At 70.0% G+C, this 57,671-nt stretch carries 46 protein-coding genes and 2 pseudogenes (2 of these 48 running past the window's edge); 23 read left to right on the top strand and 25 right to left on the bottom strand.

The genetic code is table 11. The features are described from left to right. A protein-coding gene (locus tag AB0K60_RS27705; protein ID WP_364061178.1) for a bifunctional diguanylate cyclase/phosphodiesterase crosses the window boundary here: on the bottom strand, positions 1-1,804 show its 5' portion. Its footprint begins 278 nt before the window's first position; the window shows 1,804 of its 2,082 coding nt (coding positions 1-1,804); its start codon is at positions 1,802-1,804; its stop codon lies off the left edge, out of view. 89 nt (positions 1,805-1,893) lie between these two features. After that, positions 1,894-4,050, bottom strand: a complete 2,157-nt coding sequence (gene ligA, locus AB0K60_RS27700; RefSeq protein WP_364061175.1) for an NAD-dependent DNA ligase LigA — start codon at positions 4,048-4,050, stop codon at positions 1,894-1,896. A gap of 132 nt (positions 4,051-4,182) precedes the next feature. Between ligA and AB0K60_RS27695 the strand changes: the two genes are divergently transcribed. The 5 genes and pseudogenes from AB0K60_RS27695 to AB0K60_RS27675 all read left to right on the top strand — a co-directional run. Continuing rightward, positions 4,183-6,195 carry a serine/threonine-protein kinase gene (locus AB0K60_RS27695; protein WP_364061172.1) on the top strand — a complete coding sequence of 671 codons (2,013 nt, stop codon included), beginning with the start codon at positions 4,183-4,185 and terminating at the stop codon, positions 6,193-6,195. Continuing rightward, positions 6,192-8,126, top strand: coding sequence for a serine/threonine-protein kinase (locus tag AB0K60_RS27690; protein WP_364061169.1), 1,935 nt, complete (start codon positions 6,192-6,194; stop codon positions 8,124-8,126). Before AB0K60_RS27695 ends, AB0K60_RS27690 begins: the two co-directional genes overlap by 4 nt. 241 nt (positions 8,127-8,367) lie before the next feature. Next, positions 8,368-8,895, top strand: a pseudogene (locus AB0K60_RS27685) (transposase); the annotation flags it as partial. A 587-nt stretch (positions 8,896-9,482) separates the two neighbouring features. Further along, positions 9,483-10,955, top strand: a complete 1,473-nt coding sequence (gene ltrA / locus AB0K60_RS27680; RefSeq protein ID WP_364061166.1) for a group II intron reverse transcriptase/maturase — start codon at positions 9,483-9,485, stop codon at positions 10,953-10,955. Between the two features lie 107 nt (positions 10,956-11,062). Next, positions 11,063-11,797, top strand: a pseudogene (locus AB0K60_RS27675) (IS256 family transposase); the annotation flags it as partial. 4 nt (positions 11,798-11,801) lie between these two features. Here AB0K60_RS27675 and AB0K60_RS27670 read toward each other — a convergent pair. The 6 genes from AB0K60_RS27670 to AB0K60_RS27645 all read right to left on the bottom strand — a co-directional run bounded on the left by AB0K60_RS27670 (position 11,802) and on the right by AB0K60_RS27645 (position 17,423). Beyond that, on the bottom strand, positions 11,802-12,470 hold the full coding sequence (locus tag AB0K60_RS27670; protein ID WP_364061163.1) for a hypothetical protein: 669 nt from the start codon (positions 12,468-12,470) through the stop codon (positions 11,802-11,804). Positions 12,471-12,851: 381 nt separating this feature from the next. Then, a complete protein-coding gene (locus AB0K60_RS27665) occupies positions 12,852-14,381 on the bottom strand; it encodes an ATP-binding protein (RefSeq protein WP_364061160.1) in 1,530 nt (509 codons plus the stop codon). A 21-nt stretch (positions 14,382-14,402) separates the two neighbouring features. Continuing rightward, positions 14,403-15,617 carry an ATP-grasp peptide maturase system methyltransferase gene (tgmC, locus tag AB0K60_RS27660; protein ID WP_364061157.1) on the bottom strand — a complete coding sequence of 405 codons (1,215 nt, stop codon included), beginning with the start codon at positions 15,615-15,617 and terminating at the stop codon, positions 14,403-14,405. After that, positions 15,614-16,549 (bottom strand): ATP-grasp ribosomal peptide maturase, encoded by a 936-nt coding sequence (gene tgmB / locus AB0K60_RS27655; protein WP_364061154.1) that lies wholly within the window; start codon positions 16,547-16,549, stop codon positions 15,614-15,616. Before tgmB ends, tgmC begins: the two co-directional genes overlap by 4 nt. Positions 16,550-16,563: 14 nt before the next feature. After that, on the bottom strand, positions 16,564-16,836 hold the full coding sequence (gene tgmA / locus AB0K60_RS27650) for a putative ATP-grasp-modified RiPP (protein WP_364061151.1): 273 nt from the start codon (positions 16,834-16,836) through the stop codon (positions 16,564-16,566). Between the two features lie 116 nt (positions 16,837-16,952). Beyond that, positions 16,953-17,423: an ATP-binding protein gene (locus tag AB0K60_RS27645; RefSeq protein ID WP_364061148.1), complete on the bottom strand. Its 471-nt coding sequence runs from the start codon at positions 17,421-17,423 to the stop codon at positions 16,953-16,955. Positions 17,424-17,660: 237 nt separating this feature from the next. On the opposite strand from AB0K60_RS27645, the gene AB0K60_RS27640 reads away from it, so the two are divergent. Both AB0K60_RS27640 and AB0K60_RS27635 read left to right on the top strand, forming a co-directional pair. After that, entirely contained in the window at positions 17,661-18,524 is an 864-nt protein-coding gene (locus AB0K60_RS27640) for a helix-turn-helix transcriptional regulator (RefSeq protein ID WP_364061145.1), read from the top strand. A 3-nt stretch (positions 18,525-18,527) separates the two neighbouring features. Further along, positions 18,528-18,731, top strand: a complete 204-nt coding sequence (locus AB0K60_RS27635; protein WP_364061403.1) for a DUF397 domain-containing protein — start codon at positions 18,528-18,530, stop codon at positions 18,729-18,731. Between the two features lie 23 nt (positions 18,732-18,754). Here AB0K60_RS27635 and AB0K60_RS27630 read toward each other — a convergent pair whose 3' ends face one another. Continuing rightward, a complete protein-coding gene (locus tag AB0K60_RS27630; RefSeq protein WP_364061142.1) occupies positions 18,755-19,780 on the bottom strand; it encodes a methionine synthase in 1,026 nt (341 codons plus the stop codon). A 62-nt stretch (positions 19,781-19,842) separates the two neighbouring features. Here AB0K60_RS27630 and AB0K60_RS27625 point away from each other — a divergent pair, with 62 nt between their 5' ends. Next, positions 19,843-20,481, top strand: coding sequence for an MBL fold metallo-hydrolase (locus tag AB0K60_RS27625; protein ID WP_364061139.1), 639 nt, complete (start codon positions 19,843-19,845; stop codon positions 20,479-20,481). Positions 20,482-20,498: 17 nt separating this feature from the next. Here the strand turns inward: AB0K60_RS27625 and mnmA are convergent, their stop codons facing one another. Beyond that, positions 20,499-21,572, bottom strand: coding sequence for a tRNA 2-thiouridine(34) synthase MnmA (gene mnmA / locus AB0K60_RS27620; protein ID WP_364061136.1), 1,074 nt, complete (start codon positions 21,570-21,572; stop codon positions 20,499-20,501). Positions 21,573-21,659: 87 nt separating this feature from the next. On the opposite strand from mnmA, the gene AB0K60_RS27615 reads away from it, so the two are divergent. Continuing rightward, a complete protein-coding gene (locus AB0K60_RS27615) occupies positions 21,660-22,691 on the top strand; it encodes a DUF695 domain-containing protein (protein WP_364061133.1) in 1,032 nt (343 codons plus the stop codon). Here AB0K60_RS27615 and AB0K60_RS27610 read toward each other — a convergent pair. The 12 genes from AB0K60_RS27610 to glgP form a co-directional block, all read right to left on the bottom strand. Next, positions 22,684-23,841 carry a cysteine desulfurase family protein gene (locus tag AB0K60_RS27610; RefSeq protein ID WP_364061130.1) on the bottom strand — a complete coding sequence of 386 codons (1,158 nt, stop codon included), beginning with the start codon at positions 23,839-23,841 and terminating at the stop codon, positions 22,684-22,686. The genes AB0K60_RS27615 and AB0K60_RS27610 overlap by 8 nt on opposite strands. A 103-nt stretch (positions 23,842-23,944) precedes the next feature. Continuing rightward, a complete protein-coding gene (locus AB0K60_RS27605) occupies positions 23,945-24,898 on the bottom strand; it encodes an electron transfer flavoprotein subunit alpha/FixB family protein (protein WP_364061127.1) in 954 nt (317 codons plus the stop codon). A gap of 11 nt (positions 24,899-24,909) precedes the next feature. Continuing rightward, positions 24,910-25,689 carry an electron transfer flavoprotein subunit beta/FixA family protein gene (locus AB0K60_RS27600; protein WP_364061124.1) on the bottom strand — a complete coding sequence of 260 codons (780 nt, stop codon included), beginning with the start codon at positions 25,687-25,689 and terminating at the stop codon, positions 24,910-24,912. Positions 25,690-25,907: 218 nt separating this feature from the next. Then, positions 25,908-27,110: a serine/threonine-protein kinase gene (locus tag AB0K60_RS27595; RefSeq protein WP_364061121.1), complete on the bottom strand. Its 1,203-nt coding sequence runs from the start codon at positions 27,108-27,110 to the stop codon at positions 25,908-25,910. 16 nt (positions 27,111-27,126) lie between these two features. Further along, positions 27,127-28,923, bottom strand: coding sequence for a serine/threonine-protein kinase (locus tag AB0K60_RS27590; protein WP_364061118.1), 1,797 nt, complete (start codon positions 28,921-28,923; stop codon positions 27,127-27,129). A gap of 23 nt (positions 28,924-28,946) precedes the next feature. Next, on the bottom strand, positions 28,947-31,292 hold the full coding sequence (locus AB0K60_RS27585; protein ID WP_364061115.1) for a serine/threonine-protein kinase: 2,346 nt from the start codon (positions 31,290-31,292) through the stop codon (positions 28,947-28,949). Between the two features lie 189 nt (positions 31,293-31,481). After that, complete coding sequence (locus AB0K60_RS27580; RefSeq protein WP_364061112.1) at positions 31,482-32,009, bottom strand: YbaK/EbsC family protein; 528 nt, start codon at positions 32,007-32,009, stop codon at positions 31,482-31,484. Between the two features lie 22 nt (positions 32,010-32,031). Next, complete coding sequence (locus AB0K60_RS27575; protein WP_364061109.1) at positions 32,032-33,690, bottom strand: flavin monoamine oxidase family protein; 1,659 nt, start codon at positions 33,688-33,690, stop codon at positions 32,032-32,034. Between the two features lie 84 nt (positions 33,691-33,774). Continuing rightward, positions 33,775-34,620, bottom strand: a complete 846-nt coding sequence (locus AB0K60_RS27570; RefSeq protein WP_364061106.1) for a M55 family metallopeptidase — start codon at positions 34,618-34,620, stop codon at positions 33,775-33,777. Next, entirely contained in the window at positions 34,617-35,846 is a 1,230-nt protein-coding gene (locus AB0K60_RS27565) for a DUF6395 domain-containing protein (protein WP_364061103.1), read from the bottom strand. Before AB0K60_RS27565 ends, AB0K60_RS27570 begins: the two co-directional genes overlap by 4 nt. Further along, on the bottom strand, positions 35,827-36,213 hold the full coding sequence (locus AB0K60_RS27560) for a hypothetical protein (RefSeq protein ID WP_364061100.1): 387 nt from the start codon (positions 36,211-36,213) through the stop codon (positions 35,827-35,829). The genes AB0K60_RS27565 and AB0K60_RS27560 overlap by 20 nt, the downstream gene beginning before the upstream one ends. Positions 36,214-36,255: 42 nt before the next feature. Then, complete coding sequence (gene glgP, locus AB0K60_RS27555; RefSeq protein WP_364061097.1) at positions 36,256-38,853, bottom strand: alpha-glucan family phosphorylase; 2,598 nt, start codon at positions 38,851-38,853, stop codon at positions 36,256-36,258. A 446-nt stretch (positions 38,854-39,299) separates the two neighbouring features. Here glgP and AB0K60_RS27550 point away from each other — a divergent pair, with 446 nt between their 5' ends. The 3 genes from AB0K60_RS27550 (at position 39,300) to AB0K60_RS27540 (ending at position 44,581) form a co-directional block, all read left to right on the top strand. Next, the gene (locus AB0K60_RS27550; protein ID WP_364061094.1) at positions 39,300-41,321 is read left to right on the top strand and encodes an alpha-1,4-glucan--maltose-1-phosphate maltosyltransferase; all 2,022 of its coding nucleotides are present in this window, start codon (positions 39,300-39,302) and stop codon (positions 41,319-41,321) included. Positions 41,322-41,528: 207 nt separating this feature from the next. Continuing rightward, positions 41,529-43,238, top strand: a complete 1,710-nt coding sequence (gene treS, locus AB0K60_RS27545; protein WP_364061091.1) for a maltose alpha-D-glucosyltransferase — start codon at positions 41,529-41,531, stop codon at positions 43,236-43,238. Next, positions 43,235-44,581: an aminoglycoside phosphotransferase gene (locus AB0K60_RS27540; RefSeq protein ID WP_364061088.1), complete on the top strand. Its 1,347-nt coding sequence runs from the start codon at positions 43,235-43,237 to the stop codon at positions 44,579-44,581. The genes treS and AB0K60_RS27540 overlap by 4 nt, the downstream gene beginning before the upstream one ends. A 51-nt stretch (positions 44,582-44,632) precedes the next feature. On the opposite strand, the gene AB0K60_RS27535 is transcribed toward AB0K60_RS27540, so the two are convergent. After that, positions 44,633-44,899: a type II toxin-antitoxin system Phd/YefM family antitoxin gene (locus AB0K60_RS27535; RefSeq protein WP_364061085.1), complete on the bottom strand. Its 267-nt coding sequence runs from the start codon at positions 44,897-44,899 to the stop codon at positions 44,633-44,635. A gap of 71 nt (positions 44,900-44,970) precedes the next feature. On the opposite strand from AB0K60_RS27535, the gene AB0K60_RS27530 reads away from it, so the two are divergent. Next, positions 44,971-45,573, top strand: a complete 603-nt coding sequence (locus tag AB0K60_RS27530; RefSeq protein WP_364061082.1) for a hypothetical protein — start codon at positions 44,971-44,973, stop codon at positions 45,571-45,573. Between the two features lie 64 nt (positions 45,574-45,637). On the opposite strand, the gene AB0K60_RS27525 is transcribed toward AB0K60_RS27530, so the two are convergent. Then, a complete protein-coding gene (locus AB0K60_RS27525; RefSeq protein WP_364061079.1) occupies positions 45,638-46,894 on the bottom strand; it encodes an XRE family transcriptional regulator in 1,257 nt (418 codons plus the stop codon). Between the two features lie 133 nt (positions 46,895-47,027). On the opposite strand from AB0K60_RS27525, the gene AB0K60_RS27520 reads away from it, so the two are divergent. From AB0K60_RS27520 to sppA, 7 genes are all read left to right on the top strand, one after another. Further along, positions 47,028-47,447 (top strand): ATP-binding protein, encoded by a 420-nt coding sequence (locus AB0K60_RS27520; protein WP_364061076.1) that lies wholly within the window; start codon positions 47,028-47,030, stop codon positions 47,445-47,447. A 119-nt stretch (positions 47,448-47,566) separates the two neighbouring features. Beyond that, the gene (locus AB0K60_RS27515; protein ID WP_364061073.1) at positions 47,567-48,616 is read left to right on the top strand and encodes a methyltransferase domain-containing protein; all 1,050 of its coding nucleotides are present in this window, start codon (positions 47,567-47,569) and stop codon (positions 48,614-48,616) included. Between the two features lie 87 nt (positions 48,617-48,703). After that, complete coding sequence (locus AB0K60_RS27510) at positions 48,704-49,033, top strand: hypothetical protein (protein WP_364061070.1); 330 nt, start codon at positions 48,704-48,706, stop codon at positions 49,031-49,033. Continuing rightward, positions 49,033-49,461, top strand: coding sequence for a nucleotidyl transferase AbiEii/AbiGii toxin family protein (locus AB0K60_RS27505; protein ID WP_364061067.1), 429 nt, complete (start codon positions 49,033-49,035; stop codon positions 49,459-49,461). Before AB0K60_RS27510 ends, AB0K60_RS27505 begins: the two co-directional genes overlap by 1 nt. Next, on the top strand, positions 49,350-49,664 hold the full coding sequence (locus AB0K60_RS27500; protein WP_364061415.1) for a hypothetical protein: 315 nt from the start codon (positions 49,350-49,352) through the stop codon (positions 49,662-49,664). The genes AB0K60_RS27505 and AB0K60_RS27500 overlap by 112 nt, the downstream gene beginning before the upstream one ends. Positions 49,665-49,934: 270 nt before the next feature. Then, complete coding sequence (gene glgB / locus AB0K60_RS27495; protein WP_364061401.1) at positions 49,935-52,121, top strand: 1,4-alpha-glucan branching protein GlgB; 2,187 nt, start codon at positions 49,935-49,937, stop codon at positions 52,119-52,121. 22 nt (positions 52,122-52,143) lie between these two features. Next, the gene (gene sppA / locus AB0K60_RS27490) at positions 52,144-53,859 is read left to right on the top strand and encodes a signal peptide peptidase SppA (RefSeq protein WP_364061064.1); all 1,716 of its coding nucleotides are present in this window, start codon (positions 52,144-52,146) and stop codon (positions 53,857-53,859) included. Positions 53,860-53,862: 3 nt separating this feature from the next. On the opposite strand, the gene AB0K60_RS27485 is transcribed toward sppA, so the two are convergent. Then, positions 53,863-54,525: a TetR family transcriptional regulator gene (locus AB0K60_RS27485; RefSeq protein WP_364061061.1), complete on the bottom strand. Its 663-nt coding sequence runs from the start codon at positions 54,523-54,525 to the stop codon at positions 53,863-53,865. Between the two features lie 121 nt (positions 54,526-54,646). Here AB0K60_RS27485 and AB0K60_RS27480 point away from each other — a divergent pair, with 121 nt between their 5' ends. The 3 genes in view from AB0K60_RS27480 to AB0K60_RS27470 are tightly spaced (each overlapping or abutting the next) and all read left to right on the top strand, a layout consistent with a single transcriptional unit that may run on beyond the window. Next, complete coding sequence (locus AB0K60_RS27480; RefSeq protein ID WP_364061058.1) at positions 54,647-55,162, top strand: 2Fe-2S iron-sulfur cluster-binding protein; 516 nt, start codon at positions 54,647-54,649, stop codon at positions 55,160-55,162. Then, on the top strand, positions 55,159-56,145 hold the full coding sequence (locus tag AB0K60_RS27475) for a xanthine dehydrogenase family protein subunit M (protein ID WP_364061055.1): 987 nt from the start codon (positions 55,159-55,161) through the stop codon (positions 56,143-56,145). Before AB0K60_RS27480 ends, AB0K60_RS27475 begins: the two co-directional genes overlap by 4 nt. Continuing rightward, positions 56,142-57,671, top strand: the 5' portion of a protein-coding gene (locus tag AB0K60_RS27470; RefSeq protein WP_364061052.1) for a xanthine dehydrogenase family protein molybdopterin-binding subunit. The gene runs 738 nt beyond the window's last position; the window shows 1,530 of its 2,268 coding nt (coding positions 1-1,530); its start codon is at positions 56,142-56,144; the stop codon falls past the right edge of the window. The genes AB0K60_RS27475 and AB0K60_RS27470 overlap by 4 nt, the downstream gene beginning before the upstream one ends.

Genomic DNA, 57,671 nt, shown 5'->3' with positions numbered 1-57,671 from the left:
CGAACGAGGCGTCGATCTTCACCTCGGAGACGGGCAGCCGCTGCAGGCGCACCAGCGACGAGTAGCCGGTGCCGAAGTCGTCGAGCGCCAGCGGCACGCCGAGCCCGGCCAGCGCCCGGATCGTGTCGGCCGCGTACGCCTGGTCGGTCATGAGCACCCGCTCGGTCACCTCAAGCTGGAGGGTCCCGGCGGGCAGACGCAGCCGGGCGAGCCCGGCCTCGATCTGCTCGGCGAGCCCGTTGTCGAGCAGGTCCCGGGCCGAGACGTTGACCGAGATCGGCACCTTCATGCCCTCGTGCCACCACTTCGCGGCCTGCTCCATCGCGGCGCCGATGACGTACTGGGTCAGCTCCCGCATCAGGTACGACTGCTCGGCCAGCGGGATGAACTCGGCCGGCGACACCGGTCCGCGCACCGGGTGCCACCAGCGCAGCAGCGCCTCGACGCCGTCCACGGCGCCGTCCGCGAGCACCACCTTGGGCTGATAGTGCAGCTCCAGCTCGCCCCGATCGACGGCGCGGCGCAGGTCGCCCTGGAGGCTGAGCCGTTCGGGCGAGTTGCGATCCTTGTCGGAGACGTAGAACTCGACGCCGGTACGGGCCTCCTTGGCCAGGTACATCGCCACGTCGGCCCGCTGCAGCAGGAGCTGGAAGTCGGGGGCGTGGTCGGGGTGGAGCGCGATGCCGACCGAGGCGTCCAAATCGAACGTCATGCCCTCCAGCCGCACCGGCTCGGTGAGCGCGGCCCGCAGCCGGGCGGCCACCTCCTTGGCCGCCTGGGCGTCCCTGATCGACGGCAGCAGCACGGCGAACTCGTCGCCGCCGAGCCGGGCCACCACGTCGCCGGGCCGTACGCTGTGGGTGAGGCGGTGCCCGATGATCTGCAGCAGGCGGTCGCCCACCGGATGGCCGAGGGTGTCGTTGACCTCCTTGAACCCGTCCAAATCAAGCAGAAGCAGCCCGAGGCGCTGGTCGGGGCGCAGCTCGGCAAGCGCTTCCTCGATGGCGACGATGAGATGCTTGCGGTTGGGCAGGCCGGTCAGCTCGTCGTGCATCGCCTGGTGGTCGCGGCGGGCCGACACGTTCGCGGTGAGGTACATGGCGGCGAGCGGGGCCACGAACAGCGGCACCAGCACCGGCGTGTAGGTCATCACCACCACCACGACCGGGGCGAGGCCCAGCATCGCGGCGTACGCGAGGCTCTGCGGGCCGACCGTCACCTTGATCACCCGGGGCAGCGTGCGGCGCTCGTGCAGCGCCACCGCGCCGCAGACCAGCAGGCCGCGCACGACGAAGTAGGCGAGCGCGGCGAGCGCGATCGCGACCACGTCGTCGCCGTTGTCGGGCACCCACGGACCGGACGGGTGCGGCAGCACCCCGAAGGCGCCGAGCACCACCGCCCCGGCCGTGCAGGCGAGCGTGACGTGGGCGACGTTGAACGTCACCCGGTGCCAGGCGCGGCGGTGCACCAGGCCGCTGACCACGACGGCCACCGCCTGGGCGAGCACGGCGACCGACAGGCCGTAGTGCAGCAGCACGGCGAAGCTGAACATCACCGAGGCGGGCGTGCCGCCCACCAGGGTGGATGCGGACATGACGACGGGACGCAGCTCCCCGAGCACCACGAGGGCGCCCAGCATCCACAGCAGCGGCAGGCGTGCCACGTGCGCGAGCTGATCGGGCCCGAGCCGCACCTGGGCGACGACCAGTGCGGTGAGCCCCACGATGATGACGCCCGCGAGGTAGGTCCACAGCGGCGAGCCCGGCCGTGGACCGATGTCCCGGGTGTCCGGTGGGTCGGTCATTCTCTGGCAAACCCCCAAGAGGTCACTATGGGAGGGTACGACCTCAGGGCCACTTCGCGAAACCGATTGGGCACGTTGCGTCACGGGATTTACGTACCCGCTACTCCTTCCGGTCCTCGCTCAAGCAGCGTCCGGAATCGCGCTTCGTCAAGGATCGGCACGCCCAGCTTCTCGGCCTTCTCATACTTCGATCCGGCGTTCTCGCCCGCGATCAGGTACGAGGTCTTCTTCGACACCGAGTTCGTGACCTTGCCGCCGCGGGCCTGGATCGCGGCGCTCGCGGTGTCGCGGCTGAACTGCTCCAGGGTGCCGGTGACCACGAGGGTGAGGCCCTCCAGGGTGCGCGGCAGCGTCTCCTCCTCGGCCGCGGGCTCCTGCGCCATGCGTACGCCCGCCGCGCGCCAGCGCTCGACGATCTCGCGGTGCCAGTCCTCGGCGTACCATTCGCGGATCGAGGCGGCGATCGTCGGGCCGACGCCCTCGACGGCGGCGAGCTCCTCCTCCTCGGCGGAGAAGATCCGTTCCAGGGAGCGGAACTCGGCGGCGAGCGCCTGCGCGGCGACCGGGCCGACGTGCCGGATGGACAGGGCGACGAGCACCCGCCACAGCGGCGCGTTCTTGGCCTCCTCCAGCTTGGCGAGCAGCGTCTCGGTGGTCTTCTTCGGCTCGCCCTTCTTGTTGGCGAAGAACGTGACGACCTTCGGCTCGCCGGTCTCCGGATCGGTCTTCGGCAGGCCGGTGTCCGGGTCGCGGACCACCGTCCGGATCGGCAGCAGTTGCTCGATGGTGAGGTCGAACAGGTCCGCCTCGGTGCGCACCGGCGGTTCCTGCGGCGGCAGCGGCTGGGTCAGCGCGGTCGCGGCGACGTACCCGAGGGCGTCGATGTCGAACGCGCCCCGCCCGGCGGCGAAGTAGATGCGCTCACGCAGTTGCGCCGGGCAGGACTTGGCGTTGGGGCAGCGGATGTCCACGTCCGCCTCGCGCATGCGGCGCAGCTCGGTGCCGCACTCCGGGCAGTGCGTCGGCATGACGAACCCGCGCTCGGAGCCGTCGCGCAGCTCCTCCACCGGCTTGACGATCTCGGGGATCACGTCGCCGGCCTTGCGCAGCACGACCGTGTCGCCGATGAGCACGCCCTTGCGCGCGACCTCGTCGGCGTTGTGCAGCGTGGCCCGCTCCACCGTGGACCCGGACACCTTCACCGGCTTCATCACGCCGAACGGGGTCACCCTGCCGGTGCGTCCCACGCCCACCTGGATGTCGAGCAGCTTGGTGGTGACCTCGACCGGCGGATACTTGAACGCGATCGCCCAGCGGGGCGCGCGGGCCGTGGAGCCGAGCTGACGCTGCTTGGCGAAGTCATCGACCTTCACCACGACGCCGTCGATCTCGTACTCGGTGTCGTGCCGGTGCTCGCCGTAATGGTCGATGTAGGCGCAGATCTCCTCGATCGTGCCGACCACCCGGTACAGGTCGCTGACCGGCAGGCCCATCTCCTTGAACCGCTCGTACGTCTCCGACTGCGCCCTGGGCATCACGCCGCCGTCCCACCGGCCGATGCCGTGGCAGATCACCCGCAGCGCCCGCTGCGCGGTCACCCGCGGATCCTTCTGCCGCACCGAGCCCGCGGCCGAGTTGCGCGGGTTGGCGAACGGCGACTCCCCCGCGTCGAGCAGCCTGCGGTTGAGCTCCTCGAACGCCGCCACCGGCAGGAACACCTCGCCGCGCACCTCCAGCAGGTCCGGCGGATCGTCCCCGGCCAGCCGATGCGGCACGTCCGCGATCGTGCGCACGTTGTTGGTGACGTCCTCGCCGGTGACGCCGTCGCCCCGGGTCGCGGCCCGGACCAGCCGCCCCTTCTCGTACACCAGGGCGATCGCCAGTCCGTCGATCTTCAGCTCGCACAGGTAGGGGCCGGGGTCGCGCTCGATCGCCCGTTCGGTGCGGGCCTGCCAGGCGGCGAGCTCCTCCTGGTTGAAGACGTTGTCGAGGCTCTCCATGCGCTCGATGTGGGTCACCTTGGCGAAGTCGGTGCGCATCGGCGCGCCCACCCGCTGGGTCGGCGAGTCGGGGGTGCGCAGCCCCGGATACGCCTCCTCCAGCTCCTTCAGCTCGCGCATCCACCCGTCGTACTCGGCGTCGCTCACCGTCGGCGAGTCGAGCACGTAGTACCGCCAGTTCGCGTCGTCGACCAGCTCCGACAGCTCCGCGTGCCGCCTGGCGGCGCCCTCGAAATCGACGCTCATGCCCCGAACTCCCCTCGTCGAACGGTCCGCCCTGACCGCATGGACAACGTTATCGCCGTGGAACCCGATGGAACGGAATGTCACGCCTTGACCATGGGGGTCGTACCGCGCCGCTCGGGGAGGGGGAACGCCATGCGCCAGGTCACCGCGCCGGAACGCCGCCCGGACGATCCGGAGTCGGTGGACGGCAACCACGTCGTGGGCAGGCTCGGCGCGGGCGCGAACGCCGTGGTCCTCCTGGTGCGCCGCCCCTCGGGCGAGCAGGCGGTGCTCAAGCTCTTCCACGCCGCCCCCGCCGACGCCGGCGTGCTCGCCGAGGTCGAGGCGCTGCGGCGCCTGCCCGTCACCGGCGTGGCGCAGATCCTCGGCATCGGCGTGTACGGCGAGCGCCCCTACATCCTCGCCGAGCACGTCCCCGGCCCGTCGCTGCGGCGCTCGATCGAGCGGGACGGCCCGCTGGACGGCCCCGCGCCGCACCGCCTCGCGGTCGCCACGATGACCGCGCTGGTCTCGCTGCACCAAGGCGGCGTCGCGCACCGGGAGCTCACCCCGGACAACATCATCTGGGGTCCGGACGGGCCGCGGCTGATCAACCTCGGGGCCGCGCACGTGCTCGGGGCCGGGGGCATGGCGACGAGGTCGTTCCGGGGCGGCGGCTACTTCGCGCCCGAGGAGCTGACCGGCACGGTGCCGGGGACGGCCGCCGACGTCTTCGCCTGGGGGGCGATCATGGTCTACGCCGCCTCGGGTCGCGCGCCCTTCGCCGGGGCCTCGATGACCGAGACCATGAGCCGGGTCCTGCACGACGAGCCCGACCTCGGCGTCCTCCCGGAGGAGCTGCGCGGGCCGGTCGCCGCGTGCCTGGCCAAGGATCCGGCGGCGCGGCCGACGGCCGAGGAGGTCCTGTTCCGGCTGGCGGGAGACTCGCGGGTGCTCGGCACGCACGACTTTCCCGCCGGGCCGTACACCACCGCCGCCCTGCCGTACGGAACCGGGGAGACGACCCCGCCCGCCGACCGGACGCGTCGTCCCGGGCGCGTCCTCGCCCTCGTGGCGGCGGGCGCCGTCCTGGCCGGGGTGTCAGGAGCGGTCGGCTACTGGCTGGCCCCCCGAGGGACCGCGACGGTGGACCCGGTCGCGGCGAGCCCGCGGCCTGAGACGGCCACACCGACGGCGACGCCGGTCCCGGTGGCGAGCCCGGACGTCATCGACGCCGCGTCCACCCCGCCGGCGAAGGCGACCAAACGGATCCGGCTCTCCGAGGGCAGGCTCACCCTGCGCGAAAACCCGTCGGATCCGCTGATCGTGACCTCCTACACCGTGGCCGACGGGCGGGTGCGCGAGGCCCACGTGCGGGAGCCCGGCGGCGACGGCTTCCGCCTGATCGCCAAGGACGGCGACAACGGCGAGGCGGTCGTCTCCCCCGACGGCGCGTGGATCGCGGTGAACCCGTGGAACAAGTTCGCCACGTCGTCCACCGACTTCCTCGTGATCATCAACCGGCGTACGGGCGAGCGGTTCACCGTGAACACCGCCGAGAAGCCGCTGCAGGGCCTGTACGCGATCTGGAGCCGGGACAGCCGCCGCGTGCTCGTCTCCCTCTACCGCCCCGACGGCAAGACCCTGCCCAACCCCCGCGGCTTCGTGATCGTCGATGTGGCCACCCGGCGGGCGACGGTCGTCACCACCGGCGGCGAACGCGACGACCGCGCCTTCTTCGGCTGGACGCCCGACGGCACCGGCGTCGTCTCGGCGTACGCAGGCAAGGGCGAGCTGTGGGGGCTGCGCTTCCGCGACCTGCGCGGACGCGTGGGCCGAATCGCCGGCTGGGTCGGCGAGTCGCCGCTGCCCGACCGGTTCTCGCCCTCGGGCCGGTCGTTCCTCAGCTACTGCCCGAAGTCGCACACCACACTGTGCGTGTGGAACACCGCGACCGGCGCCCGGACCGCCACCGTGCCGGTGTGGGACACCCGCGAGGCCGTGATGCAGGGCTGGTGGGACGAGAACCACGTGATCGTCGCGGACTACCGCAAGGATCCGGTCAAGTACGTCGTGGTGAACCTTGACGGCACGCCGGTGCGGACGCTCGCCGAGCTCCCGGCGAAGGACGGCAGGTTCATCCAGCTCAGATTCTCGCGCCGATGACCGGCATCGCCCCGCTGCGCACCGGCGATCCCCCGCGGATCGGCCCCTACCGCCTGCTCGGCCGCCTCGGCCAGGGCGGGCAGGGGGCGGTGTTCCTCGGCACCGCCGACGACCGCCGCCGGGTCGCGGTCAAGCTGCTGCACGCGAACCGGGACGACGCGGCGACCGCCCGCTTCCTGCGGGAAATCGAGATCCTGCGCCAGGTGTCCGCGTTCTGCACCGCCCAGGTCCTCGACACCGGCCTCGTGGACGGCAGGCCGTACATCGTCAGCGAGTACGTCTCCGGCCCGACCCTGCACGACGCCGTCGCCGCCGAGGGAGTCCTGCGCGGCGGCAGGCTGCGACGCCTCGCCGCCGGCACCCTGACCGCACTCGTCGCCATCCACCGCGCCGGCGTGGTCCACCGCGACTTCAAGCCGAGCAACGTCCTGCTCGCCGGCGACGGCCCCCGCGTGATCGACTTCGGCATCGCGAGGGACATGGACGCCGCGGCCACCAGCTCCCGCGCGATCGGCACCCCGCCGTACATGGCACCCGAGCAGTTCGCCTCCGGCAACGTCGGCCCGGAGGCCGACCTGTTCGCCTGGGCCGCGACCATGGTCTTCGCCGCCTCCGGCCGCCCGCCCTTCGGCCAGGACACCATCCCCTCGATCATCTACCGCGTACTGAACGAGCCGCCGCACCTCGGCGACCTCCACCACGAGCTCGACGCCGACCTGCACGACCTCATCACCGCCTGCCTGGACAAGGATCCACGCCGCCGCCCCACCGCCAGGCAGGCCCTGCTACGCCTGCTCGGCGCCCGCCGCCTGCGCCCCCTCCTCAAAGCAGGCACGGCGGCAGCCACCGACCAACCAGTACAAACCCCCGCCACCCGGCCAAAAAAGGCGGCCATCCGCATCGCGGCATCCGCGACCGCGGCCCTCACCCTCGCCGGCGCCCTCTACCTCCTCAATCCCCTGCGCACCGACACCCCGCCCCAATCCACAACCACCGTCTCCTCCCGCCCGGACACCTCCCCTCCCCTCCCAGCGACCCGACGACTGCGCCTCCCCGGCCTGCGCGCGACCCTCCACGAGAACCCCGCCGACCCGATCCGGGTGACCTCCCTGCTCCACGTCGACCGCGCCGCCGGAACCACCCACACCTACGCCCGCACCGACGACACCTTCCGCCAGGTCGCCGAAGCACACGAGGCCCTACCCTCCCCCGGCGGCGAATGGCTCGCCCTGGTCCCCTGGCTCAAGCCGGAAACCCCCGGCGCCAACGACACCCTCAGACTGATCAAAATAGCCACCGGCGAGGAATTCCAAATACCCGTCGCCCGCACCCCCCTGCGCACCTTCGCCCCCTACTGGTCCGCCGACGGCCGCCGCCTCCTCCTGACCCTCTACGAGCCGACCCCCCGAGGCCTCCTCGCCATCGGCTTCGTCATCGTGGACGCCCCCACCGCCAAGGCGACGACCATCATGGCCGACACCGCCGACCGCAGCGACACCTCATTCATGTGGGCCCCAGGCGACACCGGCGTAACCCACCGCTTCACCCACAACTCAGCCGTAGGCCTACGCGTCTTCGACCTCCACGGCAACCCCGTACGCGACTACCCCAACGTAGGCGAGCCCAGCCACCGCGAAAGCACCTACACCCCCACCGCCACCCACTTCGCCACAACCTGCCCCAAACCCCCCACCTCCATCTGCATCTGGAACACCCACACCGGCCACCACGAAACAACCGTCCCAGTCCCCACCGGCACAACCCTCATCGGCTGGTACAACGACGCCAACCTCCTCATAGCCGACGAAACCCACACCCCCCGCCGCATCGTCGCGCTAGACCTCACCGGCCGAATCACCCGCGTACTCGCCGAAATCCCCACCGCCGAGTACGGCCCCTCCAAACTGCTACTCCGCCTCACCCGCCGATAAAGCTCCCGCCACGACTCGACGGACTCGCCAGGTCGTCCGCCGGTCCAGATCCCGGGCGGTCCACGGAAGACGCACGACCTTGCCCTTGGCAACCACCAAGTTCCTCCCCGCGTGGTCACGGCTGGCTCAGGCGAGGGCGGCGGGGACTGTACGGTCTTCGGTGTAACTCCTGATCAAGGAGAACACCCCTGTGAGTACTGTGATCCAGGCATCGACGGAGATCGACCTGGAGGACGCCGAGGTGGCGCGTAAGAAGCCGGAGGGCACTACGGATCGTGAGCTGGTGGCCAGGCTGGTCGACCAGGCCCGGGCCGAGGGCGTGGAACTGGTCGGGGAGAACGGGCTGCTGGGCCGGCTGACCAAGCTGGTGCTGGAGTCGGCGCTGGAAGGCGAGCTGACCGACCATCTCGGCTACGGCAAGCACGATCCGGCCGGACGCAACAGCGGCAACAGCCGCAACGGCGCCCGCGTCAAGACCGTCATCACCGACATCGGGCCGGTGGAGATCAGCGTGCCACGCGACCGGGACGGCAGCTTCGAGCCGAAGATCGTGCGCAAGCGGCAGCGGCGCCTGTCGGGCGTGGACGAGATGGTCATCTCACTGGCGGCCAAGGGCCTGACCACCGGCGAGATCTCCGCGCACCTGGCCGAGGTCTACGGCGCGCAGGTGTCCAAGCAGACCATCTCCACCATCACCGACAAGGTCATCGACGGCATGGCCGAGTGGCAGAACCGGCCGCTGGATGCGATCTATCCGGTGATGTTCGTGCGCCGTGAGGCTCTTGCCGGTCGAGCGGGGGTGAAAGACCCCCGCCGCCGGTCTGTCGCAGCAGGCCGGTCGAAGCTGAGGGCAGCCTGATCTTGGGGGATGCCAGGATGGGTGGGAGCAGCCCTGACAAAGCCGGGACGCGCCAGTACTGCCAGATGGTGCGGGTCCGGCGAGCGTGGCGGAAAGGCATACGAGAGGAACCGGTGTCTAAAGCCCTTCATACCGGGGTGCCGGCTCAAATCTGGCGGATATGGGCCGGTCGCGGCGCGTCTTCGCGAGGAATACGCGCGAGGAACTCTCAGGGCGTTGAAGATGCGCACCGGGAGGCCATGGCGAAGTGCTGCGGGGTAGTCATGGCGAGGCCGCTGGGGCAAAGTCGGGTGCCTCCTTCGCTAAGCGATCAGCGAGAGAACACGGGAACCGTCCGGGTTCTGCCCGTTCCTTCGGCTGCCTGCCGAGGGAACGGGCTGGGCTCATCGTCGGCCGATCGAGCCGGGGCGGGGCGGAGCCGCCGTAGTAGTCCGAGACCGGGAGAGCCGGTCGCATGGCGAAGGGCGGCAGCGGATTCGGGCAGTGAGGAGGCTGCAATGCCGAAAGACGCGTCGTCGAACGACGACGCCTGGCCGGAACAGGTCCCGATGGGGGCCTATCGGCGGGTATCGGGGATGCAGGCCAAGTTGCACCGTTGGGCGGCGGCCGATCCCGGCCGCCGGTTCGGCGATCTGTTCAATCTCGTCAGTGACCCGGCCACCTTGCAGATGGCCTTTGAGCGGGTCGCAGCCAACGAGGGCGCAAGGACCGCGGGTTCGGACGGGATGACCGTTGCCCGGATCGAACGTGAGGTCGGCGTGCCCTATTTCCTGGACGACTTGCGGAACAGCCTGAAGTCCGGCCGGTTCCGCCCGCAACCGGTGAGGGAACGACGAATCCCCAAGCCCGGCGGTGCGGGGAAGGTCCGCCGGTTGGGAATCCCGACCATGGCCGACCGGGTCGTGCAGGCGGCGCTGAAGCTGGTCCTGGAACCGATCTTCGAGGCCGGCTTCGAGCCGGTCTCTTACGGGTTCCGGCCGAACCGGCGGGCCCATGACGCGATCGCCGAGATCCACTACTTCGGCACCAAAGGTTATCGATGGGTGCTGGATGCGGATATCGAGGCGTGCTTCGACCGGATCGACCATGTGGCCCTGATGGGCCGCGTGCGCGCCCGGGTGAAGGACAAACGTGTCCTGGCGCTGGTCAAGGCGTTCCTGAAAGCCGGGATCCTCACCGAGCTCGGCGAAACCGTGGACTCCCCAACCGGCACCCCGCAGGGCGGGATCTTGTCTCCGCTGCTGGCCAACATCGCGCTGTCGGTGCTCGATGAGCATCTGCACGCGCCGTGGAAGCCGGGCGGAGCGATGGCCACGCAGATGCGCAGGCGGTATCGCGTGAACAACCGGGACCTTCCGGTCTGGCGTCTTGTCCGCTACGCGGATGATTTCGTCGTGCTGGTCCGGGGCCGGCGCGAACACCTCCAGGCGCTGCACGAGGAGATCTCCCATGTGCTCGCTCCGCTGGGGTTGAGGCTGTCACCAGCCAAGACTCAGATGGTCCACATGGAAGAGGGGTTCGACTTCCTAGGCTTCCACATCCAATGGAGGCGCAAGAAAGGCACCGATAAGTGGTACGTCTACACCTTCATCGCCAAGCGGCCCATCCAGGCGGTGAAGGCCAAAATCCGTGCCCTGACCCCCAGTTCGTCACAACAGGAGCTCAAGACCACGCTGATCAGGATCAACCAGATTCTGCGTGGGTGGTCCAACTATTTCAAGCACGCCATCGCCTACAGCACTTTCGATCGTCTCCATCAGCTCGCCTGGTGGAGGATCGTCCGCTGGCAGCAACGGCAGCACCGCTGGAGATGGAAGGACGTCCGCCGGTGGCTCACCGATCCGACCGGACGGTGGAGACCCATCAGCGCCGATGGGATCACCCTGTTCAACCCCGCGATGATCGGTATCACCCGATACCGATATCGCGGCGCCACGATCCCCACACCCTGGCCCCTGTCACCGGCCTGACGGCAGAACCCGTGGAGAGCCCGGTGCGGTGAAAGCCGCACGCCGGGTTCGGTGAGCGGCACGGAGAAACGGACCAAGGGCAACCTTGACACCGCGCTGCGTGCCGACTCTCCATCGACGCCGTCCACGTCAAGCTCCGCGACGGCCAGGTCGCCAACCGGCCCATCTACCTGGCGATGGCGGTCACCGCCGACGGCGAGCGCGACATCCTCGGCCTGTGGGCCGGCGACGGCGGCGAGGGCGCCAAGTTCTGGCTGCACGTGCTGACCGAGATCAAGAACCGCGGGGCGGGTGACATGCTGATGGTGGTCTGCGACGGGCTCAAGGGCCTGCCGCAGGCCATCGAGCAGGTCTGGCCGCAGGCCGTGGTGCAAACATGTGTGGTGCACCTTTTGCGGGCCTCGTTCCGGTACGCCGCCCGCCAGCACTGGGACGCCATCGCCAAGGCCCTCAAGCCGGTCTACACCGCGCCGACCGAGGCCGCCGCGCTGGAGCGGTTCACCGAGTTCGCCGAGGCCTGGGGCGGAAGGTATCCGGCCATCGTGAAGCTGTGGCAGGACGCCTGGGCCGAGTTCGTGCCCTTCCTCGGCTTCGACACCGAGATCCGCCGGGTGATCTGCTCGACCAACGCCATCGAGTCGGCGGGCGCCCGCATCCGCCGGGCGGTCAAGGCCCGCGGCCACTTCCCCAACGAGCAGGCCGCGCTCAAGTGCGTCTACATGGCGATCATGAGCCTGGACCCGACCGGCAAGGCCCGCAAACGCTGGGTCACCCGCTGGAAGGCCGCCCTGAACGCCTTCGCCATCACCTTCGAAGGCCGCCTGACCCCGACCACCCGATAGTTAATCAACCCGAGTTACACCGTTGGCTGGACAGGCCCGGGCGGCGGGCCAGCACCGTCGGGAGAGGACTGTGACGGTTCACCAGATCGGCGAGGCCGGAGTCGATGTAACCGAGCATCCTCACAATGGCATCATGATCGGCTTGCAGGTGCCGGTGATGGATCGGGCAGTGGTGCGCGATCTTGTTGCGAAGGACCCGCAGGTAGTCCAGGTCCCGATGCAGAATGTTTCGCCTGCCCCGATAGCCAGGAAACGCGAGATGGAGGCTGGTACGCCACAGTCGTTGATCATAGGAGTTGCCGGCACCAAGCAGACCGACCCAGAAACCGAAGGGGAGTTCGGCAACGATCTCCCCGGGGGTCTGCGGGATGCCGCTACGGCTGAGTCTGGAGTATGCCTCGGTGATTCTCGCCTGAGCGGCGTGATGCAGATTGGCCTGCGGTGCCTGCCACCAGTCTGCGCGCCCAAACAGCACGGACATCCGATGGTCGAGCACACTTCGCAGGGCGAGTTCCAGATACTGCAACGGCCCGTAGAAGGCTGCCGAGACCTCAGCGTTCCAGCAGGACAGCCGAAGGGCCGCGACCGGGTCGCCGTTGCAGTAGGCCAGGTACTCGGCGATGTGAGCCCGTGACAGCAGCCCGCCCAGGCGCCGGGCCTCGGAGTGATCCACCGGTTGTCGCCTTTCTGATCGGCGGCGGGCGTGTTATTCTCGATGACATAAGCCCCGGACCTGCCTCTGCACGCAAGCAGCCCGGGGCACAGCCATTCTTGGATACTGGTATTCGGGCGAAGCGTTGTCGCAAGCTGGGTGCGCATGGCCGCTGGCCTGATCGCTCGAACTTTATCATTCGATGGCGTCACTCTTGCCATACTACGCACGTCAGACCGTCTGCTATTCCCCGTCCGTTGCGCTATGTTCGGGAGACCCCATTTTTACCCAATTACTTATATTGGGGAATTATGGGAGCTTGTCCGCTATCCGACGTCGCTCAGCAATTCGGCGGGTCCTTCCCCCGATGAGGTCGCACTGGACCTCACCGGCCCCCCGTGATCAGCGCCACGATTCGAGGATCTCGTCAGGTCCGTACGCCGCATCGATATCACGAGACGTGACACCGCTGCGGGAAACCGCGAGCAGGGGTACCGGCGCGTCGGTGAGGCGGCTGCGATGGTAGGCGAGGGTGGCCAGATCATGACTGTCGAAGGGCGAGTTCTCCAGCCACTTCACCGAGCCCAGGAAAAGGATCTCGCGGGCGACCGGAGCGCGGTCGGCACCGACGATGTCGATCTCCACATCGTTGCTTCGGGTCCAGTAGCCGCCGATGGCGGGAGCGGCGGGCAGGTTCTGGTCCGGAAGGCGCCTGGCCAACGCGTCGCGAATCAAGGGCTCGATGGCTCGGCCACGCCAGGCCGCCCATGAGGTCCGGATGCGTTTCAGGGTGAGATCGCCACGGCGTCGTTCGATCTCCGGCATGTGCGGCTGGATGAACCTCAGCCAAAAGCGCAGGTAGGGGTCACAGATGCGGTATCGGCGTTCCCTGGATGGCCGCAGCGAGATCGGGAGTTCGCCGACGACGATGCCCTTCGTGGTCAGCAGATCGACCGCCCTGCCCAAGGTGCTGTGGGAGACGCCGCCGGCGGCGCGTGCGATGTTGGTGAAGGTTCGCTCCTCGCTCCCGATCGCCCGGAGTATGTCCGTGGCGGCCGCATCGGCCGGGAACTCGGCGGCGAGGGACCGCTCGGCGGACACCAGGAGAGCCGAGACCGGGTTGCTCAACGAGGATTCGAGAAAGTCCCACAACGGCATCCCCGGCGGCCATTCGCCGCAGACCAGCGGCAGGCCGCCCGTGACCAGAGCGGCATCCAGGGCGGACGCGGCGTCGAGCGAGAGCATGTCCTGAATCTCGGCCGGGTTCAACGGACCGATCACCATCTGTGTGCCACGTTGGTGGAACGGGCGATCGTAGCTGTCCAGTGCCTCCATCATCGAAAGGTCCGAGCCGATGAGGATGAGCAGGATCGGCTTGCGGGACAGGTAGCGATCCCAGGCGCGCTGCAACTGCCCTTCGAACGAGTCCACGCGGTCCATCAGATACGGGACCTCGTCGATCACGATGATCGCCGGGCTGTCGTCGTCCACGGCGTCCGCGATCAGGCGAAGTGCCGCGGTCCAGGTGCCCGGACGTTCCTCGGCGAAGACCGCCCGACGGGGAAGGGAACATTCCTCGACCCCGACCAGCAACTCGGCGAGCTCCTCCTCCGAGGAGGTGCGGGCCGCCGTGTAGAAGAGGTGGGGCACGTTCTCGCGCCGCAGGAACTCCTCCGCGAGCGCCGACTTCCCGATGCGGCGGCGCCCGCGCATGAGGATGCACTGTCCAGGCCTGTCCGTGCCGATCGCCGCGCGCACCCGGTCGAGCATCGAGTGAAGGACGGCGAGCTCATGTTCCCGGCCGATGAAGGGCATCCGGCACATCCTCCCACCAGAGATACTTTCGCCAAAGATAGTATCGCTGGCGATAGTATCCGTCGTGGTACTATCTCGCCGCCGCCAGGCAACGCGAGGTGGAGGCTGGTACGCCACATCGGGTGAAGGACGCCGAGCTCACGTACCCGGCCGACGAAAGGCATCTCCAACGGACGGAAGTGTCCAGCTCAACTGGCCGGTCGGAGCGTCAAGCCGTATGGTTTGGGCGGTTGGGGTGACCTCGATGGTGAATTCCTGCTGGGGCGGGCTTCCCGCGTCCTGCCACGCCAGGAAGGTCTGCTCAATGCGATCCCACAGGCGGGTCGGGCCGCCCTGCAGCGTCATCCAGGTGGAACCGCGGTGTATCAACCACGCATAGGCACCGCTGGCTGAGTCTCGCAGCACATACTGCGGCCAATCCCCGCCATCCGGCATGAGGGAAAGATATTGGACGTACGGCGCGGCAAGCTGTGCCAGGAACCGGCCCATCCAATCGGTGAAGATCTCCGGGCCGACGACGGCGTTCCGCTTGTGGCCTTCCTGCGGAGGTAGAACAGGATTCAGCGGTGGGGCGATGTGCGCGCGAGCCGGCATGAACGAGATCGCGCCGGGGAGGAACCGGCCGGTGGCGTAGTCAGGGCGGACGACGTCCAACGCGATGAGGCCGGAACCGAACAGCCAGCCGGAGAGCGTCGTGATGATTCGTGCCTCTGGCGCGGCCTGTGCGAGCCAGGCCGACGGGATGGTCCGCACCGAGCAGGTGGCGATGATGCGGTCATACGGGGAACGTGCGGCGTGCCCTGCGAGTCCGTCGCCGACTATGAGCGCGGGCCTGTATCCGGCGGCGGCCAGCGCCGTTTGAGCACGAGCGGCGATGCCGGAATCGACCTCGATGGAGGTGACCCGCCCGTCCCCGAGCCGGTGGCACAGCAACGCGGTGGAGTAGCCGGTTCCGGTGCCGATCTCCAGCACTCGCGCGTCGTCGTGTACCTCCAGATGCTCCAGCATCGACACCACGAGACCGGGCAGCGTAGAGGAAGACGACGGCTCGCCTTGTATCGCCCCGGTCCCGGCATGCTCGTCGGTCCCGTTGAGCTGGGTCACCCAACTTGTGTTCTCATAAACCATGCTCAGCCACTCGTCCTCGCCGACATCGCCTGGTGTCAGGGCCTGCCAGCGAGCGGCGGCAGCGTAGCCGACATGCTGATAGATCCGATCGCCGAGGAAAACCTCACGAGGGACCTGCTCGATCGCCAGTCTCCAGGCGTGAGTACGCAACCCGCCGCCTTCCGCCAAACGATCGGCCAGCCCGCGACGCAGCCGCGCGGCCAGCACATCGGCGGGCACCTTCATGCGGCCTCCAACAGGTCGGCCAGCGCGCTGGTCATGGGCAGCCCGGTCTCTTCCTCCAGCCAGTGCCACTGGCCTGCGGGATTGCACTCGTACCAGTCGAGTGTCAGGTCGGCTCGCAGGCCGAAGTCGAACGCGCCGAACAGCAGACCGAAGTGTGACAGGTAGGCACGGCAGGCGTCGGCGACCGAACTCGGCAAGTCGAACTTCGAGTAGGTCACCCGTTCGTAGTCCCGCCGGAAGTCCAGGCAGGGGGAGTCGATACGGACCGCGAAGACCTCCTCCCCGATAACGGTGACGCGCACATCGGCGATCTTGCCGGGAGTACGCGCCTGGAACATGTGAGCGGTGAGGGCGATCCGCTCATCCAGTTCGACAGGGTCCACCACGTCGACCCACACCATGGCCGGCTGGTCGCCGTTGACTGTGAACGGGGTGGTGCGCAGCGGCTTATAGACCACCGGGCCATGGCCTGCGGCGAACCGGCGGGCCTCGTCGAGACTGTTGGTCACGATCGTCGGCGGGACCTGGAAGCCCAGCTTCACAGCGGCGTTCAGCTGAGCGGGTTTGAAATCCGCCCGCATGATGTTCCACGGGTGGTTGACATACCTGCAGCTCAGGTCGCCCAGCACGCCGTCAAGTCCGTACCGGGCCTGGGCAAGGGCGAACCGCCCGTCTTGGGCGTCCATGCCTGCCGGAGCCACGTGCGGGCTGGGCCTGCGGTAGTACACGGAACGGACCCTTTCCAGGTCCAATAACCGAGTCGGGGTACGGATCCGCCCAGACAGCGCGCCGGGACCAAACCGGGCCGCCAATTCGACACGCCCGGCCAGAAATTCGCCCGGATCCAGCCGCACCACCGCGATTCCCCGGCGGCACAACTCACTGATGACGACGTCGGAGGTCGGATCGTCCAGACACGTCAGTATGAGCACCGGACGGTCCGCCATCAGTCTGGTACGTACTGAGTCACGTTGACGTCATCGAGAGGGGCCGGGTTTTCCCCGTCCTTGCTGCCTCCGGTCGGCTGGGACACGGTCTGGGGCTTGTTCGTGCCGTGCTTTCCCGCCCGAATCAGTCGGCCATCGACGTCGAAGTACCGCGCGACCTGGGTGTCAGGGTTGAGTTCGACCGAGGCGTAGGCCGGTCGGCCGTCTCCGGCGAACCGTGTCATCCGGGTAGCGCCCCACGGCCTGAGAGGCAGAGGATCGCGGGATGTCATTTTTGTCTCCTAACAGAACGTGCTCACCCGTTCATGATGCGTCACCAGACGCTTCCAGTCGAGACCCTGCGGAAACAGGCAAGGACAACCAGCGGCAGCGTGACCGCTTAGTCGTTTTAGTCGTTGTCGGGGAGCAGCAGGTTGAGCCAGGCCTCTGATGCCTGCTCGTCGATGTGGAACCAGACCGCCATGCCGGCTCCTCGCTCCCGGGTGATGCCCCACCGCTTGGTCAGGGTTTCGACGAGCCGGATGCCGCGCCCGCCTTCGTCGTCCGGGTCCTCGTCGTACAGTTGCGGCAGGCCGTTGAGGCCCTCGTCGATGACCTTGATGTACAGGTCGCCGTCGGCGTCCTGGTTGATGGTCAAGGTGAAGTGCATGGCTCCGCTGTGGCGGACGGCGTTGGTGGCCAGCTCCGAGATCAGGACGACCGCGAGTTCTCCGGCCGGGTGGTCGATGAGCGCCTCCTGTGCGAGCCGCCGGGCTGCGGCGACGTGGTCCTTGGTCGCGGCGAAGGTCGCGCACTTGATCAAGCTGAGGTCGAGTCCTCCTCCGCCGTGAACGGTGACGATAGGGAACTTCTGGGACACGTCTGAACGGTCGCCGGTCTCGTTTGGCCGATCTGTCATGAGTCGATCACTCCGAGTATCGGAAAGTGGCCACAGCGGTCGTAGCACTGTGGCAAGGTGGAGTAATCATTGCGCAACTCTAAGTAATGCTGCAACAGGTCTTCGTGACTTCGTGCACGCTGAATAAGGTCGGCATGCATTAAGTCATGGGTCTGGGGCGCACTTTTGCCAAATATGCGGACAAGAAGGGCTAGGACCATGGCCGACCGGCTCAGCAGCAAAAATCACTCCCCTACCGTGCGGCGTCGTCGGCTTGCCGCCGCGCTTCGAGAGGCGCGGGCCAAGTCCGGGCTGTCGCGGGAGGAGGTCGCGGACCAGATGGAGTGGTCGACCTCGAAGGTCTACCGGCTGGAGTACGGCAGGACCGCCGCTTCCTGGCGCGATGTCCGCGACCTCTGCGAGCTGTATGGGGTGCCGAGCCCTGAAAAGGATGGACTCGTCCAGTTGGCTCGCGATTCGCGCCAGCGGGGCTGGTGGAGTGAGTACCAGGACATCTTCCCCAGCAACTTCGTCGGCCTGGAGTCCGACGCCTCGATCATCCGCAGTTACGAGTCGGAGTTGATCCCCGGTCTGCTCCAGACCGAGGATTATGCCCGCGCCCTCAACCGTACCTTTCGCCCAAGCGCGCCGGAGGACGAGATCGAGCGACGGGTCTCTGCCCGCATGGCCCGGCAGGGCGTGTTCGACCGAAGCACGCCTCCCGAACTCACATGCATCCTCAGCGAGGCGGTAATCCGACGTTGCCTGGCCATTGATGGCGACGTCGGCGCTGCCCAGCTTCGAGCGCTCATCGCCGCCGCTGAACGCCCGAACATCACCATCAGGATCGTGCCGCTCGCGACCGGGCTGCATCCGGGCATGGACGGGGCATTCGTCATCATCGGCTTCCCCGACGAGGCCGATCCTGATGTCGCGTATGTCGAGGGCCTGATGGGCTCGGTATTCGTCGAGAGTGTTGACGGAGTCAAGCGATATAAGCTGATATGGGATCAGTTGTCCGGGCATGCCCTGTCGGCCGCTGAATCCCGCGACCTGATCAGGGCGGAACTGAAGAGGCCGTAAGTGATCAGTGACACTGACACCGCCACGGTTGTCTGGCGAAAGTCCAGCCGGAGCGGCAGCGGCGAAAACTGCGTCGAGGCGGCCCGGGTGGGTGGCATGGTTGCCGTGCGCGACTCCAAGCGCCCAGCCGGTCCCAACCTCGCTTTCACGTCTTCGGAGTGGGGCAGGTTCATCGAGAGCGTGAAGGCGAACGCCTTTGTCGCCTGATCGTCCCCAGGGGTGAGACCTGGTCAGTCTTCGCCCGGGTCCTCGCGGAGGACCTTGGCCGCTTCGCGGCATTTGGCCAGGGCGGCCTTGGCGTAGGACGGGGAGGCTCCGGCGAGGCCGCAGGACGGGGTGAGGACGACCTGGTCGGCGAGGGTGGCGGGGCGGAAGCCCAGGCGGTTCCACAGTTCGATGGCGGGCTTGGCGATCACGCCGATGTCCGGGAGGCGGGTGGGGGTGCCGGGGACGACGCCGAGGAAGAAGGCGGTGCCTGCCTCGATCGCCTCGCCCAGGGCGTCCTCGTCGCGGCGGCGTAGGAGGGTGGCGTCGAGGGAGATGCCCTTCGCGCCGGCGTCGCGGAGGACCTTGTAGGGGACGTTGGGCGCGCAGCAGTGGACGATCGGGTAGACGTCGTCGGCGGCGGTCGTGTTCAGGAGGGTGCGGAGGCGGTCGGCGGCGAGGGGGGCCTCGACGGCGGCTAGGCGGCCGAAGCCGGAGGCGGTGGGGACGGTGCCGGCGAGGGCGCCGGGGAGGCCGGGCTCGTCGAGTTGCAGCACGATGGTGGTGGCGCCGGGGACGCGGCGGCGTACCTGGGCGAGGTGGGCGGCGATGCCCTCGGCGAGGGAGTCGGTCAGGTCGCGTACGGCTCCCGCGTCCGCGAGCAGCTTGTCGCCGTGTCGTAGTTCGATCGTGCCCGCGAGGGTCCACGGGCCGCAGACCTGGATCTTGAGCGGGCCGGTGTACGCCTCGGCGATCTCCTCCAGGCCGTCGAGGTCGCGGGTGAGGTGGTCGTGGGCGCGGCGCAGGTCGCGGCCGGGGGCGTCGGTGAGCCGCCAGCCGGACGGCTGGACCTCGACGGGCATCTCCACCAGCAGCGAGGCGGTCCGCCCGATCATGTCCGCGCCGACGCCCCGGGCCGGGAGTTCCGGCAGGTAGGGCAGGTCGGGCAGTTCGCCGAAGACCACGCGCAACGCCTCAAGGTGGTCCTCGCCGGGGTGGGAGCCGACGCCGGTCGCGCTCGCCGTACTCCACGGAAACCGATCAACGCTCACCCTGCCAGCTTAAAGAGTCCCCGGGGCCGCGTCGGCCCACGCGATGGGGTAGGGATGGTCGCATGAAGCTCACCAAATTCGGCCACGCGTGTGTCCGCCTGGACAAGGACGACAATCGGCTTATCATCGACCCCGGCTCGTTCTCCGGCGAGAATCTGCTGGAGGGCGCGCACGCGGTGCTCATCACGCACGAGCACTTCGACCACTTGGACGTGCACGCGTTGCGCGCCGCCGCCGAGGCGAACCCGGAGCTTGAGATATGGAGCTGCGAGGCGGTGATCGCGCGGCTCGGCGACGTGCCCGCGAAGAAGCAGGAGGTACGCGACGGCGACGGCTTTCGCACGGCCGGGTTCGACGTCAAGGTGGTCGGCGAGTGGCACGCGCTCAACCACCCGGACCTTCCGATCGTGCAGAACGTCGGCTACCTGATCGACGAGCAGGTGTTCTACCCGGGCGACGCGCTGACGCCGCCGCGCGTGGACGTGCCCGCGTTGCTGGTGCCGGCCAACGCGCCGTGGCTCAAGCTCCCCGAGATGATCGAGTACCTGCGGCGGGTACGGCCCGGCCGCGCGTTCTCCACGCACGACGGGCTGCTCAACGACGTCGGGCTGGGGTTGCTCGACAACTGGCTGAGGATGGAGGGGGACAAGCAGGGCGTGGAGATGGGTCGGCTCAAGCCGGGCGAGAGCGTCGAGCTCTGACCCGGTTGCCGACGCGATCAGGCCGCCGAGGCGATCGTCGCGGAGCCGATCACGGTGTCGCCGTCGTACAGGACCGCGGCCTGGCCGGCGGCGACGCCCGTGGCGGGGGTGTCCAGCTCGATGGTGAGGACGCCGTCGACCGCCTCGGCGCGGCAGCCGTACACCTCGCCGTGGGCCCGTAGCTGCACCGTGCAGGTGAGGGGGCCGGTCGGCTCGCCGATGGGGCCGTTCCAGATCGGGCGCTCGGCGGTGATCGTGGTGACCTGGAGCGCGGTGCGCGGGCCGACGGTGACGGTGCCGGAGACGGGCTCGATGGAGAGCACGTAGCGGGGGCGGCCGTCCGGGGCCGGGCGATCGACCCGCAGGCCCTTGCGCTGGCCGACGGTGAAGCCGTACGCGCCCTCGTGCTCGCCGACCACCTCGCCGGTGAGCGCGTCCACGATCGGGCCGGGGCTCGGGCCGAGGCGCTCGGCGAGGAAGGCCCGGGTGTCGCCGTCGGCGATGAAGCAGATGTCGTGGCTGTCGGGCTTGTCGGCGACGGTGAGGCCGCGCTCGGCGGCCTCCTTGCGCACCTCGGTCTTGGTGGAGTCGCCCAGCGGGAAGATGGCGTGCGCGAGCTGCTCGCGGGTGAGGACGGCGAGCACGTACGACTGGTCCTTGCCCTCGTCCACGCTGCGGCGCAGCACGCCGTCGTCGAGGCGGGCGTGGTGGCCGGTCGCCACCGCGTCGAAGCCCAGCGCGAGCGCCCGGTCGAGCACCGCCTCGAACTTGATCTTCTCGTTGCAGCGCAGGCACGGGTTCGGGGTACGGCCCGCCGCGTATTCGCTGACGAAGTCCTCCACGACGTCGCGGTGGAAGCGCTCGGCCATGTCCCACACGTAGAAGGGGATGCCGATGACGTCGGCGGCGCGGCGCGCGTCGCGGGAGTCCTCCAGCGTGCAGCAGCCCCGGGCGCCGGTGCGGTACGAGCGCGGGTTGGACGACAGCGCCAGGTGGACGCCGGTCACGTCGTGGCCGGCCTCGGCCATGCGCGCGGCCGCCACCGCGGAGTCGACGCCGCCCGACATGGCGGCGAGTACACGAAGCCCCATAACGCCCCCACACTACCTGTCAACACTACCCTTTCGGTTGGGGACCCGATTGGCGGGCGGGCCGTGCACCTGCGAGGATCGGGGGTCATGCGACTGTTCCAGCGGAAGAGCGAGCCGCACGGCGAGCGGATCGAGGCGTTTTGGGCGTGGTGGGCGCAGACGCGGCCCCGGCTCGACGCGATGCTGGAGTCCGGCGACGAGGCCGGGCTCGCCGAGGTGCTCGCGCCCGCCGTGGCGGCGATCGACGAGGGGCTGGTCTGGGAGATCGCGCCGGGGCGGACGGCCGGGCAGGCGCTGGTGGTCACGGCCGCCGGCGCGCCCGAGTTGCGGCCGCTCGCCCACCGGTGGGCGAAGGCGGCTCCCCCGGCCGACGAGACGTGGGAGTTTCATCCGTCGCGGCAGGCGAATCCGGATGTGATGGACCTCACCATCCATGTGGGCGGGCGGGAGTTCGCCTTCGATCGGCTGGTGCTGGGGCTGCGGGTGCCGCCCGGCAGGCCGCGCATCGACGTCGTCGTCTTTCATCCGATTTATCCGGACCTGGACGATGACACGCGGACGGAGAGCGCCCTGCTCGCGCTCGACTGGATCCTCGGCGAGGACGAGGTCGCCCGCTGGGTGGGCGACATCACGGCCGCCTCCTTCGAGCCCATCGACCCGGTGCCCGCCGTGCACCTGCCCGCCGTCGTCGCCGACGTGGTTCGCGAGTTCTCCGAGCAGCGGTGGGTGATGCTGGAGGGCCGCACGCCCTCCGGCGGCAAGGTCGTCGCCGCCGCGCGGTTCCCGCTGCGGGCCGTCGATTACCCGATGTTCGACCAGCACATCGCGGTCGCGCTGCCGTACGGGGAAACCGACGAGGACGGTCTGCCCGCGGGGGCGTCGATCGAGGCGCTGGACACCTTCTCGCTGGAGCTCGCCACCGAACTGAGCGAGGACTCGGCGGTGCCGGTGGCGCACATGAGCGCCGACGGCGTTCGCATGCTGCACGTCTACGCCGACCCCGACAGCGACGCCGCCGACCGGGTCCGCGAGCTGGCCAAGAGCTGGAAGCAGGGCCGCGCGAAGGTCGAGATCGCCACCGACCCCGGCTGGCTATCGGTCTCCCACTTCCTCAGCTGATCCCGGCGCGGCGGGCCCGCTCGACCGCGCCGCCGATCACCTCGACGAGCCGGTCGACGTCGGCCTCCGTGGAGGTGTGGCCGAGCGAGAAGCGCAGCGACCCCCGCGCCCGTACGCTGTCGGCGCCCATGGCGAGCAGGACGTGGGAGGGCTGCGACACCCCGGCCGAGCAGGCCGAGCCGGTGGAGCACTCCACGCCCTTGGCGTCGAGCAGCATGAGCAGCGCGTCGCCCTCGCAGCCGGGGAAGGAGAAGTGCGCGTTGCCGGGCAGCCGGTCGGTGGGGTGGCCGTTGAGGATCACGTCGGGTACGGCCTGCCGTACCCGGGCGATCAGATCGTCGCGCAGCTCGGTGAGCCGGGCCGCGAGCGCCCGCTGATGGGCGACGGCGACCTCGACGGCGGCGGCGAAGCCGGCGATCGCGGGCGCGTCGAGCGTGCCCGAGCGCACCTCGCGCTCCTGCCCGCCGCCGTGCAGCACCGGGGTCGGATCGACGCCCCGGGCCAGCAGCAGCGCGCCCACGCCCACCGGGCCGCCGATCTTGTGCCCGGTCAGCGTGAGCGCGTCCACGCCGAGGTCGGCGAACGACACCGGGAGCTGCCCCATCGCCTGGACGGCGTCGGTGTGGAACGGGATGCCGTGCTCGTGGGCGATCGCGGCCAGCTCCGCCACCGGCTGGACGGTCCCGACCTCGTTGTTCGCCAGCATGACGCTGACCAGGGCGACGTCGTCCGGGTCGCGTTCGATGGCGGCGCGCAGCGTGTCCGGGTGGACCCTGCCGTGCTCGTCCACCGGGAGCTCCTCCAGCACCGCGCCCTGCCGTTCGGCGAGCCAGTGCGCGGGGTCGAGCACGGCGTGGTGCTCGACGGAGCCGATCAGCACCCGTCTGGCCCCCGCGGCGGCGCGCGCCCAGTAGAGGCCCTTGATCGCGAGGTTGTCGGCCTCGGTGCCGCCGGAGGTGAACACGACCTCGCTGGGGCGGGCGCCCAGGGCGCTCGCGATGCTCTCGCGGGACTCCTCCACGACACGCCGGACCCGGCGGCCGGAGGTGTGCAGCGACGAGGCGTTGCCGATATGGCCGAGCTGGGCGGTCATCGCCTCGATCGCCTCGGGCAACATGGGCGTCGTGGCCGCGTGGTCTAGGTAAGCCATGGCACCATCCAGGGTAACCGGGGACGACCGTAAGGCCCCCGGGCAGGGCCGCGATCACGCGGTCCGGTGGCCGGGGGCCTTGCCGAGGCGGCCGGAGGAGGACCTACTTGCGCTTCTCGATCTCCTCGGTGAGCTGGGGGACGACCTGGAAGAGGTCGCCCACGACGCCGAAGTCGGCGAGTTCGAAGATCGGCGCCTCCGGGTCCTTGTTGATCGCCATGATGGTCTTGGCGGTCTGCATGCCGGCCCGGTGCTGGATCGCGCCGGAGATGCCGACGGCGATGTAGAGCTGCGGGGAGACGGTCTTGCCGGTCTGCCCCACCTGGAACTGGTGCGGGTACCACTGGGCGTCGGTCGCGGCGCGGGAGGCGCCGACGGCCGCGCCGAGCGAGTCGGCGAGCTTCTCGATGAGCGCGAAGTTCTCGGCCGAGCCGACGCCGCGCCCGCCGGAGACGACGATGGCGGCCTCGGTGAGCTCGGGGCGGGCGCCCTTCTCCTGCTTGACCCGGTCCACGACCTTGGCGCCGCGGGCGGCGTCGGAGAGGGTGACGGTCACCTGCTCCTCCGCGCCCGCGCCGGCGGACGGCTGGGGCGGGGTGGAGTTGGGGCGGACCGCGACGATCGGGGTGCCGCGGGTGACCCGGGACTTCACGTTGACGCCGCCGCCGAAGATCGACTGGTCGGCGGTGACGCCGTCGCCCACGCCCACCGCGTCGGTGATCACACCGGAGTCGGTCTTGATGGCGAGGCGGCCCGCGATCTCCTTGCCCTCGGCCGTGGAGGCGATCAGTACGGCCGCCGGGGAGGCGGCGGCGACGAGCTGGGCCAGCAGTTCGGCCTTCGGGGCCACCACGTAGTCGGCGATCTCCGCCGCGCCGGCCACGTAGATCTTCTCCGCGCCGTACTCGGCCAGCCTGGCCTTGGCCTCGGGGGTGTACCCGGGGCCGGCCCACACCGCCGACGGCTCGCCCAGGGAGCGGGCGAGGGTGAGCAGTTCGAGGGTGACCTTCTTGACCTCACCGTCGACGTGCTCGACGAGTACGAGAATTTCCGTCACTGTCGGCCCTCTCAGACGAACTTCTTCGACGCGAGGAACTCCGCGGCCTTCACGCCGCCGTCGCCCTCGTCCTTGACGATCGTGCCCGCCGCGCGCGGGGGCGCGGCGGCGAACTCGGCGACCTCGCTCCAGGCGGCGCCGAGCCCGACCTGGCCGGCGTCGATGCCCGCGTCGGCGATGCCGAGCTTCTGCACCGGCTTCTTCTTCGCCGCCATGATCCCCTTGAAGGACGGGTAGCGAGGAGTGTTGATCTTCTCGACGACGGAGACGACGGCCGGGAGCGTGCCCTCGACCTTGTCGTACCCGTAGTCGGTGACGCGCTCGACCGTGATCGCCGAGCCGTTCACCTCGACCTTGCGGGCCAGCGTGAGCTGGGGCACGCCGAGGCGCTCGGCCAGCATGGCGGCGAGCACGCCGGTGCGCGCGTCGGTCGACTCCGAGCCGAGGACGACCAGGTCGAACCCGGTGGTGCCGAGCACCTGGGCCAGGGCGTAGGAGGTGGACAGCGCGTCGGATCCGTGCAGCGCGTCGTCCACCAGGTGCACGGCCTTGTCGGCGCCCATGGCGAGCGCCTTGCGAATGGTCTCGGCGGCCTTGTCCGGGCCCATGGTGAGGACGGTCACCTCACCGCCGTGGGCCTCCTTGAGGCGCAGCGCCTCCTCGACCGCGTACTCGTCGAGCTCGTTCAGGACGCCGTCCGCGGCGTCGCGGTCGAGCGTCTTGTCATCGGACCTCAGCTTGCGCTCGGTCGCCGTGTCGGGTACCTGCTTCACGCAGACGACGATGTTCATAGCGCTCCGTCCATGGTCAGCGCACGACCTCCCGTGCTCGCATACGTCTGCCGCGTTGCCCGCGACGTCGCCGGACTACTCGGCGTGCTCCAGACTGCCACGTTCCGTCGGGGAACCCCGCAGCGGGTGTCACGGTCATGTTACCCGCCAGTAGCATCGCAACAACCCGCCCCCTAACTGTACCGAACTTTATTCCGGTCGCTCGTGCCGGGCCCGGCTCATCCGGCGAAGGCGAGCAGGACAAGCACGAAAAGGACCGTTCCCACCGCCACCAGCAGGCTGGAGGTGCTGAACAGCGCGCTCAGCCCCAGGCACAGGCCGACCGCGCCGAGCCCCGCGGCCACGTCGAGCACCACCCGGGAGCGGGAGCGGGCCAGCAGGCCGAAGACGCCGTCGGTCAGCACGGCCGTGCCGTACATGCCGAGCAGCAGGACCGCCACCTCCGGCAGCGGGTCGCTCGCGGCGGCGGCGATCAGGGACACGACCAGGCCGGACCCGATCACCCAGTAGCGGCGCACCCGCTCGCGGTGCCGGTGGCGGTGCACCTCCGGCGAGGGGCGGCGCACCGGCCTGCCGCCCGGCCGCCATTCACGCGTCTCGGCCTCCTGCAGGCTGTTCGCCCGGCGGGCATCGACGCCCAGGCGGGAACAGATCTGGCGGGCCGAGGGGCGCAACCGGGGATCGGTGCCGAGGCACTCGGTCAGCAGGGCCTTCAACCAGGCGGGCACGCCGTCCAGGTCCGGCTCGTGATGCACCACCCGGTAGGCGACCGCCGGAATCGGCCCGGTCCCGTACGGCTGCCGCCCCGTCGCCGCGAAGGCGAGCGTCGCCGCCCAGGAGAACACGTCCGCCGCGGGACCGGCCTCCCGGCCCTCCAGCACCTCGGGGGCGAGGTAGCCGGGCGTGCCGACCACGGCCCCCGAGGCGGTCACCGCCGCCGAGTCCAGCGCGTACGCGATGCCGAAGTCGATCACGTACGGCACGCCGTCCGCGATGAGCACGTTCGCCGGCTTCAGGTCGCGGTGCACCACGCCCGCGTCGTGGATGACGGCCAGGGCCTCGGCCAGCCCGTTCGCGAGCCGTACCAGATCGTCGCCGCCCAGCGGCCCGTCCTGCGCCACCAGCGCTGCCAGGGAGCGCCCCTGCACGTACCGGGTGACCAGGTACGGCTGCGCGCCGGTGAGCGAGGCGTCCACGATCTCGGCGACGTGCGGGCCCCGGACCCGCCGCATCGTCTCCACCTCGCGGCCCAGCCGCGCCAGGGCCACCTCGTCGGCGGCGATGTGCGGGTGCAGCACCTTGACGGCCACCGTGCGGCCCTCGGGATCCAGGGCCAGGTGCACCTCCCCGAAGCCGCCCGCCCCGAGGGGGGAGAGCAGCCGGTAGGGGCCAAGGTGCCGCCCGTCGTCAGGCGCGCCCATGCCACTCCTTCCGGAGTTACGCCCAGAAGTTGAGGAATCCCATGCCCAGGGTGTCCATCAGGTCGCCGACCACGCCGCCGAGCAGGCCGACGACGGAATCCTGACCGCGCTGGATCAACTCGTCGATCACCTTCGACGGCGGACGCCAGGGCACCCAGGACGCCGAGTTGTTGAAGCAGAACATCACGACGAAGAAGGCGATCGTGCCCACCGCGATCGTGGTCACCATCGCCGCGCCGGGGCTGCGGATCATCCCGGTGAGGGCCCGCCGCACCGCCTTGCGCGGCGCGCCGCCGCCGGGCAGCACGAACAGGCCCGCGGTGAACGCGCCCGCCGCGTAGGCGGCGGCGACGTCGGTGGTCTGCCCGCCCGCGTACGCCAGGATCCCCCACACGATCATGGCGAACATCGCCGCCACCGGCAGCGTCACCACGGTCACCAGCACGGACTTGATCAGCGCCCAGGGGGTGCCGAGCAGGACGAGCAGCGGGTCGTTCGCGCTGCCGCCGCGCACCGAGCGGCGGTCGGCCAGGTCGCCGAGCAGGTAGTTGGCCACCCGCAGGCACAACACGGCCACCAGGGCGAACGCGCTCACCAGCACCGGCAGCACGCACGCCAGACCCACCACGATCGTCAGCAGCAGGGCGGCGATCACCGGATGCCGGGTGCGGTAGACCGGACGGTCCCGCCGGTCCTCCTCCGGCACGTACGGCCTGGCGCTCGCCGGAGGCGGGACGTTCGGGCGGGGCGGACCGGTCGGCGGGGGCGGCGGGTAGCCGGCGACCCGCTGGTCGGGATACGGCGGCGGCGCCGCGGGGGGAGGCGCGGGGGGCGGGGCCGGCGGCGGGTTCGGCCGGCCGTACTGCACCGGGGGCAGCAGGTCGGAGAAGTCGTCCAGCAGGCGGGTGCCGTTCCGCGGCGGCGCGGACGGGCCCTCGTCGAGCCGCTTGGTGCCGCCGTCGATCGACGGCTCGGGCAGCCCGGAGTCGAGCACGCGGGTGCCCCTGTCAAGATCCGGCGGCGCGGGCGCGTCCGGATCCAGGGCGTACGCCATGCGCAGCAGCGTCTGCGCCGTCGGGCGCAGCGAGGCGTCCACGTTGAACGCGCCCGCCAGCCACTTGCGCAGCCACGGCGGGGCCAGGTCGAGCTGCGCCCGGCCCTCCAGGATGTTGTAGCAGACCGACTCGAAGCTGCCGGTGCCGAACGGCGGCTTGCCGGTCGCGCCGAAGAACACGGTCGCGGCGAGGGCGTGCACGTCGGCCGCGAGGGTGATCTCCCCGTCGCGGATGATCTCCGGGGCGAGGTAGCCCGGCGTACCGATGAACATGCCCGTCTGGGTCAGGCGGGTGGCGTTGACCAGGTGCGCGATGCCGAAGTCGATCACCAGCGGGTCGCCGTCGACGAGCATCACGTTCGCCGGCTTGAAGTCGCGGTGGATGACGTTCGCGGCGTGGATGGCGACCAGGGCCTCGCACAGGCCGCGGGCGAGGCGGACCACCTGGTGCGGCGCGAGCGGCCCGTCCTCCAGCACGGTCTGTTCCAGGGTGCGTCCGGGGGCGAACCTGGTCACGATGTACGGCGTCGGCCCGTCGAGCTCGGCGTCGAGGACCTGGGCCACTCGGGGGCTGCGCACCCTGCGCATCGTCTCCACCTCGCGGGTGAGCCGGTCGCGCGCCTTGAGGTCGGCGGCGACGTGCGGATGCAGCACCTTCACCGCGACCTGGCCGCCGCCCGGCTCGACGCCGAGGTGAACGACCCCCATGCCGCCCTCCCCCAGGCGGCGCACCAACCGGTAGGGGCCGATCCTCTCCATCGTGTCCGGCATAGCCTCCCCCGTCACTGCGATTGCGCCCTCTCCCGCAACCCGTCGAGCACGTCGATCAAAGCTCCGGCGTCGAGCGGCTGCCACCATACCTGCTGGGTACGGGCGAAGAACGTGACCACGGCGAACAGGACGGCCGCCGCGGCGATCGGTCCCACCACCCCTGCCATCGTCATCGCCGTGCCCTTCGACGGGAACATCGACGCGAGCATGCGCCGCATCTGCCTGCGCGGGCCATCCACCCCCGGCCCCGCGCAGACCGTCCACAGGGCGACCGCGAGCCCCCAGCTCAACGCGACCTGCGTCGACACGGTTGGGACGAACACCGTCAAGAACAGCGTAACCGGCAGACCCAGAATGGCGCCGTAAAGGAGCAAACCAGTCGTGTACACGAGCGACTTCAGCAACGCGACGGGCTGCCCGAACACCCGGAACACGTCGCCCCCGGCGGCGGTGGCCGGGCGGCGCTCGTTCAGCCTGGGCTGGGCCATGTCGGCGGCGCGCAGCAGCACGCTGACCGGCAGCGTGAGCAGGATCACCAGCGTCGGGGCGCGCACGGCCAGCGCGACGACGGCGAGCAGCAGCAGGGCGCTCACCGCGGGGTACGCCCGGGTGGCGGCCGGGCGGGCCACGGGCGCCGGGGCGGGCGGGAACTGTGGCTGGGGCTGGGGCTGTGGTTGCGGTTGGGGCTGGGGCGGCGGTGAGACGTTCACCGTCGGCAGGGACGGCAGCGGGCTGGGCTGGCGGCGGTGCGGCGTCTGCTCGTAGACGTTGTCGGGCGGAAGCTGAGCGAACGGCGTGCCGCTTCCCTGCTGCTGAGGCTGCGACTGTGGCTGCGACTGTGGCTGCGGCTGGGGCTGCGACTGGGGCTGGGGCTGTGACGGGGGCTGGGTCTGCGGGCGCACCAGCCCGGCCAGCTCGCCGGGACGGACCCGGCGGGTGGGAATGTCCCCCTCGTGGCTCTCCTGCTCCTCGGGAAGCGCCGGGGCGTGCCAGGCCGAGGACGAGCCCTGGACCGGCCGGTTCGCCCCGTACGCCGGGTTGGACCCTGTTCCGTAGGCGGGAGCGGCCCCCGTGCCGGGCAGGAACGTGCCCGTGGCGGGAACCTCCGGCGCGGACGAATTCTGCGCCGGGTTCTGGGGCAGGTTCTGGGGCGAATTCTGGGGCGGCTTCTGCGGCGCGTCGCCGAGAAGCCCGGCGCTGCGCAGGTCCTTGCCGGTGACCCGGACGGTCGGCCAGGGGTCCCCCTGACCGGCGTCGGCGTCGGCGGACCCCAACAGGGAAAGAAACTCCCCCTGCTGCTCAGACTGCGCGGGCCCGGTCTGCGCGGACTGCGCCGGTTGACCCGTCTGCCTGGCGACAGCGGGCGACGGCACCGTAGGCGGAACGGTCGGCGCGATCGGCGGCGGAACCGGCGTCGGCGCCACCGGAACGCCGGTGGCGCGGCGCACCCCCGGATGCGGGGTCAGCGTCGGCCCCCCGCCGCCGATCTGCGGCGGATCCAGATTGGGCACCGTCGTGATCTCGTCCGGCACCCGGGGCACGGCGGGCCCGGCCGCCCTGGCCGGGGCGGGCAGCAACTGCGCCATGCGCTGGGCCAGCTCGGCCGCCGAAGGCCGGCGCGACGGGTCCCGGGCCAGGGCCGCGCGCAGGATGGGCCGCAGCGACCGCGGCGCGCCGTCCACGTTCGCCTTGCCCGCCGTGATGTTGAAAAAGATCATCTCCAGCGTGCCCTTGCCGAAGGGCGGCTGGCCGGTGGCGGCGAAGATGAGCGTGCCCGCCCAGGCGTGCACGTCGATCTCCGGACCCGCCTCCTGCCCCTCGATGATCTCGGGGGCGAGATAGCCGGGCGTACCGATGAACATGCCCGTCTGGGTGAGCCGGGTGGCGTCGACGGCCTGCGCGATGCCGAAGTCGATCAGCACCGGGTTGCCGTCGAGCATCATCACGTTGCCGGGCTTGAGGTCGCGGTGGATCACCCCGGCGGCGTGCACGGCGGCGAGCGCGTCGGCCACGCCGTACCCGACGCGGACCAGCGCCTCCTCGCTGAGCGGGCCGTCCTGCTTGACCAGCTCGTCCAGGGGACGGCCGGGAACGTAACGGGTCACGATGTAGGGCCGATGGCCGGTCACGTCGGCATCGACGACCTCCGCGATGTGGTCGTTGCGGACCCGCCGCATCGTCTCCACCTCACGCGAAAGCCGCCGCCTGGCGACGTCGTCGCCGGCGACCTCGGCACGCAGCACCTTGACGGCGACCTGCCTGCCCTGCGGGTCCACTCCGAGGTGGACCACCCCCATGCCGCCCTCACCGAGCCGCCTTAGCAGTCGGTACGGCCCGAGTCGGTCGTCCTGGTTCATGGCACTAGGCACCATACCGACTAAAGCACCGCCTATGAATGAACCATTCGGCCACGTTCCCCGCCCCACTTAACGTTCGGCACGTCCCCACGGTTTCCCAAACGACGATATGGCGCAAGCGGGAGGCGCGCGGCGATTGGGTCACGTTGCGGGCCTGTGCTCTGGATAACGTTTTAGGCGCGGCCCGAATCAGTTCGCCAGCCGCAGCACCTCCGCGGTCTTCAGACCGGCCAGCGTCGCGCCCGAAACCGCCAGCTTGGAGCGCCGCAACCCGCTTCCGATCACCACGTACGGCGCCGCCGCCACCGCCTCGTCCACGAGCACCGGCCAGTCGTCGGGCACCCCGAGCGGCGTGATGCCCCCGTACTCCATGCCGGTGAGGTTGACGGCGTCCTGATGCGGCGCGAACGACGCCTTGCGCACATCCAGGTGCCGCCGGATCACCCCGTTCACGTCCGCCCGCGTCGTGGCCGACACCATCACCGCCGCGTACCGGGTCTCGCCCCCGCGCCGCCCCGCCACGATCACGCAGTTGGCCGACTCGTCCAGGGCCACGCCGTACCGCTCGCAGAAGGCCGCGGTGTCCGCCAGTTCGGGGTCGATCTCGGCGACCCTGACCTCCCCCCTGATCTCCCCCGCCATGTCGCGCACGGCGCGCTCCACCGGCGGCGCGAGCAGGTCGGGCCGGTCCAGCGCGGGCATCCAGTCAAGGCTCATCGCGCCAGGATAGTCAGCCCGGTCAGCTCGTCTGCGCGAGGGCGCGGCGGTGCAGCTCGGTGACGACGGTCCTGGCGGACTCCAGGGCTCCGGCCATCCACGCGTTGAGCTGGGTGAGCCAGTCGCCCGCGAAGTAGACGCGCCCGGCCGGGCGGCGCAGGGCGGCAAGCAGGGCGGGGTCGGCCCAGTTCGCCCAGGCGCCCTCGATGTGCTGCTGCCGGCTCCACGCCACCGAGGCGCTGGACAGCACGCCGGTGCGGTACTTCTCGCCGTGGATCTTCTTGCCCTGGGTGAGGGCGCGGCGGTGGCGCTCACGATGCGACAGCGGGCTGTAGACGTCGCTGCCTTCGCCGATCGTGTAGTAGCCGATGATGACGCCGCGCTCACGGAAGAAGCCGTACGAGGGGTACCAGATCCGGGTGATGTCGAGGTCGGTCTCGGTGCTGCCGCCGAAGATGTTGTCCTCGGTCTCCCACCAGCGCCGGTCGTACTCGATGGCGATCTTCCCCGCGGGGGTGGGCTGGGCGGCGGCCAGGGCGCTCGTCACGGGGGTGCCGAGGTTGTTCGGGATCTTGGCGGCCAGGTGCGGGGGCAGCGTGCAGACGCAGTAGTCGGCGGAGCGCACGGTGGTGCCGTCCGGCCCCTGGCAGGTGACCTCGACGCGGTCGGACAAGGTCATGATCTTCGTGACCTTGACGCCGGTGAGCACGCGGTCCGCGCCCACCTTCTCGGCGAGGGCGTGCACCAGGCCGTCCATGCCGCCGACCATCTGGAACATGGGGGCCGCCTGCTCCTGCGTGGCGGTCTTGGTGAGCGCCCGGGGCAGGTCGTACCCGAGCACCTCGGAGACCGAGGGCACCGGGGCAAGCGGGTTGCCCGCCGCGACGCCCGGATGGACGGCGAAGCCGCGCCGCTCCGAGCCGGTGTAGCGGCGGGTTTCGTCGAGGTCGCCGAACTCGCCGAGGAAGTCGAGCAGCAGCTCCTTGTCGGCCTTGGTGAGTCGCCGGTCGAGCGCCCCGGCGTCCGTCGCCTTGGCCAGAAGTTCACTGATATATCCGTACATGTCCGCGCGGTAGGTCGCGGACCGGATCGGCGCCGCCATGCCCTCGGTGTAGACGTACGCCTGCGCGTTGTCGTTGATGAACACCTCGACGGGCACGCCCAGCTCGCGGCAGTAGTCCATGGTGACCATCCACTGCGCGACCCGGGCCGGCCCGGCGTTGAAGTAGCCGCCCTCGCCGAACCGCACCGACTGCGGCTCGTCGCCGATCTCCGTGAAGCGGTCCCCGCCGCGCAGCGTGAAGGCCCGCCCGCCGATCCGGTCCCGGGCCTCCACCACCGTGCAGTCGTACCCCGCCTTGCCCAGCTCGTACGCGCACGCGAGCCCGGCCACCCCCGCGCCGAGGATCAGCACCTTCGCCGCCGAGCGCCCGGTGAGCGTGAAGTCGCCCGTGCGCGGCGGGACGAAGTCGCGCGCCTGGTCGCGGGGGGCGAGGCCGAGCGCGCCCATCGCGGCGTACATCGCCCCGGCCCCGCCCGCCGCGCCGAGCCCCACGAGCAGGGAACGCCGGGTCAGCGCCCCGAACCGGCCTCGACGCCCCGGGTCGGCCGGTGAAACAGGTGCAGAGGGGGATGCCTCGCCGGTCTTGTCGGCGGCGGCACCCGAATCATCCGTGGTCATCGAACTCCTTCGGAAACCCGGGCCTCGGCCCGGGAGGGGAAGCACGCCGCGAAGGCGGGACAACCTTCGGGGCAGGGGAAAGGATCAGCCGTAGACGCCGCTGCCACACGCCACCTGACCGGCGATCATCGCGAAGATGCCGAACAGGGCCATGATCTCGTGGTAGTCGTCCGTGCTGAACTCGGTGTGCCTGGGCCCGGTCTGCCGGGTGCCCGGAATGAGCCCGCAGCCGGCCGCGATCGCCGTGGAGTTCCACTCCACCGCCAGCGTGAACGGCGGTTCGAGCGCGTACGGCCGAAAGTCGGCCAGCCGGTTCAACGCCCGCGCGGTGGCCTGGCGGATGCGCTCCTGGGCCACGCTCGGCGGCAGCAGCTCGGCGGCGAACTTGTCGACGCCCTTCTTCACCGCGACCGTCTCCACGTCGCCGAGCAGCTCCCGGGCCTCCTCGCAGACCGCCTCGTCGCCGGTGACCAGCACGACCGGTACGCCGACAAACCCGGCGAACGCCGCCATCAGCCGCGTCTCCCCGCAGATCTCGCCGTTGAGGTAGACGTTCTGGATCTCCTTGCCCATCCACGTGTGGTTGAGCACGCCGTGCTGCACGCCCGCGCGGGCGTGGTACCCGGCGAAGCAGGCCGCCGCGAACTCCGAGGTGAGCCCCTGGGCCATCCGCATCGGCTTGCCGGGACCCCGGATCAGCGTGGCCCGCGGATCGAGCAGGTCGATCCGGAGGTTCTTGGTGGAGCCGTGCGCGTCGTTGACGAGCACCGACTCGGCCCCGGCGGCGAAGGCGCCCTCGATGACGGCGTTGGCGTCGCCGGTCATCAGCTCGCAGCCGCGCTCGTAACCGCGCCCCCCGGCGTGCATCTCCTCGGGGTCGGTCAGCCCGGTCACGCCCTCCATGTCCACCGACACGTAGACCTTCGTCATCGACTGCCCCACGTCTCCACCCGCCGCCGGTCGTCGGCGTCCATGACCGGGAAATGCTCGGTCATGTACCGCTCGATCGGCTCGCGCCAGGGCTCGGGGATCTCCGCCATCGCCGGCGGGTACAGGCGTTCCAGCCACCGGGTGGACTCGATCGTCGGCCGCAGGTACTCGGCCGCCTTCGCGAACGGCGTCGTCTCGATGTTCGGCACGCGGGCGCAGCCGTACTCGATCATCTCCTGCCCCCCGTACGGCGGGGGACGCTGCCACTTCTGCGCCACCGGCCGGTCGGCGGTGATCTCGGTGCGCAGCGGCCGCCCCTCGACGGCCGCCTGGATCAGCTCCTTGTACAGGCACTTGCCGCAGCGTCCGCAGGCGGATTCGGCGTCGCCGCGCAGGCACCAGCGCACCTGATCGCGCAGCTTGGAGGAGAGCGCGATCTTCATGGTCATCGCCTCGCTGATCCCGGCGACCGGCAGCACCATCGGCAGCCCGGCGGCGGCGAACAGCGTGCCCCACGGCCCGTGCCCCGACCACATCGGGTTGTCGGGGGTGTAGCGGTGCACGTACCGCCCGCCGCCCAGCCAGCGCGAGCCGATCTCGTAGCCGAGCGCGACGCCGCCGAGGTCCATGCGGTCGGCGAGCAGGATCGCCCCGGCCATCACCGCGTGGTGCTCGGGGAACCCGGGCCGGGGGTAGCGCAGCACGAACTCCAGGTCCGACTGCACCACGGTGACGTCCCGCCCGGTCGCCTTGGCGAGCCGGACCAGGGTGTCGGAGCGATAGTGCGTCCACCGGTTGGGCACCCGGGTGTGACCGACGCGCTGGAAGGTGATCAGCGGCGCGTCCGGCAGGATCGCCGCGACGGCCGCCGAGTCGGCCCCGCCGCTGTAGGAGATCGCCAGCACCCGTCCGCGCGGGCGCGGCGCGCCGCCGACCGGACCCGCCTCGACCCCCCAGCCGTCGTGCAGCGCCCGGGCGAACTCCGGCGAGACGGGCCGGTCGAACACGATCCGGCTCCGGGTCCAGGGGGCGACGACCGTCCACGCCAGCAGCGCGAGCAGGTCGGGATGCACCTCCCCCGCCGGTACGGCGGGCCGCACCCGGCAGCCGTTGGTGGCCATCTCGACCCGCTGCCCGTCGGTGACCTCGCCGGTGATGTCCTCGTCGGCGTCGAGACGGAGGCTCAGCTCCCAGGCGCCGTCGTGCTCACGCCATTTCACGCGCATGGCGTGACTCCTCGGCGGCCTCCTCAAGCCGTTCGATTCTGCCCTCCAGCCGGTCGACGGCCTGCCAGATCAGCACCTCCGACTGCAGCAGGTGGTCGGCCGCGGCCGCGGTCTCCTCGGCGAGCCGACGGGCCTCCCCCACCTTGGCGGGGTCGGCCGGGGCGGGCGTCGCCCCGCGCTGTTTGCGCAGCCGTTCGACCTCGGCGCGGAGCGCGACCACCTCCCGGCGCAGCGACCGGACCTCCCACAGGGCGTCACGGACGTCCCTGCGATGATCGGCACGAACCACGTAGCGGGCGTCAAACCGGGCACGCACGACGCGCCGTATCTTGGCGGGCACCAGAACCCGCAGAAGAAACCGGCTCATGGCCCGCCACGATAGCGGCTTAAGTTACGCCTTCCACCCCCACTAACGAAGTGTGCCGTTTGTCATGCCCGCCGGCTCCTCCGGCACCGCGATCAGGCCCAGCTCGGCGGGCGAGGCCATCAGCGGATGCGACGGCACGACCCGCACGGTGTAGCCGAACGCGCCGGTGCGGTCGAGCGGGACGGCCCCGGCGAAGATCGCCTTGCCGTCGTCGCCCATCTCCACGGTCGCGAGCGTGGCGTAGGCGGGGTGGAGCAGCTCGTCGTGCGGCCCGACCCGGCCGTAGGCGGCCTGCACCGCCAGGTCGTCCGGCGTCAGGTCGCCGAGCGCCACCGTGGCCCGGACCTCCAGCGTCGCGCCCAGCTCGGGCGTGTCGCCCACGCCGGAGGTCTCCACGTGCTCGACCCGCACGCCCGGCCAGGCCCGCCGTACCCGCAGCTTCCAGGCGGCGAACTGGCGGGCCTGGCGGTGGTTGTCGGCCGACAGCGCCTCGGCCGACTTCGCGGCCGGGGCGTACAGGTCCACCACGTAGTCGCGCAGCATGCGGCCGGCGAGCACCTTCGGGCCGAGCGAGGTGAGCGTGTGCTTGACCATCTCCAGCCAGCGGCGCGGCGGCCCGTCGGGCGCGCGGTCGTAGAACCGGTCGGCGACCTCGCGCTCGATCAGGTCGTACAGCGCGGCGGCCTCCAGCTCGTCACGCCGGTCGGGGTCCTCCACGCCGTCGGCGGTGGGGATCGCCCAGCCGTTGTTGCCGTCGTACCACTCGTCCCACCAGCCGTCCCGGATGGACAGGTTGAGGCCGCCGTTGAGCGCGGCCTTCATGCCGGAGGTGCCGCACGCCTCCAGCGGGCGCAGCGGGTTGTTCATCCACACGTCGCAGCCCTGGACGAGCAACCGGCCCAGCGTCATGTCGTAGTCGGGCAGGAAGACGATGCGGTGCCGTACGTCCTCCAGGTCGGAGAACTTGACGATCTGCTGGATGAGCTTCTTGCCGCCCTCGTCGGCCGGGTGCGCCTTGCCCGCGATCACGATCTGGACGGGCTTGTCCGGATCGAGCAGCAGGGCGCGCAGCCGGTCGGGGTCGCGCAGCATGAGCGTGAGCCGCTTGTACGACGGGACGCGGCGGGCGAAGCCGATGGTGAGCACATCCGGGTCGAGCGCCTCGTCGATCCAGCCCAGCTCGGGGTCGGAGGCGCCGCGCTCGCGCCAGGACTTGCGCAGCCGGACGCGGGCGGCCTCGACGAGGCGGCGGCGCAGCGTGCCGCGGATCCTCCAGATGTCCTCGTCGCTGATCTTCTGGACGCCCTCCCAGCCCTTGCCCTCCTCGACGAGCGAGGGCATCTCCTTGCCGGCCAGCTCCAGCGCCTCGCGCCCCACCCAGGTGGGGGCGTGCACGCCGTTGGTGATCGAGCCGATCGGCACCTCGTCGATGTCGAAGCCGGGCCACAGGCCCTTGAACATCTCCCGGCTGACCTCGCCGTGCAGCCTGGAGACGCCGTTGACCCGCTGGGCCAGCCGCATGCCCATCACGGCCATGTTGAACAGCGCCTTGTCGCCGCCCTCGCCCTCGGGCTCGGCGCCGAGCTCCAGGATGCGCTCGACGTCCACGGTCGGCCAGGCGTTGTCGCCGCCGAACTGGCGGGCGATCATGTCCATCGGGAAGCGGTCGATGCCCGCGGGCACCGGGGTGTGCGTGGTGAAGACCGTGCCGGCCCGCACCGCCTCCAGCGCCTCGTCGAAGGTGAGCCGGGCCTCGGTGAGCTCGCGGATGCGCTCCAGGCCGAGGAAGCCGGCGTGGCCCTCGTTGGTGTGGAACACCTCCGGGTCGGGGTGGCCGGTGATCCTGCAGTAGGCGCGCAGCGCGCGCACGCCGCCGATGCCGAGCAGCAGCTCCTGCATGAGGCGGTGGTCGGTGCCGCCGCCGTACAGCCGGTCGGTGACGTCGCGGGCGACGGTGTCGTTGTCGGCCACGTCGGAGTCGAGCAGCAGCAGCGGCACCCGGCCCACCTGGGCGACCCAGATCTGCGCGTGCAGCACGCGGCCCTCGGGCAGCTCGACGCGGATCCGCGCGGGATCGCCGTCGGGCTCCTTGAGCAGCGTCAGCGGCATGCCGCCCGCGTCGAGGCTCGGGTAGTGCTCCAGTTGCCAGCCCTCGGGCGACAGCGACTGGGTGAAGTAGCCGTGCCGGTACAGCAGGCCCACGCCGAGGATGGGCACGCCGAGGTCGCTGGCGGCCTTGAGGTGGTCGCCGGCGAGGATGCCGAGGCCACCGGAGTACTGCGGCAGCGCCGCGGCGATGCCGAACTCCGGCGAGAAGTAGCCGATCGCGCGGGGCGCCCCTTCGAGGTTCTGGTACCACCGGGGCGCGGTCATGTACTCGCGCAGATCGTCGGCGGCGTCGGCGAGCCTTCTCAGGAAGCGCCGATCCCCGGCGAGCTCGGCCAGGCGCCGGGACTCGACGGCGCCGAGCAGCGCGACCGGGTCGTGGCCGACCCGCTCCCACGTCTCGGGGTCCACCTGCCCGAAGAGGTCCATCGTCTCCGGATGCCAGGACCAGCGGAGGTTCTGCACGAGCTCGCCGAGCGCGGCCAGCTCGGGGGGAAGGACGGTACGGACGGTGAACCTGCGGATTGCTCTCACGGTGCCAGACCCTAGTTACTCGATGCCGCGGGACGCGACCGAAACGCTCTTGTCCGCCATTGGGGATCCATCAGTCACGCTCTCTCCACTCCCAAATCGCATCAAACACACCACGCGGCCGTTCGTGATGTGAGATGTCTTGAACGATCACTAACAACCAGGTGGGGCGTCCGGTGAGTCGGCCGCCAGATCCAGGGTAAACAGTCCACACACCAGATGAACACGACCGGGCACCCTGGGTGACGGGCCGCGTCGGCGAATCCGCCTTCGGGTCTTTCCACAACGAGGGGTAAGCGTGGACTATTGGGGCAACCCATAAAGTGTGTCCCGACCGCCGCCCGCGTGAGGGTTCGCTTTGCGCTGCCCCCGCGCCTCCTCCACGTACGAACTGAAGATCCAATCGACTTTCCGGCGGCACCGGGTGTGCCGTCGCTACCGTGAATGCGATGATCGGACGAATCCCAATCCAGGACATCCACCCTGTCGTCGACTGCGGACGCCGGCCCGCCAAGGCCGCGGCCGGCGAGACCTTCGAGATCAGTGCCACGGTGTTCCGCGAGGGGCACGACGCGGTGGCCGCCGGGGTCGTGCTGTTCGCGCCCGACGGCACCGGCGGTCCCCTGCTGCACATGCGCGAGCTCGCGCCGGGGACCGATCGCTGGGGCGTGGAGGTCTCGCTGGCCAGCGAGGGGCACTGGCACTTCCGCGTCGAGGCGTGGGGGGATCCCATCGCCACCTGGCTGCACGACGCCGGGATCAAGATCCCGCGCGGGCTGGACGCCGATCTCATGTGCGAGGAGGGGGCGCGGCTGTTCGAGCGGGCGGCGCGAGCCGTACGGCCGGGCGGGGAGTGCGGGCCTGGCTGCGGGCACCGGGCCGCGCTGCTGGAGGTCGCGGCGCGGCTGCGCGACGAGGCGGTGGATCCGCGGGCCCGATTCGCGTTCGCGAAGCTGCCCGAGGTCGAGGCGATGCTGCGCGCCCATCCCCTGCGGGACCTGCTGACCCGGTCGGCGAAGAACCGGGTGGTGGTGCACCGGCGGCGGGCCCTGTTCGGGTCGTGGTATGAGTTCTTCCCCCGGTCGGAGGGGGCGCACGTCGGCGAGGACGGGCTGATGCGGTCGGGCACGCTCGCCACGGCGGCGCAGCGGCTGCCGGCGATCGCGCAGATGGGCTTCGACGTGGTCTACCTGCCGCCGATCCATCCGATCGGGACGTCCTTCCGCAAGGGGCGCAACAACACGCTCACCCCCGAGCCGGGGGATCCCGGGTCGCCGTGGGCGATCGGCTCGGAGGACGGCGGCCACGATGCGGTTCACCCGGATTTGGGGACCATCGAGGACTTTGATGCCTTTGTCGCTCGGGCGCGGGAGCTGGGCATGGAGGTCGCCCTCGACCTCGCCCTGCAGTGCTCGCCCGACCACCCCTGGGTGAAGGAGCACCCGGAGTGGTTCACGATCCGGGCCGACGGGACCATCGCGTACGCCGAGAACCCTCCGAAGAAGTACCAGGACATCTACCCGCTCAACTTCGACAAGGACCCCGACGGCATCTACGCCGAGGTCAAGCGCGTGGTGCGGCACTGGATGGCGCACGGGGTGCGGATCTTCCGGGTGGACAACCCGCACACCAAGCCGGTGCCGTTCTGGGAGCGGCTGCTCGCCGACGTGCACGCCAGCGATCCGGACGTGCTGTTCCTGTCGGAGGCGTTCACCCGGCCGGCGATGATGCGCGCGCTCGCCAAAGTCGGATTCCACCAGTCGTACACCTACTTCACCTGGCGCAACTCGCGTCAGGAGCTGGAGGAGTACCTCACCGAGCTCTCCCACGAAACCTCACATTTCCTACGGCCGAATCTGTTTGTTAACACACCGGACATTCTTCACGAGTACCTTCAAACCGGCGGAATGCCCGCTTTCCAGATTCGTGCCGTTTTGGCGGCATTGATGTCACCCACGTGGGGGGTATATTCCGGCTTTGAGTTGGGGGAAAACGTACCCGTCCGGCCAGGTAGCGAGGAATATCTCGATAGTGAGAAATATCAGTACAAGCCTCGCGACTGGGCGGCGGCCGAGCACGAGGGGCGCAGCATCGCGCCGCTCATCACCCGGCTCAATTTGCTGCGAAGAGCACACCCGGCACTCCAGGAATTGCGTAATCTACGGTTCCACCACGTCGATCAGCCGGAGCTGATCTGCTTCTCCAAGCGGCTGCCCGGCCCCTATGACCCGGCCACACGACGGCACGGCATGGGCGACGTCGTCCTGGCCGTCGTCAACCTGGATCCACATCACACCCGTGAGGCGACGGTTCATCTGGACATGCCGTCCCTCGGCCTGGACTGGCAGGCGGAGTTCATCGCCGACGACGCGCTCGCCGGCCAGAGCTACCGGTGGCGCCAGTCCAACTACGTACGGCTCGACCCGTACATCTGTCCAGCACATGTATTCACCCTCCGAGCGGCACGGTGAACCCCCGGTGAACACATCCATCCGGAAGTACCGGCCTGCCGGTCAGTAACAGCACAACAGCGGCCTGCCGACGCGCCATCGGCAGGCCGCGCCCCAAGCACAGCGGGGAGGCATCGTGCGCGAGCACAGCGATCGAACACATCAATTCGGCGATTCGCCGATCGGTCAGGTGATCACGGTGGGAACGCGACCGGCGGGGGAGGCGTCGTGAGCATCGCGTCCCAGCCGGTTCCCGACACCTTCACCCACGAGAAGCCGCGCGACCCGCACTGGTACAAGCGGGCCGTCTTCTACGAGGTGCTCATCCGCGGGTTCGCCGACTCCAACGGGGACGGCACCGGAGACATCCGCGGCCTCATCGACCGGCTCGACTACCTGCAGTGGCTCGGAGTCGACTGCCTGTGGCTCCTGCCGCTGTACGAGTCCCCGCTGCGGGACGGCGGGTACGACATCTCGGACTACACCAAGATCCTTCCCGACTTCGGGGACCTCGGGGACTTCATCAGGCTGGTGGAGGAGGCGCACAAGCGCGGCATGCGCGTCATCGCCGACCTCGTCATGAACCACACCAGCGACCAGCACCCCTGGTTCCAGGCGTCCCGGCACGACCCGGAGGGTCCGTACGGCGACTTCTACGTCTGGTCCGACACCGACGAGAAGTACAAGGACGCCCGGATCATCTTCGTCGACACCGAGTCGTCGAACTGGACCTACGACCCGGTGCGCGGCCAGTACTACTGGCATCGCTTCTTCCACCACCAGCCGGACCTCAACTACAACAACCCCGCGGTGCAGGAGGCCATGCTGGAGGTGCTGCGCTTCTGGCTCGACCTCGGCATCGACGGGTTCCGGCTGGACGCCGTGCCGTACCTGTTCGAGAAGGAGGGCACCAACTGCGAGAACCTGCCGGAGACGCACGCGTACCTCAAGCGGGTGCGGACCGAGGTGGAGCGCCTCTACCCCGACCGGGTGCTGCTCGCCGAGGCGAACCAGTGGCCCGCGGACGTGGTGGACTACTTCGGCGACCCGGTCACCGGCGGCGACGAGTGCCACATGGCGTTCCACTTCCCGCTGATGCCGCGCATCTTCATGGCGGTGCGGCGGGAGTCCCGCTACCCGATCTCGGAGATCCTCGCCCAGACCCCGAAGATCCCCGAGAACTGCCAGTGGGGCATCTTCCTGCGCAACCACGACGAGCTCACCCTGGAGATGGTGACCGACGAGGAACGCGACTACATGTACTCCGAGTACGCCAAGGACCCGCGCATGCGGGCGAACGTCGGCATCCGCCGTCGCTTGGCGCCGCTCCTGGAGAACGATCGCAACCAGATCGAGCTGTTCACGGCGTTGCTCCTGTCCCTGCCCGGTTCACCCGTGCTGTACTACGGTGACGAGATCGGCATGGGGGACAACATCTGGCTGGGCGACCGCGACGGCGTCCGTACCCCGATGCAGTGGACGCCGGACCGCAACGCGGGCTTCTCCGACTGCGACCCAGGACGCCTCTACCTGCCGGTCATCATGGACCCGATCTACGGGTACCAGGCCATCAACGTCGAGGCGCAGCAGAAGAACTCCGGTTCGCTGCTGCACTGGACCAGGAGGATGATCGAGATCCGCAAGCGGCATCCGGTGTTCGGGCTGGGCGAGTTCACCGAGCTGAACTCCTCCAACCCGAGCGTGCTCGCGTTCGTGCGCGAGCTCGGGTCCGACCGGGTGCTGTGCGTCAACAACCTGTCCCGCTTCCCCCAGCCGGTGGAGCTGGACCTGCGCAGGTTCGAGGGCGCGACCCCGGTGGAGTGCATGGGCGGCGTCCCATTTCCGCCGATTGGCGAACTCCCGTATCTTTTGACGCTTCCTGGGCATGGGTTCTACTGGTTCACGCTTTCGCCCACGAGCGCCACCGAGGAGTCGTGACAAAAGCACTCGAAGAGCTACTTGCCGGCTGGATCGGCCACCAGCGCTGGTTCGCCGGCAAGGGACGCGCGATCGACGGCGTCGGCATCGAGTCCGACGTCGAACTGAGGTCCGGCGACCCCGGCCTGCGGCACCTGATCGTCCGGGTGGAGCAGGCCGGGGCGCGGGACCGGTACCAGCTGCTGCTCGGCACGCGGCGGGGCGAGCTCCCGCCGCGGCTGCAGTACGCCCGCATCGGCGACGTCTACTACGACGCCGCGCACGATCCCGACGTCACCGGCGCGCTGCTGGAGGCGATGACGCAGGGGGCCGACCTCGGCCCTCTGCGGTTCCGCCACGTCGAGGGCGTGCGGATCGACACCACGCAGCGCAGCCTCGTGCTCGGTGCCGAGCAGTCCAACACCTCGCTGGTGTACGGCGAGGCGTACATCTGCAAGCTGTTCCGGCGGCTCATCCCCGGCGTGAACCCCGAACTGGAGATCGTCACCGCGCTCGCCCGCCGCAACGCGCCGCACATCGCCCGGCCGTACGGATGGTTCGAGACCGACCTGGACGGCGAGGACACCACCCTCGCCTTCATGCAGGAGTACCTCAGCACCGCCAACGACGGCTGGTCGCTCGCCCTGGCCAGCGTGCGCGACCTGTACGGCTACGCCTCCCAGCCGGAGGTCCCCGCCTCCGACGTCGGCGGCGACTTCTCCGCCGAGGCCCACCGCCTCGGCGAGGCCACCGCCCGCGTGCACCGCGAACTCGCCGCCGCCTTCCCCACCGACACCATCGACCCGCCCGAGATCAAGCGCATGGCCGAACGCCTGCGCGCCCGCCTCGACCAGATGATCCTCGACGTACCGGCCCTGCGCGGCCACGACGAGATCGTGCACGCCGCCTACGACCGCCTCGCCGACATCGACCACCCCATCACCGTCCAGCGCGTCCACGGCGACTACCACCTCGGCCAGGTCATGCGCACCCACGCCGAATGGGTCGTCCTCGACTTCGAGGGCGAGCCCGGCCAGCCCCTCGCCGAACGCCGCGCCCTCGACTCCCCCCTACGCGACGTCGCCGGCATGCTCCGCTCCTTCGAATACGCCTCCCGCCACCTCCTCATGGACCACCCCGACGCCGCCACCCTGGAACCCCGCGCCGCCGAATGGTCCGCCCGCAACCGCGCCGCCTTCCTCGCCGGCTACACCGAGGCCGGCGGCCACATCGACGCCGACGACGCCACCCTCCTCCGCGCCCTCGAATACGCCAAGGCCGTCTACGAGGTCGGCTACGAGTCCCGCAACCGCCCCACCTGGATCTCCATCCCGCTGTCCGCCTTCACCGGTTCCGGCCAGTGACTCAGCCCAACGGCTCGAAGGGATTCAGCGTTCGATCAGATGGGCCATCGTTCAGTCGCCCAGTTCCACTGGGCGTGGCAAGTCCTGAGAACGTACGATCTCCAACTCATTCAGATCGGGACCTGCGAGAAGGAACTCGTTGAAGTCGGGAATGTCGCCCTTCAAACGCCGGTACTCCTTGATATCGAGCACTACGGCCACGTCTTCACCGTGCCGAGTAACGATCTGCGGCCCCTCGTCACTCGCCCTACGGATAACCTCGCTGAAGCGCTGCTTGGCCTCTTGAAGCTGCCACCCGGTCACGGCGATCATCTCCATCCAGCCTGCTTAGACAGAATGCCTATCGCGACTGCGGCACGGGCGATGTTCGCGCGAACGTGTGTCAGGTGATGCCTGAAGTGCACGGTTCAGTCTTGATCCGTGCCGATTTCAGCTTGGGCCTGACGACGAAAGGCATCCGGTCTCTATGCTGCTGGGCGGCGTTCCGTCCCCTCACCGTGGAGTCCCGGATGACCGCGTCCGATCGTGTGCAGGAAATGCCCGCCGACGTCCGGACCGCGCGGCGGCTGCTATGGATGCAGGTCACAACCACGGCCGCCGTGATCGCCCTTGTCCTCATGCTGCAATTCCTCACCGAGCGAATGATCGCGGAGGACGACGCGAACTGGTCCTCAGGAGCCTTGTACTTCCGAATCGGCTACGTCCTGCTACTGGGCACCTTGGCGGCGAATCTCGCCACCCGCCTGCGGTGGGTGCGCAACCTGACGGCGATCGCGGAGCTGCTCTACATCGCCGACTGGGCCTCCAGTTTGATCATCGGCTATCCCTACTGGCGCGAAGGGGACGCCGCGGTGTTGCAGCAGGACACCTACGACATCCTGATCACCGGAGTAGGGATCCTTACCTGGGCCGGGATGATCCTCGCGGCCATCGCGGTGTCCCAGTTGTTCGGCGGAAGGGCCCGGTCCTGGTTCGATCGGAGCGGTGGGTGATCGAGGGCGCCGTACGGACGGCCCCGGCGGCACATGACGCTGACGCGGCCCGAGCGGACCACGATCAGTCACCGGCCCGGGCGGTCGCCAGCAGGTCGTCCAAGTCGCGTACGGCGGGCGTCCGCGTGTCCCGCAGCACCGAGGCGACCTCGCGAAGCTCCCGGACGGCGTAGGCGTTGACGGCAACGGCGTCCGCGGCGATGCCCAGCGCCGTCCCGGCAGCCGCCTCCGCGTCGCCCTTCAGCAGGTACGCCTTGGCGAGGCAGGAGCCGAACCAGGCCCGGTCACGCCGGTAGGCCTCCGGCAGCCGGGACAGTCCCGCCTCAAGGAGACGGACGGCCCGGTCACCGGCGCCGAGTTCGATCTCGGCCATGCCGCGCTGCATGGCGAACCAGCCGTCGTCGTAGAAGTACATCCACGCCGGCTCGTCCTCCGGACGCTCGGCGGCCCTGTCAATGAGCGCCTCGGCCTCGTCGAGCAGCGTGCGGGCGCTTCTCGCCTCGCCCATCTGGGCGTGGCCCCGCGCCGCCATCTGCGCGGCCATGCCGCGCACGCCCGGCGTGGTGTGCCCGTCGTGCAGGCGGGCCGCCTCGGCGAGCCGTACGCAGGTGCGCCCGTCTCCGATGCTCCACGCCTGGTGCGCCCGCATGCTCAGCGTGGTCGCGGCCAGCAGCGCGTCGCCCGCCTCCAACGCCCACCCGTGCGCCCGGTCGTACCAGGCCAGTGCGGCCCCGAGGTCTCCGGCGTCCTGACACATCCACGCCACGAATTGCGCGTACTCGGCCGCGAGCCCGACCAGCCGCTCGCCTCGCCCGCCCTCCGCGCCATGCGCCAGCCCCGCGACCGTCGCGAGTTGCGCTCGCACCACCGGCAGCAGAGGGCGGCTGCCGGTGCTGTCCTCCACACGCCGATGCTCGGCCAGGCACCGTTCCAGCCAGTGGATCGTGGCGTCATCGACCCTTCTCGGCTCCACGATGGCCCGCGTGATCCGCGCGTAGAGATCGGCGTCGGGAGCGAGGGACGGCAGCGCCACCGTGGGAACCGGCTCGCTGAGGATCCCGAAGAGCTCATCCTCGGTCATGCCATAAACCCGGCAGTACAACTCCGTATATATCGGGCCAGGACGGTGACGGCCGGACTCGTGATACCGAATTTCCCGCATCATCGATTCCCGCCCCGGCAACCGCGATCGCGTCCGCTCGTCCGCCGTCTCGGCGAGCCGCCGTACCAGATCCTTCTGCGACCAGCACTCCGCCCGCCGCCTCTCCCTCAGACGCCGCGCCCACTGCAGGCGGAACAGCTCCTCGCCGCTTCCCTCCACCAGCCCCTCCTACCTGCGATTTCTCCGGACTTCTCCGCCCGTCTCCTCCAGTCTCATCCTGACCGGCCGATCCAGCATGGGGTTCGCTGTGAGTAACGAGATCGTTACGTTCGCATGCAGAGGATCACACCATATGCCTTCCTCAGACGAAAACACCGACCCTCAGCTCGGCGATCCGCCTTCCAGGCAAATCAGCCTGCGCGGCATCACATCCTCCGTCTCAACAGCCCGGCAACATGTACGGCGCATCCTCGGTACCGGCCATCCCTCAGTCGACGACGCGGCCCTTGTCGCAAGCGAACTCGTCACCAACGCCGTTCTCCACTCACGCTCCGGTCAGGGAGGAACCGTGCGGCTGACCGTCAGCGACACCGGCCGCGTGGTGCGTGTGGAGGTCACGGACGATGGATCGCTCTTCAGCGCTCCGTACCTCCGCGACGAGCCCTGCGCCGAAGGCGGTCGCGGCCTGCACATCGTCAGCGCTCTCTGCAAGCAGTGGGGTGCGTACACCACACCCACTGGGCGGGTGATCTGGTGCGAACTCGCCCGCTGAGACTCCGGCACCTCCTCACCGCGCCGCCGGATGACATCGGCGTGACAGGGCGATGAAAGGGGTGGACCGCACAGTGGGTTCCGCACGAGGTCGATACGCGATCGAATGTGGAGGAACCGATGGATCTGGAGAAGGCGCGGGCGTTTGCGGGGCAGGTCGCGCAGGAGCGGGTCGGGGCGTCGTTGAGCCTGCTCAACTACGTGGGAGACGTGCTCGGGCTCTGGCGGGCGATGGCCGGGGCGGGGGCGGTGACCAGCGCGGAACTGGCCGAGCGCACCGGGCTCGCGGAGCGGTATGTGCACGAGTGGCTGGCCGGGCAGGCGGTGGCGGGGCATGTTGTGCACGAGGACGGGCGGTTCACGCTGCCGGACGAGCACGCAGCGGTGCTGGCGGACGACGAGTCGCCGTTCGCGCAGGCCGGGGGGCTCGAGGTCGGGGCCGCGATGTGGCTGGCGGCGGATCGGATCGCCGAGGCGTTCCGGACGGGCGGCGGAGTCGGGTGGCATGAGCACGACCCGCGGCTGTTCCGGGGGGTGTCGCGGTTCTTCGCGCCGCTGTATCGGCTGTCGCTCGTTCCGCAGTGGCTGCCGGCGCTCGACGGGGTCGTGGACCGGCTCGTCGCGGGCGCGCGGGTGCTCGACATGGGCTGCGGGTACGGGACCTCGACGATCCTGATGGCGCAGGCGTACCCGGCGTCGCGGTTCGAGGGCATCGACTCGCACGCCGCATCGGTCGAGGCCGCGTGGGCGGCGGCGAACGAGGCCGAGGTCCAGGACCGGGTGTGCTTCCACGTGGGCGAGGCCACCGAGGACATGGCCGGGCCGTGGGACCTGATCTGCTTCTTCGACGCTTTGCACGACATGGGCGACCCGGTGGCCGCCGCCGCCCGCGCCCGGCAGGCCCTCACCCCCGACGGCACCGTGCTGGTGGTCGAGCCGTACGCGTCCGACCGGCTAGAGGACCGCATCGGCAACCCGATCGCGATGAGCTACTACACGGCCTCTACGTTCCTGTGCGTCCCGAACTCCCTCTCCCAGGACTCCGGTCTCGCCCTCGGCGCACAGGCCGGCGAGAGCCGCATGATCAAACTCCTCGGCGACGCCGGCTTCTCCCGCGTACGGCTCGCGCTCACCACCGACTACAACCTCATCTTCGAGGCGAGGCCCTGATGGGGACGGCAACTCCGGAGTTCCACAGACCGTGTGATTATTCCGATACGGTGGGTCACATCTCACGATGTGAGGCACACTTGGAGTATGGACGGTCAGCGTGATACGCCCTTCAGCTATGCCGACATCCGGCCGTATGAGCTCGCCGAGTCCCTCGACGAGTTGACCGGGCCGACACACGGTGTCGTGACTCTTCCGCACAAACTGGCATGGAGCGGCCGTCGCAGCTACGACCTGGATGATCCTTACGATCGTGAGGCGCTCTACAAGATTGTGCTGGAAGAGGGGCGGCGGGAGCATTTCCGGAAGCTGCTCAACGGCCAGGTACTTCGGCGCCTCTGGGGGGACTTTCTACCTGCTCGGCAGGTCCGCACCCTGTGGGAAAAGCGCTTTCCTGAGTTGCGCCGCACCGCCTAATGGATCCTCTGCAGGAGCGGTTGACGCGCATCGGTCTTGCCGTGGCGTCGCGACACGGGTTCGTTCTCGGCGGCGGTCACGCGGTGCAACTGCATGGTATGGGCGCCCGCCCATCGGAAGACATCGATCTGTTCACTCCGTCCCGTGGTTCCCCCGAACAGGTGGAGCAGATGGTGGTTGACGCCTACCGCGACGAGGGCTTTCACGTCGAGGTACGGCGGCGCACGGCGGATCTGGTGCAGATGGAGGTCAGTGACGCCGACGGGCACAGCTGCAAGGGGATCTGGGAGTGTTCTGGCAGGCACACTCCCCGGTCATGCTGGAGATCGGCCCGGTCCTGCATCCAGATGACGCCGTGGCCGGGAAAATGGACGCACTGTTCAATAGGTGGGCTCCCAGAGACTTTCTGGACGTTCAAGCGATCTTGAGTAGTGGTCGTTACACCACCGAAGACCTCCTCGCTATCGCCAAAGAGCACAATCCCGGCTTCGACAGAGCCATGTTCGCCGAGGCTCTGTCGTATCTGAGCCGCATCCCCGACCGAGACTTTCTCGTGTACGGCGTCACACCTGACTACATCGCGGCGATGCGCAGTCGACTGGACGATTGGCGACGCGAACTATCTCTGTAAGCCATGCCGGATGTCGTGAGCGCATAGGTCCAGCAGGGCGAGCGCCGGCGCCCGAAGGGGGGCACCACGACACTGAGGACACACGCCAGTCGTGGGAGGGCCTCGCCGGCTACGTCATGGAGGGCTGATCATTCCTCAACCTCGGTTACGGCCCGGTGAAGGTGATCGGACAGTGGTGCGGGATGGTGGGTGAGAGCGGGGTTCTGGGGCAGGGTATGACCAACACGTTTTGGTGATCCCCGGTGTGACGCGAGGAGTGGTGAGCGAGTGATGGATGCGGAACTCGACCGGCTGGCGGGCGGCGCCCACCATGATCCGCATTCGATTCTGGGCGCGCATCCCGGGCCCGACGGGGTGACGATTCGGGCGCTGCGGCCGCTCGCGGAGAAGGTCGAGGTGTTGGTGGGCGACGAGGCTGTGGGGATGGAGCACGTTGCGCACGGCGTGTTCGCGGTGACGCTGGCCGGGATGGACAAGATTCCTGACTATCGGCTGCGGGTCACTTATCCCGGGGGTGAGCCGTATGTGGCCTGCGATCCCTATCGGCACTGGCCGACGCTTGGTGAGGTGGATCTGCATCTGATCGGCGAGGGGCGGCATGAGCGGTTGTGGGAGGCGCTCGGGGCGCGCGTTATGCGGCATGAGGACGTCGAGGGGACGGCGTTTACGGTGTGGGCGCCGAACGCGCGTGGGGTGCGGGTGATCGGCGACTTCAATCACTGGGATGGGCAGGGGTTCCCGATGCGGTCGCTGGGGCGGTCGGGGGTGTGGGAGCTGTTCGTGCCCGGTGTGGGGGCGGGGCAGCGCTACAAGTTCGCGATCCTTGGCGTGGACGGGGTGTGGCGGGAGAAGGCCGACCCGATGGCGCGGCGTACCGAGGTGCCGCCGGCGACGGCGTCGGTGGTCGAGCGGTCGGCGTACGAGTGGGGTGACGGCGAGTGGATGGCGGCGCGGCCGTCGCGGCGGGCGCTGGAAGAGCCGATGAGCGTGTACGAGGTGCATCTGGGGTCGTGGCGGCCGGGGTTGTCGTATCGGGAGCTCGCCGAGGAGCTGGTGGAGTATGTGGTGGACATGGGGTTCACCCATGTGGAGTTTCTGCCGGTGGCCGAGCATCCGTACGGGCCGTCCTGGGGCTATCAGGTGACGTCCTACTACGCGCCGACGGCCCGGTTCGGTACGCCGGATGAGTTCCGGCTTCTGGTGGACCGACTGCATCAGGCGGGCGTCGCCGTGCTGCTTGACTGGGTGCCGGCGCACTTTCCGCGGGACGAGTGGGCGCTGGCGCGCTTCGACGGCACTCCGCTGTATGAGCACCCGGATCCCCGGCGCGGCCACCACCCGGACTGGGGCACCTATGTGTTCGACTTCGGCCGCAACGAGGTGCGCAACTTCCTGGTGGCGAACGCGCTGTACTGGCTCAAGGAGTTCCACATCGACGGCCTGCGGGTGGACGCGGTCGCCTCGATGCTCTACCTGGACTACTCGCGGCGCGAGGGCGAGTGGACGCCGAACGTCTACGGCGGCCGGGAGAACCTCGACGCGGTGGAGTTCCTCAAGGAGATGAACACCGTCTGCTACCGGGAGGAGCCGGGCATCGTCACGATCGCCGAGGAGTCCACCGCGTGGCCGGGCGTGTCGCGGCCGGTCTACCTGGGCGGCCTGGGCTTCGGCTTCAAGTGGAACATGGGCTGGATGCACGACACGCTCGCGTACCTGAAGCACGAGCCGGTGTTCCGGCAGTACCACCACCATCAGATGACGTTCTCCCTGATGTACGCCTACTCGGAGAACTTCGTGCTGCCGCTCTCGCACGACGAGGTCGTGCACGGCAAGGGCTCGCTGCTGGCGAAGATGCCCGGCGACGAGTGGCAGCGCTTCGCCGGGCTGCGGGCGCTGCTGGCGTTCATGTGGGCGCATCCGGGCAAGCAGCTGCTGTTCATGGGCGGCGAGTTCGGGCAGGGCTTGGAGTGGTCCGAGCAGCGCGGGCTCGACTGGTGGATGCTCGACTTCGACTTCCACCAGGGCGTACGCAAGCTCGTACGCGATCTCAACCGGCGCTACACCGAGACCCCGGCGCTCTACACGCAGGATCACACGCCCGACGGCTTCCGCTGGATCGACGCCGACGACGCGCAGGGGAACGTGTTCTCGTTCCTGCGGTACGGCACGGACGGGTCGGTGCTGGCGTGCGTGGCCAACTTCTCCGGCGGGCCGCACGAGGACTACCACCTCGGCCTGCCCGAGCGGGGCCTGTGGGAGGAGGTCGTCAACACCGACGCGTACGAGTACGCGGGCAGCGGCGTGGGCAATTACGGCGGCGTCGAGGCGATGGAGGCGTCCCGGCACGGCCTGCCGTACTCGGCCCGGCTGAGAGTGCCGCCGCTGGGCGCGATCTGGCTTCGTCACCGCGGATTCGACGATTTCGACGATGTGGAGGAGTCCCTGCCACCTGTCTGATTCGTCGCTTATGGTGGGGGCTATGGACGCGACCAAGGTGATCATCGATGCCGTCGACCGGTTCCGGCAGGGACGCACCGGCCCGCTGATCCTGGAGCTCGACCTGACCGAGGGCGTCGTGGACGGGCCGCCGAGCGACCCGCTGGGCGCGCTGATGTCGATGCGCCGTACGCGTCTGTCCGACATCCTGTCGGGCCTCAAACACGCCCGCAGGGACGAGAGGGTGAAGGCCCTGATCGTGAAGATCGGCGGCCATCCGATCGGCCTGGGTCTGGTGCAGGAGCTGCGCGGCGCGGTGCAGGAGTTCCGCCGATCCGGCAAGCGGGCGGTGGCCTACGCCGAGACGTTCGGCGAGTTCGGCGCGGGCACCGTGCCCTACTACCTGGCGACCGCCTTCGACACCATCTATCTGCAGCCCTCCGGCGACGTCGGCTTCACCGGCATCTCCCTGGAGCAGCGGTTCGTCAAGGACGCGCTCGACAAGCTCGGCGTGAAGTACCAGCTCGCCCAGCGGCACGAGTACAAGACCGGGGCGAACATGTTCACCCAGGACCACATGACCGAGGCGCACCGCGAGTCGGCCGCGCGCCTCGCCGAGTCGGTCACCGAGCAGATCGTCGCCGCCGTAGCCGAGGCCCGCGGGCTGGAGCCCAAGCGGGTGCGCGAGCTGATCGACCAGGGTCCGTTCTTCGGCACCGAGGCGGTGCAGGCGAATCTGGTGGACCGGCTCGCCTACCGCGACGAGGTGTACGACGAGATCAAGGCCGCGGTGCGGGCGGAGGCCGGGCACGACCCCCGGCTGCAGTACGTGACCCGCTATCACAAGGCCGTACTGCCCAGGAAGCTGCCGCACCCGGGCGAGCAGGTGATCGCGCTGATCCATGGACACGGCGCGATCCGCCTGGGCCGCAGCGGCCGCAGCCCGCTGAGCGGCGGCGGTGGCGCGATGGGCGCGGACACGATCTCCGCGGCGATCCGCGCGGCGCGGCAGGACGACCGGATCAAGGCGATCGTGTTCCGGGTGGACAGCCCCGGCGGCTCGTACGTGGCCTCGGACACGATCTGGCGCGAGGTGGTGCTCACCCGCGGATCGGGCAAGCCGATCATCGTGTCGATGGGCAACGTCGCCGCGTCCGGCGGCTACTTCGTCGCGATGGGCGCCAACGCGATCGTGGCCCAGCCGGGCACGCTGACCGGCTCGATCGGGGTGTTCGGCGGCAAGCCGGTCGTCGACGAACTGCTGTCGAAGATCGGCGTGGCCACCGAGGCGGTCGCCGAGGGCGCGAACGCGGGGATGTTCTCCATCGCCCGGGAGTTCTCCGAGGAGCAGTGGGCGCGCGTCAACGCCTGGCTGGACCACGTGTACGACGACTTCGTGGGCAAGGTCGCCGAGGGCCGGGGCCTGGACCGGGACCGCGCGCACGAGCTGGCCCGCGGCCGGGTGTGGACCGGCGCGGACGCGCAGGCCCGGGGCCTGGTGGACGAGCTGGGCGGCCTGGAGGACGCGCTGGCGCTGGCCCGCCGCAAGGCCGGGCTCGCCGACGACGCGCCCGTGCGCCCCTACCCCCGGTTGAACCCGCTGGAGCGCCTGCGCCCGGCCGAGTCCAGCGAGGACAAGGCGGCGGCCGTGGCGCGGGTACGCCTGGAGGCGTGGGGCCCGATCGCCGGCCTCGCGAGCGAGCTGGGCCTTCCGCTGTACGGCCCGCTCATCCTGCCGGGCAACTGGACCATCCGCTGATCCCTACTCGTCCCTGGTCGCGGCGATCCCCGCGGCCAGGATGGTGACCAGCCGCCGCATCGTCGGCTCGAACGGCAAGGCGCAGCGCGCCGCCAGCTCGGGGTCCTGCGCGTAGAGCGCGGCCAGCGTCGGCGGCGGGCGTTCGGACTGGTAGACCGACCCGGCGACCAGGATGGTCCCGCCCACCAGTTCGATGCCGTCGCGCTCGGTCATGCCGGGGTTCAGCTCGGCGACGACCCGCCCCAGCTCGGCGACGAGGTCGACGAAGCCCGTCTTGTATTCGCGGGCCGCCTCAAGCGAGACGTTGTGCTCCAGCGACGTCGTGGTGTGCCCGAGCAGGTCGCACAGGAGCGGGCGGGCCATCAGCGTCTCGACGAACGCGTCGACCAACTCCGACCGCCCGCCGCCGGCGCGCAGCCGCGCGGTGACCTCGTCGGCGAAGCCGCGGCACTCCTCGAGGGCGAGCACGAGGTAGATCTCCTCGCGGGTGCCGAAGTAGCGCACCACGTTCGATTTCGCGAGCCCGACGGCGGCGGCGACCCCGCCGAGGGTGACGTTGCGCACGCCGTCCCGCAGGGCGAGCTCACGTGCGGCGGCGAGGATGTCCGCACGCCGCTGCTGCTTCTGTTCCGGCCGTCTGGCCCGCACGAACGTCCGAGATGTCATTGCCCTGTAAGCATACGAGGCGAATAACAGAACGCCAGTATCTTATTAACAGAACGACGGTCTCTTGTTAAGAGACCACTGTTCTGTTAGCCTCCCACCAACCGACGACTGGGGGAGACCTGTGGTTGAGATCAAACTTCGGGTGAACGGCGCCGAGGCGGCGCTCGACCTGGAGCCACGCGTGAGCCTGCTCGACGCGCTGCGCGAGCGCCTGGGCCTGACGGGCACCAAGAAGGGCTGCGACCAGGGCGCCTGCGGCGCCTGTACGGTGCTCGTCGACGGCGAGCGCATCAACTCCTGCCTCGCCCTCGCCGTGCAGTACGAGGGCCGGGACATCACCACGATCGAGGGCATCGCCGACGGCGACCGCCCCCACCCGCTGCAGACGGCCTTCGTCCGCAACGACGGCCTGCAGTGCGGCTACTGCACCCCCGGCCAGGTCTGCTCGGCGCTCGGCATGCTCGCCGAGCACGAGACCGGCATGCCGAGCATCGTCACCGAGGACGTCGCCGCCGAGTCGATCCCGCTCACCGACGCCGAGATCCGGGAGCGGATGAGCGGCAACCTGTGCCGCTGCGGCGCCTACAACGGCATCGTCGCCGCCATCCGCGAGACCGCCGAGGGGATGCGGCGATGAGAGACTTCGGCTACCTGCGCGCCCCCGACGTGGAGACGGCGCTGCGCGCGATCACCGCCGAGCCCGAGGCGCGGTTCCTCGGCGGCGGCACCAACCTCGTCGACCTGATGCGCGCGGGCGTCGAGAACCCCGGCACGCTCATCGACATCACCGCCCTGCCGCTCACCGAGATCGAGGAGCTGCCGGACGGCGGGGTACGCGTCGGCGCGCTCGTCCGCAACAGCCACCTGGCCGCGCACCCGCTCATCCGCACCCGCTACCCGATGCTGTCGCAGGCGATCCTGTCCGGCGCGTCCGGCCAGCTGCGCACCATGGCGACCGTCGGCGGCAACCTCCTGCAGCGCACCCGCTGCGCCTACTTCTACGACGGCGCGGCCCGCTGCAACAAGCGCGAGCCCGGCGCCGGCTGCGACGCGATCGGCGGCCTCACCCGCGAGCACGCCGTCCTCGGCGTCGGCGACGCCTGCATCGCCGTCCACCCCTCGGACATGGCCGTCGCCCTGGTCGCGCTCGACGCCGTCGTCGAGGCGCGCAGCACGCGCGGCACCCGCCGCATTCCGCTGACCGACTTCCACCTGGCCCCCGGCGCGACCCCGCACCTGGAGCACGTGCTCGCCGCCGACGAACTCATCACCGCTGTCGAGCTGCCGCCGTCGCCGGTCGCCGCCCGCTCGCGCTACCGCAAGGTCCGCGACCGCGCCTCCTACGCGTTCGCGCTGGTCTCCGTCGCCGCCGCGATCGAGGTCCGCGACGGCGCCGTCTCCCGGGTACGGCTCGCGCTCGGCGGCGTGGCCACCCGGCCCTGGCGCGCGTACGAGGCCGAGCGGTCCCTGCTCGGCGCGCGGCCCACCGAGGCCGCCTTCCGCGAGGCGGCCTCGGCCGAGCTCGCCTCGGCGGTCGTCACCCCGGAGAACGCGTTCAAGGTCACGCTGGCCGAACGCACGATCGTCGCCGTCCTGCGCGACCTTGAGGAGGCCGCATGATCTCGGCAGTCGGCAGCCCCGTCGACCGGCGCGACGGCCCCGCCAAGGTCGCCGGCGAGGCCCGCTTCGCGGCCGAGTACCCCTTCCCCGGCCTCGCCCACGCCGCCCTGGTCCACGCCACCGTCGCCCGCGCACGCATCACGGACATCAGGACCGAACGCGCCGAGGCCGTCGACGGCGTGATCGCCGTCATCACCCACCGCAACGCGCCCGCGATGAAACCGCCGCCGAAGCAGCAACGGATGACGGACCTGAGCACGCTCTTCTCCCCCACCACGGTCAACGTCCTCAACACCGACGAGGTGCACTGGAACGGCCAGCCGGTGGCGGTCGTCGTCGCCGAGACCCTCGACGCGGCGCGCGAGGCCGCGGCCCTGGTCGAGATCTCCTACGCCGAACTGCCCGCGACGACCGACTTCGCCGCCGAGGAGCCGAACGCGACGCCGCAGAAGGGCAACATGCTGCTGCCCACGAACGCGAAGAAGGGGGACGCGGAGGCGGCCCTCGCCCGGGCGGCGGTCTCGGTGGACGAGCGCTACAGCACCCCGCCGCTGCACCACAACGCGATGGAGCCGCACGCCACCACGGCCGTCTGGGACGGCGACCGCGTGACCGTGCACGACTCCACACAGAGCATCCAGTACTGCCGCCGCCATCTGGCCATGCGCTTCGACGTCCCGCTCGCGAACGTCCGCGTGATCGCCCCGTACGTCGGCGGCGGCTTCGGCGCGAAGGGCAGCATCTGGCCCGGCACGGTGCTCACCGTGCTGGCGGCGCGGGCGACCGGCCGCCCGGTGCGCCTGATGCTCACCCGCGAGGGCGTCTACCGCACGGTCGGCGGGCGCACGCCCTCGACGCAGCGGGTCGCCCTGGGCGCGGACGCGGACGGACGGCTGACCACGCTGATCCACACCAGCGTGTCCGCGGTCGGCCGGACCGGCGGGAACGACGAGCCGATCGTCGCCGCGTCCCGGCACCTGTACGACGTGCCGAACATCCTGCTCCGGCAGGACGTCGTCGAACTCGATCAGACGCCCCCCACCTTCATGCGCGCCCCCGGCGAGGCCATCGGCACGTTCGCCCTGGAGACGGCCGTCGACGAGCTGGCCGCCGGGCTCGGCCTCGACCCGATCGAGCTGCGCATGCGCAACGAGCCCGCCGCCGACCCGGTCAGCGGCGCCAGGTTCGCGCACCGCATGCTGCGCGAGGCGTACGCGCTCGGCGCGGAGCGGTTCGGCTGGCCGGCGCGCCCGCCGCGGCCCGGCGCCGTGCGGGACGGCAGATGGCTGGTCGGCATGGGCGTCGCCACGGCGTACCACCCGGCGGTGATGCTCCCCGCCAACGTCACCGTCCGCCTGTCGGCCGACGGCACGGTCCTGGTGCGCTGCGGCTTCCAGGAGATGGGCATGGGCGGCGCGACCGCGCAGGCGCAGATCGCCGCCGACGCGCTCGGCGTCCCGCTTGAGGCGGTCCGCGTCGAGTACGGCGACAGCGAACTGCCGAACGCCCCGCAGGCGGGCGGCTCG

It is taken from the genome of Thermopolyspora sp. NPDC052614, assembly GCF_040678635.1.
Classification (GTDB): domain Bacteria; phylum Actinomycetota; class Actinomycetes; order Streptosporangiales; family Streptosporangiaceae; genus Thermopolyspora.
This window is presented reverse-complemented; position numbering and strand designations above follow the sequence as displayed.

What these genes read in the sequence shown, in the direction of transcription:
- AB0K60_RS27640 (WP_364061145.1), top strand. Translation starts at nt 17,661, where the DNA reads ATGGCCGACCGGCTCAGCAGCAAAAATCACTCCCCTACCGTGCGGCGT.
- AB0K60_RS27510 (WP_364061070.1), top strand. Translation starts at nt 48,704, where the DNA reads ATGGACGGTCAGCGTGATACGCCCTTCAGCTATGCCGACATCCGGCCG.
- sppA (WP_364061064.1), top strand. Translation starts at nt 52,144, where the DNA reads ATGGACGCGACCAAGGTGATCATCGATGCCGTCGACCGGTTCCGGCAG.
- AB0K60_RS27505 (WP_364061067.1), top strand. Translation starts at nt 49,033, where the DNA reads ATGGATCCTCTGCAGGAGCGGTTGACGCGCATCGGTCTTGCCGTGGCG.
- ltrA (WP_364061166.1), top strand. Translation starts at nt 9,483, where the DNA reads ATGCCGAAAGACGCGTCGTCGAACGACGACGCCTGGCCGGAACAGGTC.
- AB0K60_RS27695 (WP_364061172.1), top strand. Translation starts at nt 4,183, where the DNA reads ATGCGCCAGGTCACCGCGCCGGAACGCCGCCCGGACGATCCGGAGTCG.
- ligA (WP_364061175.1), bottom strand. Translation starts at nt 4,050, where the DNA reads ATGAGCGTCGATTTCGAGGGCGCCGCCAGGCGGCACGCGGAGCTGTCG.
- AB0K60_RS27520 (WP_364061076.1), top strand. Translation starts at nt 47,028, where the DNA reads ATGCCTTCCTCAGACGAAAACACCGACCCTCAGCTCGGCGATCCGCCT.
- AB0K60_RS27690 (WP_364061169.1), top strand. Translation starts at nt 6,192, where the DNA reads ATGACCGGCATCGCCCCGCTGCGCACCGGCGATCCCCCGCGGATCGGC.
- AB0K60_RS27535 (WP_364061085.1), bottom strand. Translation starts at nt 44,899, where the DNA reads ATGGAGATGATCGCCGTGACCGGGTGGCAGCTTCAAGAGGCCAAGCAG.
- AB0K60_RS27560 (WP_364061100.1), bottom strand. Translation starts at nt 36,213, where the DNA reads ATGAGCCGGTTTCTTCTGCGGGTTCTGGTGCCCGCCAAGATACGGCGC.
- glgB (WP_364061401.1), top strand. Translation starts at nt 49,935, where the DNA reads ATGGATGCGGAACTCGACCGGCTGGCGGGCGGCGCCCACCATGATCCG.
- AB0K60_RS27515 (WP_364061073.1), top strand. Translation starts at nt 47,567, where the DNA reads ATGGATCTGGAGAAGGCGCGGGCGTTTGCGGGGCAGGTCGCGCAGGAG.
- AB0K60_RS27500 (WP_364061415.1), top strand. Translation starts at nt 49,350, where the DNA reads ATGCTGGAGATCGGCCCGGTCCTGCATCCAGATGACGCCGTGGCCGGG.
- AB0K60_RS27615 (WP_364061133.1), top strand. Translation starts at nt 21,660, where the DNA reads ATGCGACTGTTCCAGCGGAAGAGCGAGCCGCACGGCGAGCGGATCGAG.
- tgmA (WP_364061151.1), bottom strand. Translation starts at nt 16,836, where the DNA reads ATGACATCCCGCGATCCTCTGCCTCTCAGGCCGTGGGGCGCTACCCGG.
- AB0K60_RS27580 (WP_364061112.1), bottom strand. Translation starts at nt 32,009, where the DNA reads ATGAGCCTTGACTGGATGCCCGCGCTGGACCGGCCCGACCTGCTCGCG.
- AB0K60_RS27575 (WP_364061109.1), bottom strand. Translation starts at nt 33,690, where the DNA reads ATGACCACGGATGATTCGGGTGCCGCCGCCGACAAGACCGGCGAGGCA.
- AB0K60_RS27565 (WP_364061103.1), bottom strand. Translation starts at nt 35,846, where the DNA reads ATGCGCGTGAAATGGCGTGAGCACGACGGCGCCTGGGAGCTGAGCCTC.
- AB0K60_RS27595 (WP_364061121.1), bottom strand. Translation starts at nt 27,110, where the DNA reads ATGGGCGCGCCTGACGACGGGCGGCACCTTGGCCCCTACCGGCTGCTC.
- AB0K60_RS27550 (WP_364061094.1), top strand. Translation starts at nt 39,300, where the DNA reads ATGATCGGACGAATCCCAATCCAGGACATCCACCCTGTCGTCGACTGC.
- tgmC (WP_364061157.1), bottom strand. Translation starts at nt 15,617, where the DNA reads ATGAAGGTGCCCGCCGATGTGCTGGCCGCGCGGCTGCGTCGCGGGCTG.
- AB0K60_RS27590 (WP_364061118.1), bottom strand. Translation starts at nt 28,923, where the DNA reads ATGGAGAGGATCGGCCCCTACCGGTTGGTGCGCCGCCTGGGGGAGGGC.
- mnmA (WP_364061136.1), bottom strand. Translation starts at nt 21,572, where the DNA reads ATGGGGCTTCGTGTACTCGCCGCCATGTCGGGCGGCGTCGACTCCGCG.
- AB0K60_RS27600 (WP_364061124.1), bottom strand. Translation starts at nt 25,689, where the DNA reads ATGAACATCGTCGTCTGCGTGAAGCAGGTACCCGACACGGCGACCGAG.
- AB0K60_RS27570 (WP_364061106.1), bottom strand. Translation starts at nt 34,620, where the DNA reads ATGACGAAGGTCTACGTGTCGGTGGACATGGAGGGCGTGACCGGGCTG.
- AB0K60_RS27485 (WP_364061061.1), bottom strand. Translation starts at nt 54,525, where the DNA reads ATGACATCTCGGACGTTCGTGCGGGCCAGACGGCCGGAACAGAAGCAG.
- AB0K60_RS27625 (WP_364061139.1), top strand. Translation starts at nt 19,843, where the DNA reads ATGAAGCTCACCAAATTCGGCCACGCGTGTGTCCGCCTGGACAAGGAC.
- AB0K60_RS27610 (WP_364061130.1), bottom strand. Translation starts at nt 23,841, where the DNA reads ATGGCTTACCTAGACCACGCGGCCACGACGCCCATGTTGCCCGAGGCG.
- AB0K60_RS27475 (WP_364061055.1), top strand. Translation starts at nt 55,159, where the DNA reads ATGAGAGACTTCGGCTACCTGCGCGCCCCCGACGTGGAGACGGCGCTG.
- AB0K60_RS27530 (WP_364061082.1), top strand. Translation starts at nt 44,971, where the DNA reads ATGCCTGAAGTGCACGGTTCAGTCTTGATCCGTGCCGATTTCAGCTTG.
- AB0K60_RS27585 (WP_364061115.1), bottom strand. Translation starts at nt 31,292, where the DNA reads ATGAACCAGGACGACCGACTCGGGCCGTACCGACTGCTAAGGCGGCTC.